Here is a 56,942-nt window from a genome sequence, read left to right as displayed (position 1 = left end):
TCATGGTGCAGAAAGATAAAAAGAAGGCATTTGTAATTGGAATCATCGGGCTTCTTATCATTATAGGTGTCATGGTATCGAATAAACTACGTCCGTCCTATGAAAAAGAAAGTTCTATTTTGGTTGAGGAAACAGCTGTTACAAATGAAAAAAATAATAAAGGACTATTCGCGTGCAACGTGAATGACCCATATACAACGTTCCAGTATTTTGACGAAAGTAAAGACAAAACCGAGGAATTTTGTTCGCAGTTTAAAGTGGGTGAAAGGTATGAGATAAAATACCGCTTTAAATCAGGGACATATACAATACTAGAGGTAAAATAACGGTCCAGACAAAAGGCATTTGGCAAACTCCCAAATGCCTTGAAAATTTTACAACCTCCACGTAAACCATCTTCCATGTCCTTCGGTTTCACCGACGACATGTTTATACTCTTTTCCATTCAAATAATAATCCAGATGAAGGTCACGGTCTTGAATATTATTATACAGATGAAAGATCTCGCGTTCAGCTCCAATACGTTGAACCTGACCTAGCAAGCTCGTTTTCACATCCGTTGGCATTTGGTTAGCTACATGCGTGTGAAAAACACATATTGCGTACTCCTTTGGAATTTCTTCTGAAAGATCCCGGAGCAATTCAACTCCATTTCCTTCAATCAACCGTAACTCATTTACCCTCACACATTCGGCTGCTTTTTCAAATAGCTCACGTCTTTCATGGTGTTCTGGCCAAATGAGAGCTTTCAGCCAAAGGGCATTGTCATCATCTCTAACATCAATAGGATGAAGATCGATGCCAATGCGAGCAGCCACTGGAGGAATGAAATCCTGTAGATGTGGTGTTTTTTCTCCCTTAATCTCTGCGGTAATATGTAGCGCAGAATTCTTATTTCCGTATACTTTATGTGTTCCATAGGAGTAGCTGTATTGATCCCATAACAATTGCACCCCAGCACTCGTCCCAATTTCAATTAAAGCTAAGGGTTTCTTTACAATATCGTAAATAAATTGAAAGGTCGGAAAGAGATAGGAACAACGTCTAACCTCATTTGTTTGAACCAATTTTTCCTGCAAAAGCCGAATGATTTCATCAGAAAATTGAACACAAAACTCTTTAAAAGGTAAAAAGGATTCCTCCACTTGCCGAGGAGTGCTCACAATGCTAGGATAAAACTCTTTAAGATGATGGTCTTTTCCTTTTAATAAAAGATATTGAACGGCACCGAATAAAAGATTGGATGAGGGCTGACCTATCCTTGCATGCGTAGCTAAATCAAGAATGTCGTCATCCTCTGCAATTTTTAAAGAAAGAAATTCATATAATCTGCTTGAGCCCTTACACTCGGTGATGGCAAAGTTTCTAAATTTAATAGACTGCGAGTTTTTCATCTGTTTTCCTCCCAAATTTTTTATGAACTTGACCCTCAAACCAAGATAAGCCCAGCCGAATTATGTAGGGAAAGGTTTGGTGGGATACATGAACGAACATGCTATTAAGTTTAGTTATGATGAAATCGACCAACTTATTGAAGCAATGGATAAAGATGTATGGAAAGATATAAATTGGAAATTTGTAACTGAAGAAGAAATGGAATCTTTATTGAGTAACCCCTAGCTTAGAAGCCTAGGGGATTTTATTTTTTAAAAAGATGCTGGTTCCCAATCCAATTCTTCACCTTCAATTAAATGTATCAGTTCATTTTCATCAAGGATAAAATACTTTCCATCCTCTATTCGGATATCTTCCTCTGAAAAGGTCAGGGTATGCTGCCTATCATTTGTGTAAATCATCATAATGAAATCAATACCTGGGGTAGCTGAATTTGATTTTTTCAATAACATTCCTGAAGGCAAGCTTGAAAATTTTTCTATAAGTTGTTGATCAATTATGGTCGCTTGTTCCCGTGAAAGTTCCTGATTTTCATCATTTACAGCCCGCAAAATTTCAATTTTAGAAACTTCCACCACATCTAGCATTTCATTTAATTCCTCACCAAAAGTAGTTTGAGTAAGTTTTTCGTCTATAAAAAAGATCCCCCAAGTAAAAACGACACCCACAATTATTAGAAGTAAGGACAACCGATACTTCTTACCCTCTACATACTTCCATTCCATGAAGGCTTGAAATCCCCAATGCAGGATGATCACTACAATTAAAAACCATTTTAAGATAGCTGTATCAGTATAATCGATTATAAAAATGCCAATCATAGCCGGGATCAAAATGATCAAACTACCTACTCGATATTTCACACTTCCATCTGACTTCATCACGTCATAACCCGGTTCTAATTTTTTTCCTATTAATCTATCAAGAACTCCAAGAAGGCTTAACAAAAGTGCCAATATGATAACCATTCAACTCTCCTCCTGATAAAAGCAGGTTCTTTAGTCCATTATATGAATGTATGGGTAAATATTCCAGAAAAAGTTAAGCGTAATTTTTGTATAAATCAACCTAGCATGTCAAAATAAAATGGAATAGAAAAGACTGTGAAGATCATGAATGAGGAGTGGACGACATGAGTTCCCTTTTTAAAAGAGATATAAAAAATCATTGGTACGTAAAATACAACAATAATGGCTATCCACATGTACAGCAAGGTTTTGTGTTGCCCCCGAATCGGTTTGAGGAATTTGATCCGTTTTTAATTATGGCAGAGGATTGGTTTAAACGTGGGACGTTTTCGGACCATCCACATCGTGGTTTCCAAACAATCACATATGTCATCGACGGTAGATTGGAACATATCGACAACCATGGCGGTCATTCGGTGTTAGAGGCTGGTGACGTCCAGTATATGAATGCGGGTAGCGGGGCAAGACATGCTGAGGAAGCTGTTGACAATGACATCGCACATACACTTCAGCTTTGGTTGAACCTGCCACGATCATTAAAAAACACGAAGACATCTTATCAAAATGTTTACCTAGAGGATGTTCCATGTGTTAAAGTCAAAGGTGGGGAATTAAAGGTTTACTCTGGTGAAATCGCAGGTGTTAAAGGACCGATGAATAGTTTTGTGCCCATTACTATGACGGAGATTTCGCTAACAAAAGGAGCAACCTATAAACATATTTTACCTGAAAATCATAATGCTTTTGTTTACATGCTTTCTGGTGAGTTAGAGCTGGGTGAAAGTAAGACAAGCTTGAAAAAAACAGGGGCAGCTACACTTACCTTCAACGAAAATGGTAAAAATGAAAGCGAATTTAACATACACGCAAACAGTCGCGCCAAAATCCTTGTTTATTCAGGTGTCCCATTAAGGGAAGAGATTGTGGCATATGGTCCATTTGTATTGAACTCAATGGAAGAAGTCCAACAAGCCTATCGCGACTTCCATGCAGGAAAATTCGGCCCACCGGCAGTATAAAGGAGATTACCAATAATGGCGAATGAAGTAATAGTGTACACGACAAATGATTGTGTCGAATGTACGTTTGTAAAAAAGGTTCTTACTGAAAATGGGATTCCATTTGACGTTCGAAACATTGCAGAAAATGAAGTTTACCAACAGGAAGTGGAACGCTACGGATTCCTAGGTGTACCGGTAACAGTCGTAGGCGAACGTGCTGTAAAAGGGTTCACTCCTGAACTAATTGAATTGTTGAAGCCATTGAAACAGGATTGAAATGGTAAAAGTAGGGGAAACTATAAAGTAAATCACATCTCAAAGCTAAAAGGAATAAAATATTGAATCAAAATCAATAGGTGAACCCATGAAAAAAATTTTAAGCTGGGCAAAGAACTTAAAAAAACAAATATATATCCTATACTTTGCATATAAGGATGCTCGAGTTCCTTGGTATGCAAAGCTTTTTACAGCCGGGGTGGTGGCCTATACATTCAGTCCCATCGACCTCATTCCAGATTTCATACCCATCCTTGGATACTTGGATGAAGTCATTCTTGTCCCAATTGGAATCATGTTTGCCATGAAGATGATCCCAAAGGCTGTTATTGTGGACTGTGAAGTAAAAGCAGAGGAATTAATGCAAAATGGCAAACCGAAAAATTGGGTTGCAGGTGCGCTAATTCTTCTACTCTGGGCACTCTTATTCATCTGGATTGCCATAAAAGCATATCAATATTTTCAGTGAACCTGCATTTTTCGAGTGAATGCAGGTTTTGTTTTTTGAAAAAGGATAGAAAAAATTTATTTCTGATAAAACAAATATAAAGACGACCAAAAAGAATAATTGACGATGGGACCTCTGCGAACCACCAAAAAAGCGCTCCCACTTATCAAATTATTATGATTAATTTTACTCTTACCTGATGTTTATGCTGTTTTTACGTGGTATAATGATAAAGTGAAGAATTAGAGTTTAATAAGTATGAGTTCTTCCTTTGAGCTTAATAAAAGAGGCAAGATGGATTGTCGGATTCCTGTGATCCTCTGGATGAACTTCTCACTTTTACTCAGCAATTAAATAGCCTATAATTATCATATAATATTGAATTATTAATCTAAAAAATTGTCATTCTGATATGGCGAAGATTAAGTTGAAAAAAGAGGTTGTCCGACAATGGCGTGTCTGATTTTGTGACCGCATTCATCTTTTTGTCTAAATTTTATGAAGAAAAGGTTGATAAACATGAGCAACATAGAAACTAAAACAGATGTCATTTTAATTGGCGCTGGGATTATGAGTGCGACATTAGGAACACTCTTGAAGGAATTAGCGCCTGAATGGAACATTACCGTTTTTGAAAAGCTCGACAAGCCAGGAGAGGAAAGCTCTCACGAAATGAATAATGCTGGGACAGGGCATGCTGCACTGTGCGAGCTCAACTACACCGTTGAAAAACCAGACGGAACATTAGATATTAAAAAGGCAATTAATGTGAATGAACAATTCCAAGTTTCCAAGCAATTTTGGGCATATCTTGTAAAGAACAATCTCATTCGCAACCCGCAAGATTTTATCATGCCACTTCCACATATAAGTATGGTGCAAGGTGAAAAGGACGTCGCTTTTTTAAAGAAACGTTTTGAAGCGCTCTCAAAAGTTCCGTTGTTTAAGGGAATGGAATATTCCGATGATCCTTCCACATTAATGGAATGGATACCACTTATTGTGAAAGATCGCACATCCACTGAGCCAATCGCAGCTACTAAAGCGGACGCAGGAACGGATGTTAACTTCGGGAATTTAACTCGCATGTTATTTGACCATTTGAAAAATAAAGATGTAAAAATTAATTACAACCACAGTGTCAAAGATGTAAAACGTTCAAGTGATGGCTTATGGGATTTAAAGGTAAAAAACCAAGCTACTGGCGCGGTTGAACATCATAAGGCAAAATTTGTCTTCATCGGAGGTGGAGGTGGAAGTCTTCACTTACTCCAAAAATCAGGCATCCCTGAAGGAAGACATATTGGTGGATTCCCAGTGAGCGGAATTTTCATGGTCTGTAATAATCCTGAAGTGATTGAAAAGCATCACGCAAAAGTATACGGAAAAGCAAAGGTCGGTGCGCCACCTATGTCTGTTCCACATCTTGATACAAGATACATCAACAATAAGAAATCATTGTTGTTTGGACCATTTGCGGGCTTCTCTCCGAAATTTTTAAAAACAGGTTCAAACCTAGATTTAATCACATCTGTAAAACCTGATAATTTGTTAACGATGCTAGCTGCTGGTGTAAAAGAAATGGCATTAACTAAATACTTAATCCAGCAAGTCATGTTAACGAAGGAACAGCGTATGGAAGAACTACGTGAATTCATCCCGAATGCGAAGAGCGAAGATTGGGATTTGGTGGTGGCTGGTCAACGTGTTCAGGTAATCAAAGACACTGAAGCTGGCGGCAAAGGAACGCTCCAATTTGGTACTGAAGTCATAACGGCAGCTGACGGCTCAATTGCAGCTTTACTAGGCGCATCACCAGGTGCATCAACTGCTGTTCATGTTATGCTCGAAGTGATTAAAAAGTGCTTCCCAGAGCATATGTTAGAATGGGAGCCAAAAATCAAAGACATGATTCCTTCATTTGGGCTATCCCTCATGGAGCATCCAGAACTTCTTGAAAAGATCAATGCATCTTCAGGAGAGGCTCTTGGTTTAATCGAAAAAAAAGCAATAGTAGAAAAGGAATTTGTCCTAAATTAATCATGAAAAAATAAGAACCTTCAATCTCGATTGGGATTGGAGGTTTTTTAATGTAAAAAAATCGGACCACTAGCAGTCCGATTTTTGAATTTAACTTAATTTAAATTGATCTTTAGCGTACCTAAATCAATTTTTTCGTTACCATTTTTATACGTAGGCTTCACCTGGATAAACTTCGGTGGATTTTTACTATCAATATCAAATATTATTTTAGAATTTGAAACGGTATTTAGGGATAATTTTTCACCTTGGTCAGAAATAATTTCAAAATATAAGTTTTCACCCTCAATACCAGCTGTTTCTAACTCTTCATAAGTTAAAATTGCGTTGGTTTTACCAATGTTAATATCATTGAAATGGACGCTATATTCCTTGTTTGAAGAGAATAGGGTTCGATTTAATTCAATCTCTCGAGATGGCAATTTATCGACGGAAAGGTTAAAAGACCACTCCCCTTGAACCCCAGCCATATGTGTGAATGTAATCGGGAGCGTTAACTCTCCCGGATTTTTCTCATTTGGATTTTCCAAAATCATCGCACCGAAGTACTCATTACCTCGTCTTGATAATGTCCCGTTGGTACCACCCCAGCCAGATGTATCTTTCCCATCAAACATCTTATACGAATACCCTGACTCAGGACCTGTTTCTCCTCCGAATGTATCAGATAAGTTTTCACCAGATGCTTTAAAGGTTAAACCAACATAGGAACCATCATAAAAAATCGATGTGATGCTGATTTTGACCCCATTGTTTTCAGCGGTTTCATTGATTTCTGTAATAAGTTGATCGGCTGCTAAATTCTGACCGATTGGCATTTGATAATTTTCGTAAATACCTCCTATAATCGGAACCTGCGCTAAAACCTGATTAACAGGTGAAAAAATAAATCCTGACACAAGGAGTACAGCAGCAGCCCCAGATGTAATAAAGGAAGTGCGTTTTAAAGGCTTTATGTATTTTCTGTTTCGGCGGAGTCTTTCCCCTCGTTCAATCCCTTTTTCAATTGCCGAATGTAATTCTTGTGTTGGAATTTCCATCTCGTTAAATAAATCTTTTTCCATAATACTCAGCCCCTAACGTTTTTCTTAATTCTACTTTTGCTCGACGTAAATACGTTTTGATCGTAGATTGTGGCTTATCAAGAACTGTAGAAATCGTTCGAATCGGTAAATCATAATAATAGAAAAGTAGGATTGCATTTCGATAGTTCGTATTTAGCGACTCAAGTGCCTCTGATAAATCGATTGACAGGTTCAACTCAGGGGCTTGACTTGATTCAATGAGATAATCTAATGCCTCATCCGGTAGCTGTACCACCTTCTTTTTACGTGCAAGTTCTTTGTAGGCTGTTCGCATTAAGATTTTCACTAGCCATGTACTGAAAAAAGCAGGAGATTTGAGCTGGTGTATGGAAATATAAGCCTTATAGGTAGCTTCCTGTATAACATCCAGTGCATCTTCTTTGTTCCGCATATGAAGATAGGCAATTTTATATAATTTTTCACTTTCAAATTTAATAAGTTGTTCAAATGCTTGTTTGTTACCAGCAATGGCCAACTCAACTAATTTCGTAGAATTCGACATTAGCTAACCTCCTTTCAACTATTAGAGGCATGGAATGTAATAAAAGGTTTCAAAAAAATATGTGTACCTAGTAATATAACATTTTGTCGAAAAAAATACTTATTAATAACTGTCATTATGTAAAGGAAGAACTCTTCATTTGTTGAATTTAATAGGATGGTAAAAACATTTTTAACTAAAAAGGGGAACTCACATGAAGATTAAGCTTGTGGATGTAACAGAGGATAATTTTTTTGATGTTATCAAGTTAAAGTCTGATGAAAATCAAGAAAAATATTTTCAAATCTATGAAAGATGGGTTGGGTCAAATGCCTATTTTCTGGCAGTATGCCAAACATTCGGTTTTACCCCAAAAGCAATCTATGATGATGAAACACTAATTGGGTTTGCTTCCCATGGATTTCAAAAAGAAACTGAGCGGTATGAATTAATAAGTATGATGATAGGACATCAGTTTCAAGGGAAAGGGTATGGCACTCCTGTCTTACAAGCAATTATTGAGGATATGGTTAATACCTATCAATGTCATGAAATCTATTTATCTGTCATCTATAATAATGAACGAGCAATACGAATTTATGAAAAAGCAGGTTTTACTCCAACCGGAGAGGTGGAACAAGGCCATCATCCAGAGCCTATCTACTGTTTAAAAGTAAAGTAATAAAAATGGGGCTGTCCAATGAGCTGATTTCTTGGACAACCCTTTTTTTATAAATCAAATGCTTTCGAATATTGCACGACACCTTGGACAGTCTCCAGTGATCCTTCAGCTAATTCTAAAGCCATAAATACCTCATTTGGTACAGCAAACGGAGCCTTTGTATTCCACAGATTCGCTTGCTTGAAGCCAAATCGTGGATAATAATCTTTATGCCCTAGGACAATAACAGATTGATAACCAAGTTCTTTGGCTTTCTCAAGTGCAGCCCAGATCAATTGGCTTCCAATTCCTCTGTGCTGATAGTCTGGCGTGATTGAAACAGGTGCAAGCGCCAAAGATTCAACTGAACAGCCTTCATCTACGATCTGAATCTTTGAAAGGAGTATATGCCCTACAATCTCATCATCTTGCTTTACGGCAACCAATGAAAGCTCTGATATAAAAGCATCTGACTTTCGAATCCGGTTCACCAGAAAATGCTCCGTCTTATCACTGTATTCTTCATTTAAAAAAGCATTTTTAACAACATCCTCAGTTTTTTGATAATCCTCAGGTGTTTCTTGTCGTATTAAAATTTCCATTTAGAGTCTCCTACTCAAGGGTATTTTTTTATTCAATGTACTTCATCAGTTCTGAAAATATGTAACAATCAAAAACCACTATCGTACTATTTTTATTTTAAAAAGCGGAGTAAAGTCGGTAAACATATTTCCTATAACTTACAAATATATAAAGGGAATATGATTATTAAAGGTGAATAGAAAGATTATTGTTATATGTGGAAAGGATGATTTTTAAGGTGGAAGTTATTTCTGGGTTAGTAGGAATCCTCATCGCTCTCGCCATAATAAATGATTTTGTAGGAATTAGAAAAGAGGTAAAGAAATTTAATGATACAAATGAAAGGATTGTGGAGTTGTTAGAAGGGATAAAGAAGGGGGCTGAAGGAAAATGAATCAACATTTAAAACAACATTTACAGGAATTAGAGAAAATGCACATAAGCATTGAAGTTCGGAAAAGTCGTGTAGAGTTAGATAAATTACTAGCAGATGATTTTTTTGAGATTGGTAGTTCGGGATATATGCTTGATAAAAAAGAATGCCTTGAATCCGGAGTGGGATTAACGGAAATGTCCCTCCATAACTATGAAATTTTTCCGCTTGCATCAGACGTTGTGTTAACTACTTATTTCATTGTGGATAAGACGAGGAATAGAAATACCCTACGAAGCTCCATATGGAAACGTATAGATGGAAGCTGGCAACTGTATTTCCATCAAGGGACAATTACGCCATTGAAGTTGAATGAATTGCTCAAAGGGTAAGTTCAAAGATATAAGCTTATTCTGTGGTAGAGTTTTAATCTTCTTTCAAACCAAGCCGTCTTCGGAGGAGTAGATGCTGCTCTTGGGGTAGTATTTTATCGTCTTTCATAAAGGCTGTTTTTGTAAACTTTATTGTTATTGGATATGATTGTGCGAAGGGACATAGTAATTATTGGCCTTCTTGTGATTTCAGCGAGTGCCAGGAGCGGAAATCACTCTAGTTTTAAAAGCAACAATCTTTTAGAAATGAGCCTTCATAAAATAACACCCGATAAATACGATTTGCTAAGTGCAGGCATCTGTATCATTGGGGTGTCGGTCATGTTATTTTGCACCGCGGGAATAACGCAAGACGTTGACCACCTATGGAAGGATCAACGCCTTTTTTCTTTTGTTTTCCTTTTGCAATTTGTTCTTTTTCGAGAGAGTCTTAAAGAAAAATAGACCTGCGATAAGAGCCAGCAAATTTAATGAATCGCCAAGATTGATTGTGAAATTAATGTTGTTATTAACTCTTATATAATTCCTGTTGTCGGACTTCGCTTGTGCATCTATTTCATGGTTATCCAAAATAATCCCTCCAATTTTAAAGACTGGTTGTCCTAATTCATTATATGGTGGTGTAGGTTCCTATATGCACCAGTATAAGTAGGAGGGGAAGAGATATTTTTGTAGGAATTTAATCAGAATCATGTAAAATGAAATTATCTAAAGTATAGGAATCAGGCGGTTATTTATGGAAGTATTTATACTAAAAAAGCAGTTTAGAGGATATGAAAAAGGAACCCAATTTTACCTAATTGCAGAATCAGAGTTCATAGGGGTCAAGGAGTTTGTCATGAGAACGAAAGATTTAACAAAAAGTATTTCCCTTACTGAAAGCGAACTTCGTCAATATTTTTCGTTGATAAAAATTCCATAAGCTCATAAAAAAACAAGAACATATTGCGTTGAATATGTCCTTGTTTTTGTGTGGTGTTTTTTAGAAGAAGTACTTTTAATTAGCATCTAGGAAAGTAGCAAGAACCTATAATGATCAATAAAATAAACAACACAACCACTAATACAAAGGTATTGTGACAAGGTTGCGGACAAGCGTACCCATAACCATAACTAGGTTCAATGTATTCATAGGTTGGTGCCACATAAGTCGGCTGAGGTGCTACGTGAATTGGATGTGGTGCTGTGTAAACACTTTGTAACGCATTTACGTTAGAAATATTTAGATGATCCATCTTCATTCTCCTTTTCTTTATTGTGTAAATTCCCTACATTATACTCACCTAGTTTCAAATTGCCACGTTCAACTAAGAAAATGGGTAATTGTCCCGAAGCACTTGGGCACATATTGGAATGTTCTTTCCTAGAGAAAGGAAAGGTCAAAAATAATGTAATATTTTGGGATTGTGGTGTGTTAAAATTAAAATAAAGAAAAATCAGTTTTTTCACTAGTTTTAAAGTGCTGGTTAGTATGGGGGATTATATTGTGAAGGAAGATAAAAAGGTTTCATACATAAGCATGTTTTTGGGTGGAATGGGCACTATTTTAGTATTATTGGGAGCTATTAATCTTTTTGACAACAGTGGGGATCTATCATCGTTTTATCTGGTGTTTTTTGGTTTCCTATTCACCATTAATTACATCAATTATTTAGAATCAAAAGCAGGTGTAAGTAAAAAAGCAACGTGGAGTAGGGCGATCCTTTCTATATTGATTTTTTTAATCGTTTCATATTTCATGTACTTTTAATCTCAATATTATTGATTAATCAACTAAGAAAAATAATAGATAGGTATATAAAATCCACTGGATATTGACTCAACTTTATGTAGTCGAGGTGCTGTTATGAAAGTGTATTGGTTAACAGTGATATTTTTCTATTGTATTTGGATTTTAGTTTCACATCTATTTCCCGAACCAAGCTGGTGGTCCATTTATTCATCGGATCGCGCAACACATACTCCACTTATAGAGCAAACGTCAATCCTCAAAGTCACTCTTAGCATCTTAAGTTTTCTAGGATTAGCGCACCTACTACACGTAACATTCAAAAGTAAAGTGGGAGAACAGGATTATGATAAAGGTTAAAAAGAGATATATCCTTGGCGCGTTACTCATTCTTTTTCTAATACTTTCCTTAGTTAAAAACCCAACTCAACAGGACTATATTGATTATGCAAACTTTAGTGAAAAACAAGCAGAATCCTACAATGAAAATGTGGACTTTGAAATAGAACGAATCAATTTCTATTTGTTTTCAACTTATGCCCCAAAAGAGAAAACACTTGACCATTATGGCAATGTTCATTTGGGATTCATGGGACACTTTTTCCAAGTTTCTGAAGGACAATACGATTACCCGTGGTGGTTAGAGTTTTTTAATTAGGACTATGGGTAACAAATATGAATATACTTAACTTGGTAAAAGACAGAATAATTCGAAACTAAATATTAGTTTCGAACGTATTATTTAGAAAAGGTCATTTCAAGGGGGGACTGCTTTGGCAGATGCCGTTATGTTTTTTATTTTTATGATCCCTATATATGCAGTGCTGATTTGGACTTATTTTTATCCTGAGGAAAGTATGCTACTAGGGCAAAGATGGATGTACAAAGAAGAACCGGAATTTACAGATGATGCGATCCGTTATACGAAATTTGGGGCGGTATTTGGTATTTTCCTTTTAACTATGGTTTTTGCACTTTATACGATTGATCATTTCATGATTCGACTTTTCATCATTTTAGGATTCATTTCCTTTGTAATCATCGGTGGCTACAGACTACTACAAAAGTACGTAGATTCCTAGAAACTTAAATTGGAATTGAATGAAAAAACACTCATTTTTTGGAAGGGGTTTTTGTATAATGGATTTATGCACTACAGGGAATCTGCAGTGCTTCCTTTTTAGTTGAAAAGTGGAGGGGACATAGTAATGGAGAATGAGATTTTTGTGGATAAAGAAAAACAAGAAAAGCCGAAAGTGAAGATTGAGCGGAAAGAGGGAGAGCCGACTGCAGCGTTTAAAGGGGCTTCGTGGGGAGCGTTGTTGGTTGGTGTTTCCTCTTATCTCATCGGCTTGTTTAACGCAGCAATGGAACTAAATGAAAAAGGGTATTATTTTGCTATTTTAATCTTTGGTCTTTATTCAGCTGTTTCTTTACAAAAAGCAGTGAGGGATAAAGAAGAGGGAATTCCAGTTACAAGTATTTATTATGGGATTAGCTGGGTTGCCTTGATTGTGTCCATTTCATTGATGGCGATTGGTTTATACAATGCAGGAAGTATTGTTTTAAGTGAAAAAGGATTTTACGGAATGGCATTTGTTCTAAGTGTATTTGCAGCCATTACCGTTCAAAAGAACATTCGTGATACTCAAAAAGCTAGAGAAAGAGATTAAGAGAAAAAAGGGCCATCCAAGTCTAATGGATGGTCCTTTTACGATTTACGTTTCTTCTGTTTCCATAACAGGAACGGAATGGAACTTAATAAAACGATTAGAATAATGGATATCAATGTAAGAAACACGGTTTCCGTCATAAGGATATCGAGATAGTCTGCAATATCCATTTCTTTGGCATAGACCTGATAGGGGTTATCAACATTATAAACAATTGGCATTTTCTCCTGGTATTTGTTATACGTATGCCAAGTGACGCCCTTTACTATAAAAATACTGTCGTGATTTTCGGGTTTATACATCATAGAGATGTAATAATCGGTTCTGTTGTACGTTGATGTTCTTCGATCAAACCCATGTTCCATAATTAGAGCAGTTGTTTCAGCGTGATTTTTTCCGAAATATTTTTCATAGCCATTTTCAATCGCTGATTTTGTGTCAGACGAAAGAAAGAAAAGGAGTGTTCCAATCAAGACACCGAATATCAAAAATGAGATAACAAAACTTGCAATTTTATCTAGGTATAAACGTCTGGAAATGGCAGCGAACCATTTCCATATTATTTTAATTTTGAAAAGCCAATATAAAATATAGCTAATAGGATACAGACTAAAAACGGTTAACAAAATATAAAACCATTTAACTTCCTCTTTCAAAAGAGTTTCTGTGTAAAATTTTCCGTTTACTTTATAGCCGGGAATCGTATCTCCAGCGTTCACCTTTTCAAATAATTCCTGACTGATTATAACCATCGCATCATTATGTTTTGTAGGAATACTGCTTTCAGGCAACGTTCCAATTTGGACGGAAAACCTTGGTCCTACCAACAAATCGTTCACGACGAATTTGCGCCAAACCCTTTCCTCAACCTGATTATGCTCCGCTTTATAAAGAAAGACCTGATGCTCCTGAACGTTATCAAAAATCGTATAAATGATAAATAAAAATGCTGCAAAGGCAAATAACTTCGGCCAATTTAGTACAGTCATTGACAACTCCCTTAAATTTCCTTTTGTTACAAGTATATGAAACTATTTTACCGAATAAAAAGGGTCTAAAGTCATAGTTCTTTTTATCTGATTTGACAACAGATTGAAATGATATCATTGAGACTGGAAGTGTTGTGTTAGAATTGGTTCAAAATGGAATGAATAACGCAAATCATAGACTAATGACGAAAAAAAGAGAGTCCATTTGAATTCGAGGTGTGTGATGAGGAAAATATTAATCTTATTCTTGGTGATCGGATTATTAATATCATTCTTTGGGATTCTACCTTTTGTTTTTGATTATCCGTTTAGTGAAGATGCTAATTCTGGTCCAAGAAACTACTGGGAACTAATACTAATGATTTCCTATGAGGGAAAAGGAAAATATTTAGTTGTCGGGGTTTTGCTAGTTGTACTCACGATACCAGCTATTTTTAAACAGAAAGGGAAGGAGAGGTTCTCATGAGATGTGGAGCTAAATGCTTCCTTGTCAAAATAGAGGTAGGCGGGGAAACACAAGTTGTGTTAGTCAATGCAAGGACACCTGCGGAGGCTCGGAAAAACATCCGGAAAAAACATGGAACAGAAACTCAAATTCTAGCAGTAAAAGAAGAGAAAAAGAAATTGTAATAATACAGAAAAAGTTACCTGGAGGTAGATCATGGGGGAATTGATAGAAGGGTTCTTATTTTACATGGTAGTCTTAAGTCCAGCGGTCGTTGGAATACCTTTACAAATTAGGGCTACCAAAAAGAGTCAAAGATTAGATAAGTTTTTTGCAATCAATTGTATTTTGGCATCCGGAGTCCAGATTGTCGTCATTATAAGTTATGTGTATTATGTAGCTAACAAAGGCGGTCAGCAAGCTGAAGCGGTTGGGTGGCTATTAGTTGCTTATGTTCTGTTCTCAATTGTCATCATAGGTCTCAATACTTTAATGGTGCTTGTTACTCACTTTATAACAAAATGGATTCTGAAAAACAGAGCCAATAAGGTTACATAGAAGATGTAGTTTACATAAACCTAAAGTTCAGCATTATGGTAAAAACGCATAGGAATTGTTAAGAACAACGATACAAAAAAGGCATTGCATTTGCAATGCCTTTAACCTTGAAGCCTCCACATAAATAAGTTAACTCTTATTCGATTCATGTTTAATTTCTTCAATTCTCCACTTTTCAGTAGGATCATTTCTGCCCATAGCTTTTATTAATACGAACTCGTAATCACCAATATCATTAACGGTGTTATAGGTTAATAGGATCTTATCCTTTTCTGTTCTCACTTTTACAAGTTCAAGTACCGCATTTGGTATCCATTCGACCGACTTACTGTTAAATGCGAAATGACATGGGCAGGTGAGAGAACTGTCTTGAGCCATTAAACCAACACCAATTTTAAAAGCAATAAACTCACTCGCCTCCTCAAAGGTTTTAGCTTCCTTATAAGATTCAACTAATTTTATCGCTTCAAGAAAATCCTGATAATGAACAGGTGTTTTTAATGCTTCAACTGCCTCTTCTAGTTTGACAATTTCTTCTGTTAATTGTTTATTCCCTGTCTCTAAATCCTTTGATGACCTAGAAAGACTCTCCACTTCCTTTTCTAGGGTAACGATCTGTTCTACTAATTTTTCATTATTATCTTGTAGTTCATGATAATCATCTTTTATCTCTTGTTCTCTCATAACAGCTAGAATTGTAACAGCTATCAACAAAACAAAACCAGCTAATACAACATTTTTTTCTCTAAAATTTTTCAATCGAACCCCCCATTTCTTATCTATACTACTTATACGATTGGAAAACGATAAGGTGACAAGGGTTTTCAGATTAAGTTAGCGCGATGTGTCAAAAAACTAGATGTAATATATGGAAAAACATGCTAATTTAGAGAGAGATACTAGATGATCTTAATTTAAACAAAAAAAGGAGAGTCACTTACTTTGAGCCAATACAAAAGAGACCAATACCCTCTAAAAGGTAGAAAAGTACTAATTACTGGAGTTAGCCGCCGCCAGGGAATTGGATATGCGATTGCCCGTCAAGTGGCAGCATGGGGAGCATCTGTGATTATTCATCATTTTCAGCCGCACGATAAAGAACAATTTTGGGGAGCGGATGATTTAGCTGAAGTAATCAAAGGCATTAAAGCTGAACTAATAGAAGGTGCATTTCTTTATGATGTAAGCGGGGACTTTTTAAACCCTGAAGAACCACAAAGAGTGATGGATGAAATCAGGAAGGGTTGTGGTCATCTGGATGCACTTGTTTGTAACCATGCAATGAGTGGAAGTGATGGCGCACTTGGTGAACTAACAGTTGAAATGTTGGATAAACATTGGGCAGTTAATGCACGATCATCTATTTTACTGGCACAATCTTTTGCGAAACAACATGATCCTACATCAGGTAGAGGCAAAATCATTTTCATGAGCTCCGGTCAAAGATTAGGGCCAATGCAAGGTGAAATTGCCTATGTTGCATCTAAGGGAGCGCTCGCTGACCTTACGTTAACAATATCAGATCAATTGGCTGATCAAAACATAACCGTCAATACCGTGAACCCGGGACCAGTAGATACGGGGTATATGACCAAGGAACTGTGGGAAAGTTTGAAACCAATGTTTCCATTTGGACGAATGGGACAACCTGAAGATCCCGCACGACTTATTGCCTGGTTATTAACAGAAGAAGCGTCGTGGATTACTGGGCAAATCATTAATACAGAAGGTGGATTTGGACGTTGGCGCCCGCATTCTTAGGGTATTTGTCATGGAACCAAGGAGGGGGGCAACTTAAATGAGAAAACCTTTTATTTTTACCGGAGTCGCTCTCTTGCTCATATATGCAACCTTGTGGGTACTTTATTATTTTGATTTTATAAGTGCCTTTTGGTTAATTGGAGTCTTAGGAGTTGAACTTGTTTTACTTTTAATTTTGTTAATCATTTTTCGAAATAAGAAATCCGGCTTAATGATAATCCAAATAACAGCAGTCCTATTAATAGGTATTTTTGTTTTTGAATTGAAATTAGTATATTATGAATCTTTTTCCTATCGTGTTAGCTTGGTGGCTGATCCCATTGAAGCGGTTGAACATTCTGGTATTCACCTATTGGTTGTTAATACCTTTGATCTCGAATACCCAAAAGATGAGGAATACATCATTAAAGGATTTGAAAATGACAATCAAGAAGTCCTTAATTTATATAAGATTAATAATGAGAATCGCTATAAAAGTAAAAATGCCGAGCTTTTGAATTGGATAATCAATAAGGAAGAAGATTTTTCAATCATGAGGGAAAACGTACAAAGTTATCTCTCAGGGGATACTACAAGTATTGACGCGTTTCTAAAACGAGATGATATTTCGGGTGATAGTGTCGGATTAGGATTAGCGATATCCGCAAAAATTGCTGATGGAAAGTTAAAGAATAATAAAACAATTGGTATTACAGGCGCACTAGACGCATCAGGGAATGTATTGCCAATCGGAATGATCGAGGAAAAGATTAGGATTGCTGAGAAAAAGTCATACCCCTATATAATTGTTCCTGATGGGAATGCTAAAGAGGCCAGGGAGGTTAAACAAACAATGAACCTCAAAATCGAAATATTTGATGTTAACCATATTGACCAAGCCGTCTCACTCATAAAGAGGTTAAATACGGATAGGGAAAAACAGGAGAACTCTCTTTAGAGCACTTTGGATAAAAGTGTTTTAGGAATATTGTAATTAACTAGCGAATAAACGTTTATTACAAACCTTCTTAATCTAATTCAAGGTGTTGATCATTTGAAGAGGAATAAGAATATTCATGCAGCCATTTTATTGTTAATTTTGCTGATTTTAAAAACGTAAGTGGTTTAAGAAGTGTTAATCAAAGCAGGATTAACACTTCTTTTTGTTGAAAAATAATGATATGAAACAAATTTCCTTTTGGGTGGAATAGAGGTATTTATGGAATTCCTGTTTTGGCCATGTATGATTGGTTCCCTTATTTTTTCCATTTTAGCGATGCGGTTAAAAAAACCTATCTTGCTTGTAATATCTTCAGTACTTATAGTTCCCCTTTCATTATATCTAGCAGCCACACCACGGTTTGAAATCTGGGGGATCATTTTTCCCCTTTTTTATGTGGGAGCTGCAGTATCCCTTGCCAAAAGAATAAAATGGTTATCCATCTTGCTGATTGCACCAAATTTCATCTTAATTGGTTGGATCGGTTTTTCTGTAATGAATCAATAGTATGTAAGGAGAGTCATATTCATGGATATAAAATTAGTCTATTTACAAACAGATAAAATCAATGAAATGAAGAGGTTCTATGTGGACCGTTTTGGATTTCCTTTACTAAAAGAGGATACAAAAAGTTTTCGCATTGCTGTCGGTTCAAGTGAGTTAGAATTTACATCGGATAACGTCAAAGGAAATCCCTATTACCACTTTGCATTTAATATTCCTTCGAACCAATTTCATGAAGCGAAGTTATGGGTCAAAGAGAGAGTCGAATTAAATGTCGAGGATGGAGAGGATGAAGCCTATTTTTCCTTCTTTTCCGCACATGCTTTATATTTCTATGACCCTGCTGGGAATATTGTCGAGTTTATTTCAAGAAATACTTCCGAAGAGAGAACAAAGCCATTCTCTATAGAAAGTGTGTTAAATATTAGTGAAGTTGGTCTAACCGTAGATGATGCTGTAAGTGTTGGAAATAGGTTGAATGAGATCGGTATACATGAGCGAAACAACGAATCATTGAGTCAAAGATCGCTTAATTTCATGGGGGAGAAAACTAAGGGAGTATTCATTATCCTTAATCAGCCAGGGAGAAGATGGATTTTCTCTGATAAGAAATCAACTGTCTATCCTATTGAAATTCGCACAAATGACGATAGTAGAATTATGGTTAATTCCGATAATTTAGTAGAAATATATAAGGGTTGAGAAAAGATGAGTAAAAAAAGAAAGCTAATTTTTCGCTTTTCTATTGCTTTAAATCTTGTCCTACTTGCTGTTGTTGCATGGAATTATATGAAAATGAATTTTGTAATGGACCAGGTAGTTCTGACAGAGGTTCAAATTAACCTTGTAGAATTAGAAGGTTTAATCAAATATCAAATGGAAGACAATTGGTCTAACCCTAATGTAGTTACAGCTGAGTTAAGGGATATCTTGGATGGAATTTGGCTTGGCATAACAACAGGGGAACAATTGGGAACCATTTCAGATAGCGATAAGGTCATTCTGACCAAATTATATCACCGACTAAACCAATACCCTACAGATGAATTATATCGTCTCGCAACTGTTACCGAGATTGATCAAAAGAACTTTGAAGAACTGCGTGAAATCCTCCGAGATGCAGGATTTGGGCTAAATCTTCAGGTTGGCGCTGAGTTCGAATACTTTATCGAACAAGCGGAAAAACTGGAGAAAAACATTGAAGTACCTATAAATAACTAGGTATTAAGTAATTATGTAGGGAGGAGGATGGTTATGATTTATATAGCTCTTTTAAGAGGGATTAATGTTGGTGGAAAAAATAAAATAGACATGAAGTTGCTTACACAATCTTTTGAACAAGTCGGAATGAATAATGTGGTGACATACATCAATACAGGTAATATCATTTTTTCACACAAAGGCAAAACAAAAACTGAACTCTCACGTGTTTTAGAGGAAGCGATACATAAAGATTTTGGATTGCAAATTAAAGTAGTCGTTCGAAGTCTGGATGATGTCACAAGAATCATTAACGCTATACCTGACTCGTGGAAAAATGACAAAGATATGAAAAGTGATGTCATGTTTTTATGGGATGAAATTGATGATGAATCTGTACTAGAGAATTTGGTCATCAAGCCAACCATTGACACGGTGAAATATATCCCAGGTGCAATTTTATGGTCCGTTGATAAGAAAAATGTAATCAAAAGTGGAATGTCAAAGATCATTGGAACTAAGATATACAAACAAATTACGGTAAGAAATGTCAACACTGCTCGTAAGATATATGAGTTGATGCAGGCTAATAATTTGTAGTTATGGATACGAAATAGGATTATTGAATGACAAAGAAGCGTATTTTTTAGAAAATAAAGGGAAATTTAATAGTATCTTTAATTATTAGTTAAATTGAGGGATAAAATGAATTATATTTGGGAAGCTTTAGCAATCTTATTTACTGGTTTTTGCTTATTTCGGATTGCAGGTAAAAAAACTGTGGCTGAAATGACAGCATTGGAAACGATAACCATTTTGGCAATGGCCTCAACCATAGGTCACGCTATTTCGGAGAATGACTTAGTAAAAACAATATTTGCCTTATGTGCCCTTGTAACTCTTCTGATGTTTAGTCAGTTTTTAGCCATTAAATTTAATATTATTGAAAAGTTATTTATAGGGAAGCCTACCACGGTTATTCAGGATGGGATCATTATAACCAACAATCTTAAAAAGCTACGCATGACTAGTGAACAGCTGGAAGCAATGGTACGGCAAAAAGGAATCTCTTCGGTCACCGATATTAAAACTGCTTCGGTTGAGATTACTGGGCAACTTGGGTATGAGTTAATTAAAAGCGCTAAGCCAGTAACAATCGGAGAATTAGAACAAATGTTAAACCAACTGCAATCGAATATACTCCAACAGCTTACTGGTACTGACCAACCAAGCCAGAATGACAAAAAAATAAATGATTAGCGTTTTTTTTGTTATTTTCGTGACATCATATCCACTGAAATAGAGTTAACACTTTAAACGTAGTAAAAAAACTGTTGACTATATGAAAAATTTTTTGGTAAAGTTACAAACAGACCGGTTGGTATGGTGGGGGTGTGCTACGGGAATGGATACAAAAACGCGAATTATCGAGATAGCGACAAAGCTTTTCCAACAAAAAGGATATATAGGTGTAGGCTTAAGTGAAATATTAAAAGCATGCAATATTTCAAAAGGCTCTCTATATCATCACTTTCCAAATGGAAAAGAAGAATTACTTATTGCTTGTCTGCAGTCCTTGAATGAAATGATTACAAAGGATATTGAAAACATTTTTAATCAGTACCCGGACACAACCGAAGCCACAAAAGCTATGATCGATCAATTAATCGTTCATTTTGAAACGGAAGGAGAAATTGCTGGATATACATTTAGCAGCATCGTCAGTGAAATGGCTTCACTCAGCGAACCAGTCCGTCATGCTTGTTCTCTTTTATATGAAAAAATGCAGAGTATCTATACAAAGAAGTTGGTAGCGGATGGATTTTCGACAGAAATAGCTGAATCACTTGCTCTTACCATGGTAGCCACTGTCGAGGGTGGAATGATGCTTTGTTTAACACAAAAATCAAGTTCTCCACTCAAAACAATTTCCCAAGTACTACAAAATTTATTACAGGCGTTTCATAAGTGAATAATATGGTTTTTGAAAAAACGGCTAATTCCCATTTTTCATGAGCAAAGCTCAGAAGAAGTGGGGATTGGCCTTTATTATGGAAAAAAATAGACTTCATACGGTCAAACCGTAGAAAAAGGAGATTTTTATGAACACACAATTACAAGTCAAAAGTCCAAAAATAATGGCCTTTATTTTAATGTTTGGTACCTTTATAGGGTTATTTGGTGAAACAGCATTAAACATGGCATTAACAAATATTATGGGGGAATTTTCAGTTAAACCTGCTATTGCCCAATGGCTGACAACAGGATATTTATTAGTATTAGCGATATTAGTCCCAATTTCTGCCCTGTTGATGAAGTGGTTCACTACAAGACAACTCGTTATCGGGGGACTAGTAATTTCATTATTAGGCGCAGTATTAGCTGCTCTCTCTCCGAATTTTGCAATACTATTAGCAGGTCGTATTGTGCAGGCAATCGGAACGGGTGTTTTAATACCAGTTATGACGAGTGTTCTTTTAATTATTTTCCCTGTTCATAAACGTGGAGTTGTAATGGGGATCATGGGTCTTGTTATTACATTAGGACCTGCCTTAGGTCCAACACTTTCAGGGGTCATTATTAGTACGTTAGGTTGGCCATATATTTTCTGGATTAGCTGTATTTTATATGGATTATTAACGCTGATTGCCGTAGTTAAAATTGAAAATGTTTCAGAAATTACGAAACCAAAAATCGATTATTCATCAGTTGTTTTATCAACATTCGGTTTTGGAGGATTGATATACGCATTAGCAACGATGGCTGAAGCTGCTGTCTCATCTCCAAAAGTTTGGGCACCTTTACTAGTTGGAATAATCGCACTTGTAGTATTTGGGGTTCGCCAAATGAAAATGGCTCAGCCGATGGTTAACTTACGCGTATTTAAGTACCCTATGTTTACGTTAGGAACAGCGACGATGTTCCTTGGTATTCTCATGATTTTATCAGCTGGTATTCTTTTGCCCATGTATCTAAAGGATGCTTTATTATATAGTGCAGCGGTGGCTGGTTTATTATTACTTCCTGGTAATGCAGTCAATGTGGTTATGTCACCCATTGTTGGTACTTTATTTGACAAATTCGGGCCACGTATTTTCGTCATTATTGGTTCTATTGTTATTCTGATTGCAAATTTCATGTTTGCATCCGTCATAACGGCAACAACACCTGGTTGACAGATCATTGTAGCATTTATGTTGTTCTTCTTTGGAATAACGATGGTCATGATGCCATCACAAACAAATGCCCTAAATCAGTTGCCACGTGAATTTTATGCTGATGGATCAGCTGCAATGAATACGTTGAATCAAGTAGCTGGAGCAGCGGGTACTGCGATTGCCATTACGTTATTTACAGCTGGTCAAAACAGTTATATGGCTGATTTTTCAAGCGCAACAGAGCCAGAAACCTTAGCAGCTGGTGTAAAATATGCATTTTATTTTGTTACTGGAATTTCAGTTGTGACATTCATTTTATCTTTATTTGTAAAAAAAGGATCCAGTGTAAAGGAAAAATCAGCTTCAACTGTAAAAGCAACAGAACCTTTACAAAACTAGTTGTATTTCCACTCAAACTACCACTTAGAATACAGGAAAGCATTTAAGTTCAGAAGGAGATAATGGCAAATGGGAAATCAGTATAAAAATATTCTAGTAGTCATTTAGGAATTTGAAAATTTGTAAAAGGTTTTATCTATTTTCTTACCAAGTCTCTCGTGTTCACTTCAAACTCCGCATGGTCTCCAAGCGCATGTGGGAGTTGAATGCTTATGACGACTGTATGATTAAGAAAGTAAGAATAGATTCCATATGGATTTTCGTTTGGCTCTGGGTGATCTGCCTTAGTAAATGCCTCAATGAAATCTTGATTATTAAACGTGTTCAAATATTCAATGATGGCATCTTGTTTTTCCTTATTTGGATCAGGTGGATTCTCCCAATCGATATATTTTGCCTTTTTTAATGTTTCAATAAACGGTTCATCAATTACAAATAGATCGGGCAATCTAATTTTCTCTCCTTTTTTGAAATCAATATTGGTGGTGAAAAGAAGATGGGTCGGATACATACCACCGTTATAATTACCAGTATATTGAACACTGAAAGTATCCGATTCTGGAAGTATGACCTCGTAATCCATTTGGAGTGGAGCATCCCCATCCTGATATGGGTTCAGAAAAAGAATGGCATCCTCTTTAATAAGGTTATTGATGCGTTGTTCCAATTCTTCATTTAGCATGTTTACAAACTGTGGATAGTGAATCGTTAACTTCCCGTTCTCAAATGTTGTTGTATCAAATTCAAAAGGCCCTGCCTTTTCTTCATCTACCGCTTGTTGTGGTGGTTTATTGTCAACGTCATCTGTATGCTGAGCTGGGGGAGTTTGTTGGCTTTGACAACCTGCTAAGATAATGGCTAAAGCCAAAGCAACGGGAATTTGCTTCATTTAACTCACTCCTTTTAAAAAATTCATAATTACTTCTATTTTATTTCAGCCAAGAATGGAAATGAAAATTAGTTGACCTATTAATACGTGGTTGATATCATTTAATTATTGTTAAGGTAAACTTTGTTTCTTATTAGAAAACTTTTTTTACATCTTACGATTACTATAGAAGGTGAAAACATGAATCTACAGACAGATGTTTGTATTGTGGGTGGAGGTCCGGCAGGTGCTTTGCTTGGCTATTTATTAGCAAAGAAAGGAATATCTACCATCGTTGTTGAGCGCACTTCAGGAAACGAACGTGAATTTAGAGGTGAGCACATCAACGCAGAAACCGAAGCTATTTTAAAAGAACATCATCTTTTCGATAAAATAGAAGCACTTGGATTATTAAAAATGAAAAAAGTTGAATATTATTATGGAAGAAATATTGTAAAATCAATCACTCCAACAGTAGAGGATCACGTTGGAATCCATATTCCGCAGCCGCATTTTTTAACTGCAGTTTCTAAAGAAGCAGCGCATTTTCCAAATTATCAATTGCTTTTAAACACGAGTGTCACTGAGTTAGTTCAGGACGAAAAAGGAAACTATACAGGTGTAAAAGCAAAGCAGAATGGACAAGAAATCAATATCTCAAGTTCAATCGTTGTAGGCACGGATGGTCGATATTCAACTGTTCGAAAACTTGCGGGCATTGTCGCTTCGGAGGAAACACATGGTTATGATGTGCTTTGGGCTAAAATCCCTGCACCTGCTGGTTGGGAGCCTTCAACAAAAATGGTTCTTGTCAATGGACATCAACTTGCATTATTCACGCAAACAGGTGGAATGATTCAAATCGGCTGGAACATTGAAGAAGGCACCTTTAATACTTTACGGAAGCAACCGCTAGAACCATTTTTGGAACCACTCTTAATAAGTTTTCCAGAATTAGAGCCAATCGTTCGTGAGCACATTCAATCCTGGAAAAACTTTGTTTGTTTAAAAGTGTTCAGTTCAACAGCAGACACGTGGGTGAAAGATGGCCTTGTCATCCTAGGAGATGCCGCTCACACGATGACCCCAACGGCTGCGATCGGAATTAACTGTGCGATTAAAGATGCACACGTTTTGGCACCCATCCTCGAGCAAGCCTTACTTGATGGAGACTTTAGCGAATCGCGATTAAAAGAATTCGAGATCGCTAGACGAGATGAAATTGAACAACAACAAGAAATGCAATTCGAAAAAGAAGAGTCATTCCAAACCAATTTTTTAGAAGTGGTTGGACATTAAAAGTATGCAGATTAGCGCTGCATGCTTTTTTTGTGATGCAAAATGGCTAAGAACAGTATTTAGAAATTAAGAGCAGTATTTTGAGATTAAAAACAGTAATTTGAGATTAAGAACAGTAATTCAGAATTAAAACCAATTTTAAAAGACTGTTTTCGCAAATTTTGTTGTTTTTGATATAAGTAAAATTAGACACATAGGTGCTCCTTCTAGTGATTGGAGCGTATGGCGCGAGAACCTTGAAAATGCACGCATTTTCTTCGTGCGCTGTAGTTTCAAGGAAGCAAACTCAACGTCCTGCGAGACCCCGCAGGAGTAATTAATGTTCGAAGCCTAAGAGCGCCACGTCCTGTGGCAACGGCTTCGTGACCTACATCGTGTAGACCTGAGGAGGCTTGCGGATCGCCCGCGGAAAGCGAGTGCCAGAAGCGGAACTCACCCTAATTCCACCAATAAACTTTAGGTTAATAACAACAATCTTTTAGAATAGAGCCAATTGAAACCGTAAAGTGCGTTTTCACAGTGAAGGTTAAAGAAAAGAAAGGAATTTTCCTGTTTCTACCGAATTAAAACTATAGCTATCATTAAAACAGGGGGAACACAAATACAATGAATCTAGTCAAAATAAAGGGAGAAAAAGTAACCTTACGTCAAGTAGAAAAAGAAGATTTACCAATGCTTTGGGAGATGCGCTATGGTGACCTTAATCCGGAATGGAAAAAGTGGGATGCGCCCTATTTTAGCCATAAGTTCATTGATAAAGAAACGTATTTAAAAAAAGTCGAACACCAACTCACCATGCAACGCCATCCACTAGATCAAATGATTATTGAAGCGAATGGTCAAATCATTGGGACGGTCATTTTTTACTGGGAAAGTGAGGCAACCAGATGGCTTGAAATGGGCATTGTCATCTATCTTCCTGAATATTGGGGCAACGGCTACGGAACGGAGACAATGAAGCTATGGATTGATTATTTATTTGAAACAATCCCGTACATCGAAAGGATTGGATACACGACATGGTCTGGAAATCATCGGATGATCAAGGTTGGTCAAAAGCTAGGAATGACACTCGAAGCACGGATGCGAAAATGCCGCTATTATAATGGCGTCTACTACGATTCAATTCGAATGGGCTTACTTCGGGAAGAATGGGAACAAATGAAATAGTATGTCAGACCTGCATTTCAGGAGAAATGCAGGTTTTTTTACGACTATATGATTACTCGCTTTCCATATCCATTCTTGTTACTTTTAGGTCAGCTTGCTTAAAATGTGGAAGCTTCTCGATGTTTCGGTATGGCATATAGGGAGGAATATCTACATTATTCATGGATAATGGAACCTCAATTTGGTCCCCAATATCAGCGCGATAGGGTGGCATCATTTCATTGGCCCTTGCCAATTGTTCAAGGGTATAGCCATTTTTAGATGCGATTTCCGGTAAAGATAACTGGTCCGTTATGGTTACTGTTTTTCGTAGTTTTTCAATCCGACAGGAGGATTGTTTAAATGTTGGTTGCCTTGACAAAGGGTCGGTATAATCAGCGGTTAATTCGTTAGCAGCTTGGTTATTCTCCCACGTTCCATAGTGAAAGGGAACGAATACTAAGCCTGGCTGGACTGTATCTACAATTCGGGTTGGAACCTGAATGGACCCACGAGGTGAGACAATTTTCACCATTTCTCCAGGGAGAAGCCCTAGCTTTTTGGCATCCACCATATTGATTTCTACATAACCCTGTGGCGCAATCATCTGTAGATAGGGGGAACGGGCTGTTTTTGTTCGGGTATGCCAGTGCCAAACAAGCCTACCAGTCGTTAACCAAAATGGATATTCAGGGCGTGGAACTTCCACGGGTGGTACATAGTAAGTTGGATTTCGAGAGGGTTTTGATTAACCGGAAAATCCTTAAGCAATTCCTGAATTAGCTGATAGCTCTTATAAAAGTGGCTATAAAGCTCTGAATGCACATCATCCTCTCCTTTCTATTCATGTCAATCTATGCAGGAAGGACTGGATTTATGTGCTGGTTATATACCTTTTATCTACCCGAGACTATGTAACTATCCTACCCACAAAAAATTTCCAATTCTAATTGACACCCTTTATATGGAATTGTAATATTATATATGAGCATATGCTCATATACTTTGCTGTGAAGTGGGGATCACTATGTATGATGTTGTGATTATCGGGGCTGGTCAAGCGGGTTTAGCGATGGGCTTTTATTTAAAAAAGACAAATCAATCTTTTCTACTTTTAGATAAGGCAAAGGAAATCGGTGAAGTGTGGCGAAACCGGTATGATTCGCTGACTCTTTTTACACCAAGATCTTATAGTGAACTTCCTGACTTTCAGATGCAAGGCCCAAGACATGGTTATCCAACAAAGGACGAGGTTGCCGATTATTTAACACAATACGCGTCCCACCATTCTTTACCCATCCAGCTAGATACAACGATTACTAAAGTAAGGAGGGCAGACACTGGTTTTGTAATCGAAACGACAAACAGCGTGATTCATACTAAAAATGTGGTAATCGCAACAGGTCCGTTTCAGGAACCTCTCCTTCCAAGTTTTGCAGCTTCCATACCGGCCACAGTGTTTCAGGTTCATTCCTCGCAATATAAAAATCCAGACCAACTCCAAAATGGACCTCTATTAGTAGTGGGTGGAGGGAATTCTGGGGCGCAAATTGCAGTTGAGCTAGCAAAGGAGCGGGATGTGTATCTATCGGTAAGTCAAAAACTTACTTTTATCCCTCAGGACCTAGCTGGCAGGAGCATTTTTTGGTGGTTTGATAAATTTGGTATACTCAAAGCAAATGTAACATCGCAATTAGGTCAAATAATAAAAAATCGCCCGGACCCGATCTTTGGATTTGAATTAAGAAAGGCTATACAATCTCAAAAGATCATCATAAAGCCAAGAACGATGGACGTAAAAGAAGATACATTCTTTTTCCAAGATAACAGCGATTTAAAGGTCGCAAATGTTGTATGGGCAACAGGATTTAGAGCAAATTATCAATGGCTCCAAATCCCAGAAGCATTCAAACAAAATGGTCAACCTCAACATAAAAGGGGTATCACGAATATTGAGGGTCTTTATTTTTTAGGTCTACCTTGGCAATCCCGAAGAGGCTCAGCCTTGTTGCAAGGAGTTGCAGAAGATGCAGAATACATCGTTCAGCATATACAGGATGCCAATCATTTTTAAGAAAGAAGGTTGAAAAAGTGGAACAAAAGGATCATTCCTTTTTATTGCAAACAACAATTGATGAAGCATCACGGATTTTTAAAGCACTCGCGGATCCCACACGAATCAAGATTCTGTACTTATTATCTCAAGAGGAGTGCTCAGTCAACCATATCGCAGAGGTCCTCGAAATGTCACAATCAGCTGTATCCCATCAGCTTAGCCTGCTACGAAATCTACGGTTGGTGACATACCGACGCGAAGGTAACACATTCCTTTATACATATGATGATGAACATGTCATTACCTTGCTACACCAGGTTATTCATCATATTGAACACGAATAGGAGGGGAGTATGATGGGACATCACCACCATCATCACGGACACGACCATCATGGTCACCATCATCACCATCATTTTGATGAAGTGAGAGAAGGAAATAAAAAAGGTTTACTCATTGCGTTGATTATTACTACGGGTATTATGCTGCTGGAATTTTTCGGAGGATTAATTACAAATAGTTTAGCCCTATTATCCGACTCAGGCCATATGCTAAGTGACGCAAGTTCTCTATTTTTAAGTTTAGTGGCGTTTTGGTTTGCAACTAGACCCGCCTCACCGAAGAAAACCTACGGATTTTACCGATTTGAAATATTGGCAGCGCTTTTTAATGCAGTTACGTTGTTTGTCATTGCAGGCTTTATCGTATATGAAGCATTTCAGCGCTTTTTTGATCCACCTACAGTTGCAAGTGGGACAATGATGATTATTGCTGGAATTGGGCTATTAGCAAATTTACTTAGTGCTTGGTCATTGATAAGTAAAGGCGATGTGAAAAATAACGTCAACCTACGAAGTGCTTACCTTCATGTTTTAGGAGATGCTCTAGGCTCGGTTGGGGCGATTATCGCCGGCGTGCTGATGCTACTCTTTGAATGGTATATTGCGGACCCCATCATTTCGGTTGTGGTAGCTCTCCTTATACTAAAAAGTGCCTGGGGTGTTTTGACCACTTCCATTCATATCCTTATGGAAGGTACACCGATTACGATTGACCAAAAAGAAGTCAAAGCAACACTCGAGGAAATTGACGGAGTGATTGATGTACATGACCTCCACATTTGGACGATTACATCAGGCATGGATTCGCTCACTTGTCATATTTTAATCAAGGATGACCATGATAGTCAGGACATTTTACAGCAAGCAATTGATAAAATACGAGATAAATTTAAAATTGAACACACCACGATTCAGATTGAAAAGTCAGCAATTGAGCATGTGGAAATGAAGGTTTAACACTTAAGGGACTAAGTTTGTCTAGTCCCTTTATACATAGGAGGAATTTATGGGTCAAAATCCGCATACCTATATGAAATCTCTGGCAGATTACTGCTATTTTAATGGGGCTGTCCTTGTGGCGAAAAGAGGCGAAATCTTGCTTTCAGAGGGCTATGGATTTGCAAGCTTTCAATATGAGGTGCCCACAACCTCAAAAACAAAATATAGAATCGGTTCGCTTTCGAAGACATTCACGGCAGCGGCTATTTTAAAGCTTGTTGAAAATGGGAAACTAGCATTAACTGATACAGTTGATGAATTTTTACCGGACATGAGGTTTGGTAGTCAAATAACGGTTCACCATTTATTATCCCATACCTCAGGAATCCCTGATTTTACTTCAGCACCAGACTATTGGAACAAATCGATGAGACTTCCTTCAACTCTTGAACAGGTGTTGGACTCCATCAAAGCTGTACCTCTTGAGTTCGAGCCAGGGGAAAGAATGGAATATTGTAATACTGGTTATCTAGTACTAACGGCACTTATTGAAAAGATTTCGGGAAAATCCTATTCGAATTTTTTAGCTGAAACCATATTTCAACCACTTGGTATGATGGATACAGGTGTTGATGATGGAAGATCGATTATTCCACATTTGGCAACAGGGCACACGATTAATCAAACGATCAATCATACCGAATACATAGACATGTCATTTCCACTTGGAGCATACGGCCTATACTCAACAGTAGAGGATTTATTCAAGTGGGGACAGGCCTTGCAGAATGGAAGCTTTTTAAACAAAGAACTCGTCGACCAAATGTTTACACCTAACCTTGATGGATACGGTTATGGGTGGTTTTTACTAGATGAACCTGAAAAGGCAGCGTGTCATTCGGGGGATATTAACGGCTTTGTAAGTGATTTTTATTTGTATGTAGAAAAAGATGTAACCATCATCGTATTATCAAATCTAAATATTACACCAGTCGAAAAAATAAGTCATGATCTTTCAAAAATAGTATATGGCAAGGATGTAGAACCAATCGAAATCCTCCCGAAACTAAAACAGAAAATCAACAACAAGCCACTAGTAGGCGAGTATGAAAATAAACATACAAAGCTAACGATTCAACAAAACAATGGAAACTCATTACTTTTAACAGTTCCTAAAAAATATGGGGTTCCATATACGTATCCTATTAATCTTGTAAAAGTAGAACATGACCGAATTAGTTTTCAGGCTGAATATTTATATGAAACGTTAACATTTGAATTGGGCGATGACGGTATAAGATTGCATTATATAGACAGTTATGGGCGTGAACAAGCGTTTGTAAAAAAATGAGCATGACTTTTTTAAATATGATTTTGTATAGTAAAATGGATGTATCAATGGTTCTATATTAGGAGTTGGAAGCATGAGAGTTCTCGTTATAGAAGATAATGAAAGTGTATGTTCCATGATTGAAATGTTTTTTTCAAAGGAAGGCATTGAAGGAGAGTTTGTCCATGATGGCCTAAAGGGCTATAACCGCTTTAAAGAGGAAAACTGGGATTTACTCATTGTAGACTGGATGCTGCCAGGCATGGATGGGGTAACCATCTGCCGAAAAATTCGTGAGGAGAAAAGTTCCATTCCGATTATCATGCTCACAGCGAAGGACAGCGAATCTGATCAAGTATTGGGACTAGAAATGGGGGCTGATGATTATGTCACAAAGCCATTTAGCCCACTTGCCTTGATGGCACGGATTAAGGCGGTCACAAGACGTTACAATAGTAAGCCAACAGAAGAAATGGAAACAGGAACACTTCGAACCGAACATTTTCAAATCAACAAGAATACAAGAGAAGTCATTCTTAATGGGACGCCAATCACGAATTTAACCCCTAAGGAATTTGATTTATTATATTATTTTGCACAGCATCCGAAGCAGGTGTTTTCAAGGGAACAGTTATTGGATCGTGTATGGGGTTATCAATTTTATGGAGATGAGCGCACGGTTGATGTACATATAAAGCGGCTCCGTAAAAAACTAGGTACCGCCAACCAACCCTTTTTCCATACCGTTTGGGGTGTAGGCTACAAATTCGATGAGTCCATTGAGGGAGAAAAATGAAATTTCGGTATATGTTTCAGCAGCTTGTAAGTCACATAAGCGTGATTGTGGTTGCATTTGTTATTTTAAGTATTGTGTTCGCGCATTACGTTGGAAATCTTGTCTTTGAAGAAAAAGTTCAAGAATTGACGACATATGGTGAGAATATCATTACCGATATTAGTCGTACTTCGAATGTCGATGGATTAATTCGTCAATACTCAAACATGTTAGCTGAGAGAAATATATTATTTACGGTGTTTGATGAAAATGGTGTAAGCCTAAGTGCTGTAGGTGGATTTGTACCACAAGTGGAGTTGAAAAAGAAGGAATGGGACAAGGTCCGAAGTGGGCATATCGTGTCCGTCAAACAGGATTATAAGCGTTTTGAGCAGGAAGTAACGTTTATTGTCATGCCATATATGGTTGGTCAAACCTTTGTCGGTGGTGTCCTTCTAGCGTCACCCATCAGTGGAACACAAGAAATGATTCATGATATTAACCAATATTTGTTTTACACGATGTTTTTGGCACTAGCAGTTGCTATTTTAATGAGCTGGCTTTTGTCGACGATTCATGTGAAGCGCATCAAACGCTTAAGAAAAGCAACCTCGATGATTTCGGATGGTGATTATTCAGTGGAATTGCCTTCATCTGATTTTGATGAAATAGGTGAGCTATCTAAGGATTTTAACAAAATGGCGCAACGTTTACAGAAATCAATGGAGGAAATCGAAAGCCTTGAGAGCAGGAGACGGAAATTCATGGCCGATGTTTCTCATGAAATGCGGACACCTCTCACAACGATTAGTGGTGTGATTGAAGGATTAAAAAACGATCTGATTCCAGAAGAAGAAAAGGAAAAGGGAGTTCAATTAGTAAGTCAGGAAACAAAGCGCCTTATCCGTCTGGTGAATGAAAACTTGGACTATGAAAAAATTCGCTCCAATCAAGTAACGCTTCAAAAAGAAACGATTGAATTAGTCGAAGTGCTAGAGGTTGTAAAAGATACACTTGAGCCACAGGCGGATGAAAAAAATGATCAAATAATCGTTGAGGTCCCTGAAGGTTTGATGATTACAGCCGATTACGACCGCTTGATACAAATTTTAATTAATATTATAAAAAACAGTATCCAATTTACAGATAACGGCACTATTTGGATTCGAGGAAGAGCAGGAGAGCATGAAACAGTCATCGAAATCGAAGATACTGGAGTGGGAATTGATTCGTCAGAAATCGAGAACATCTGGCATCGTTTTTATAAAGCTGATGTTTCACGAACCGGAACGCCATTCGGTCAATTCGGTCTAGGACTTTCGATTGTGAAACAGCTCGTCCAACTTCACAATGGGAAAATTGAAGTGTCTAGTGAAAAAGGAAAAGGAACAAAGTTTGTCATTCGAATACCTTCAGAGTAAATCCATCATTTTTTTGATGGATTTTCTTCAATTTTTTCCATGTCTTTTCAAGGTTTGTTAATATTTTGTTCATAATTTTTGTCTATGATAAATACATGGAGTTAGTTAAGGAGGAATTCATAATGGAAAACGATAAACGTTTTAATGAATTTAATCATACAGAAGAGGATCCAAACAACTTAGAGAATAGTGAAAATCGTATTGAAGAAAATCAATCTGAACAACCAGAGATGAAAGTAGATCCTGAAGTAGAGCAAGAGCTTTCTGTTCCGGTGAAAGCAGAAACGGTTCAACAATCGGCGGTTACTGAAGAAACAACACTTCGCTCATCAAAGCCAAAAGAAAAAAAGTCAAATGGAAAAATGAAAGGCTTTCTATCAATGGTATCTGCTGGTGTCCTTGGTTCGGCATTAACGCTGGGAGTCGCACCACATATTGACGGATTACAGGGATATTTTAATTCAGATACGCCTTCAAATGAGAAGCAATCAGAAGTGATTGAAGCTTCTGGTCCTGTGAAAATCCAACAAACAGCAGTCAGTGACTCAACGTCTTCTGTTGCAGATATGGTTGAAGATGCATCAAAAGGGATCGTTGGAATTACGAGTATGCAAGCACAACAAAACCCGTTTGGCAGAAATAACTCACAAAGTGTCCCAAGTGGAACAGGTTCCGGAGTTATTTTTCAAAAGGATGGCGATAAAGCCTATATTGTGACGAATAACCACGTCATCGAAAATGCAAATGAAGTGGAAATCTCCCTTTATAATGGTGAAAAAACAATGGCTAAGTTGATTGGAACAGATCCATTAACCGATTTAGCGGTTTTAGAAATAGATTCTAAGAATGTAGAGGCGGTTCTACAATTTGGTGATTCTGAATCTCTACGCCCTGGTGACCAAGTATTTGCAATTGGAAACCCACTTGGACTTGATTTGTCAAGAACGGTTACTTCAGGGATTGTAAGTGCGAAGGATCGTAGCATTTCAGTTGATACCTCAGCAGGTAGCTGGGAATTAAACGTTATTCAGACAGATGCTGCAATTAACCCTGGTAACAGTGGTGGTGCACTATTAAATACACAAGGGCAAGTTATTGGAATTAACAGCTTAAAAATTGCAAATAGTGGTGTAGAAGGATTAGGATTTGCGATCCCTAGTAATGATGTCGTACCGATTATTAACAGTTTAATTGAAAGTGGTAAAATTGAGCGTCCATTTATCGGTATTGGATTGGCGGATCTCGCGGAAATACCTAGAATGTATTATGCCGACCTTCCTGAAGATATAAAAGAAGGAGTTATCGTAACAAGTGTTGCACAGAACTCTGCTGCTGAGAAAGCTGGCTTAAAAATGACCGACGTGATTGTGAAAATCAATGATACTGAGGTTAAGAGTTCAATGGATCTTCGAAAATACTTATATTCAAAAGTAAAAATTGGTGATGAAATTGAATTAAGCTTTTACCGCGGCGGTAAACTTGAAACAGCAAAACTAACCTTAACAAGTAATAATACTGGAATTGAATAACGCTTAGCGGTGAAGGGAAAAAACAATGGGGAAAACAAAACTAGCCTGGGTCGTTGGGGCAATCTTATGTATTGTCATAGCGATCATTGGATTCACATATGTAAAGAAGGATGTAGTTGCAAGTGTAAATGGCGTAGAAATTGAGCGCGATGAACTGCACACATCATTAGAAAAATTTTATGGTTCACAGGTTTTAGAAACATTGATCACAAATAAAATCATTGAACTAGAAGCAGAGAAAGAAAACATAACGGTCTCTGATAAAGAGCTGGATGAGGAGTTACAGGCATTAATTGACTCCTATGGAGGAGAGGAAACCTTTACGAGTGCCATTGAAGCGAGTGGAGTAACCCGTAAAGAAGTCGAAGACGATATCAAACAGTTTATCCAAACGAAAAAACTACTTGAACCAAGAATTGAGATTACGGATGACGAGGTAAAAACGTATTTTGAAGAAAACAAGGATTCCTTTGTTCAGCCTGAACAAGTTCAAGCAAGTCATATCTTAGTTGATGATGAAGCCACTGCAAGTGAAGTTGCTACAAAGCTTGCAGATGGTGCAGATTTTGCTGAATTAGCGAAAGAGTATTCAAAGGATACTGCTAATGCAGAGGCTGGTGGAGAGCTTGGCTATTTCGGAAAAGGTGAAATGGTTGCTGAATTTGAAAATGCTGCATTCTCGATGGGAATCGATGAAATTAGTGCCCCTGTAAAAACAGAATACGGATACCATATCATCAAAGTGACCGATAAAAAAGAAGCGAAAGAAGCTACCTATGAAGAAAGCAAAGACTCCATTTACAAAGTCCTGTTTGATCAAAAAATCTCAGAAGAATACAGTGCTTGGTTGACTGAAAAAACAGAGGAATACAAGATCGAACGAAATCTATCATAATATGTTTTAAGACCCAAACCTAAATATGGTTTGGGTCTTTTAATGTTTAATTGGTTCTTTAAGGAAATACTTCCGACAAATTTTTCTATTGGCGACAACATTTCCCGGGAAACGACAGCATGCATTTGTTACTGACAGTATTTTAATAAAGAGCAAATTAATCAAATTTCACTAAATGGTTAATTGTGGTATTATTTCCACAAATAACAAATATTGATAATAGGGGTGAAATATGAAATTTATCATTGTTTGTCTTTTTATCCTATTTATTGTGAGTGGGATCGTAAAAAACAAAGATAAGAATTATGCCAACAAGTAGGTGTGTCACTGATGCTTCTGGGGACTTTAAAAGCATTAGCCTTATACAACGTCGACAGTTTTTTAGGTGACGATCCTGTTCCATACTTAGATATTTTTTTCATTAATCCAGAACGAATGGACCTTTATGGGAATCTATCAATTGGAGTAGCACTATTTGGGCTTATCATATATCTGTTTTCAGAGATTAAAAGATAGGAGGATTTGTCATGGGCTATATCGAAGAGCTAAGAAAAGTTGTTGGCAACCGACCGCTTAATTTAGTTGGTACGGCAGTTGGAGTAATTAATGAAAAAGGTGAAATCTTGCTTCAGCAACGAAAAGACGGTGTTTGGGGTGTTCCTGGAGGATTTTTAGAATTAGGGGAATCCACAGAAGATGCGGGTAGGAGAGAAGTACTAGAAGAAACAGGGCTGCAAATCGGAAAAATGGAACTAGTAGGCGTGTTTTCCGGAAAAGGCCACTTTGTCAAACTACCAAATGGAGATGAGTTTTATCCCATTACCATCGCTTATATCACAAGAGAGATTGTTGGAGGACAGCTTGACGTGAATCGTGAAGAAGGGCTTGATGTACAGTTCTTTAGTCTCTATTCACTTCCAGAAAACATTAATCCGCTTATTTCCAATTTACTACATACTTACCGGCAAACTAGAAAAGTATAAAAAGCACTTGACAATCTTCAAAAAAATAAATTTACCAATGTTTTTTTAGTCCAATAGTATGATATGATAGTGGTATGTCATCAAAAGGCCTTTCATTCTTAGTGCGATTAAGAATGAAAAGGGGAATTTTGATTTGAAGAAAAGAACATGGACGTATGAAGAAATAGAGTTTCTCAAGGACAATGTAGGTCGAATGAAAATCTCTACGATTGCGAGTCACCTACATAGAACGGAGACGGCCGTTGAATTAAAGATTAAGAGATTAGGGATTTCCAATACAAAGTCTTTCACCGGTCAGTTAACGATGCATGAATTGGCAACTCTATTAAAAATTGATCCAAAGTCTGTAAAGCTTTGGATTGACAACCATGGATTAAAGTACACAAAAAAGGCAACACGAAATACACGGAAATTTTACTTTATTAAACCTGAAGATTTTTGGGATTGGGCAAAGATCAATAAAGACCGAATTGACTTCTCCAAAATTGAAAAAAATGCAATCGTACCTGAACCTAGCTGGGTTGAAGGGGAACGTTCCAAGCAGAAGAGGGTCAATTACCGGTCATGGACTACTGTTGAAATTCATTCCATGATTGAGCTTGTCGCAATGGGTAAACCATTTTCAGACATTGGAAAAAAATTAAACCGTAGCCCAATTAGCATTCAACGTAAATATCAGCGTATGCGTAACGCCATTAGATAAGCAGAATACCAAACTATACAAAAGGCAAAATTGTTGAAAAACAATGACGCAAAGCCACGGGCCTAAGGAGAACTCTCTATGGCGGCCGGGTTGCTATAGAATGGAAGGGTACCTTTATTTGATGACGAAAAAGTGGGAGAGACTAGTTGGTAACTAGCCTCTCCCGTTTTCTTTTTGCTAGCTTATTGATCTAGTGACTTACTATCTAACTCTTTAACGCCATTCATAATTTGTACTGCAAAACCGACACAAGTAAGAATAATACTTAAAGTAAGAAAATATGCTACAAACATGTAACCTTCACCTCATTACAGTATTTTTTCTATTTCTACTTTTAGTATAGTGTGAACCTGTGTAGTAGGCTGTGATGTGTATCACAGAATAGCCTCTTTTTTTGATATTCCTCGTGAAAATTGGAATCAATTCACGTTGTAGTTCTTTTTTTAATGTGATATATTTTTTTAGATAGAAATTGTGATAACGGAAGGATAATTTGCATGAGCTATATAGATGAAGTTCAAAAACGAAGAACATTTGCCATCATCTCACACCCGGACGCTGGGAAAACGACGATGACTGAAAAATTGCTTTTGTTTGGTAACGTGATTCGTGAAGCGGGAACAGTTAAAGGAAAAAAATCAGGAAAATTCGCTGCATCGGACTGGATGGAAATCGAAAAGCAACGTGGAATCTCGGTTACATCAAGTGTGATGAGTTTTCCTTATGAAGACTTTTACGTCAATATTTTGGATACACCAGGACACGAGGATTTCAGTGAGGACACGTATCGGACATTAACGGCTGTTGACAGTGTTGTGATGATCATTGACTCCACAAAGGGTGTTGAGCCACAAACGATTAAGCTTTTCAAAGTTTGTCGAATGAGAGGAATTCCGATTTTTACATTCATTAATAAGCTTGACCGTGAAGGTAAGGATCCACTTGATCTTTTAGCGGAAATTGAAGAGGTGCTTGGGATTGAGTCCTATCCAATGAACTGGCCAGTTGGTATGGGCAAACGATTTTTAGGGATTGTCGACCGTTATAACAATCGGTTCGTTCATTTTACTGGGAACGAAGATGAAAAAATCATTCCTTTAGAGGAGCTAGAGGACGGCAAGCATCCAGCCATTACAGATACACCGGTTTATGACAGTACACAAGATGAGTTACTCCTATTAGATGAAGCTGGAAACAATTTTGATGTGGAGCGTGTCGCTAACGGAGAGCTTACTCCTGTATTTTTTGGTAGTGCACTCGCAAACTTTGGTGTGGAAACATTTTTTAATACATTTTTACGATTCGCATCAGCACCGAAGCCTCGTAAAACAAATCTTGGCCTAGTTCCACCAGAGGACGAAACGTTCTCGGGGTATATTTTTAAAATCCAGGCAAACATGAATACGAAGCACAGGGATCGAATTGCGTTCCTACGTGTCTGCTCTGGAAAGTTTGAACGAGGCATGAGCGTTAACATTACTCGTACCGGTAAATCCATCAAATTGAATCAGACCCAACAATTTATGGCGGCAAGCCGTGAAACAGTTGATGAGGCATATCCTGGGGATATTATTGGTATTTATGACCCGAACGTATATCAAATCGGTGATACATTAATTGCTGGTAAAGAAGATATGCATTATCAAGAGTTACCTGTGTTCCCACCGGAAATGTATCGTAAGGTTCGCGTGAAGAACGTGATGAAGGCGAAGCAATTTAGAAAAGGAATTGAGCAACTCGTACAAGAAGGTGCGATTCAATTATTCAGACAGGAAACAAATGATGATTTCATTCTAGGTGCGGTTGGTCAGCTTCAATATGATGTGTTTGAATATCGATTAGAAGCAGAGTACAATGTTTCAGTTGAATTTAGTTCCCTCGGGAACCGGATTCCAAGATGGATTGCTAACAAGAATGTAGATACACGTCTATTCGATTCAAGAAGTTTACTTGTTCGTGACCGAAATGAACGCTATGTCGTTTTATTTGAAAATGACTTTACGTATCGTTATTTCCAGGATAAAAACAAGGACATCGAACTCATTGACTTATATGAAAGTAACGACTATAAAGGTGTTTAAATTAAATCGCCCAGAAACTTTTCTGGGCGTTTAGTTTATGAAAGGATTAGCTATGAGCAGAAATTTGTTTCGAAAAATCTTCAATCAGGACCAACCGAATATAAAAGTTATTACAATGCTGCTACTTGTTGTTAGCATTGTTTCCATTCTCTTGGCGATTGGAATTGGACCTGTTTCTGTTAATCCACATTTAGTTACCAAGATTCTTCTTGCAAAACTTCCTTTTCTCACGATTGAATCTAGCTGGACACAGGTTGAGTACAATATCGTCTGGGGATTGCGTTTGCCAAGGGTTTTATTAGGAATGATTGTCGGTGCCTCACTAGCGATAACAGGAGTTGTTATGCAGGCATTGGTTCGTAACCATTTGGCAGATCCTTTTATACTTGGGGTCTCATCCGGTGCGTCTGCAACGGCAACATTAGGGATGCTATTTGGTGCCTTTTCAATTTTTGGGACATACTCACTATCAATCAGCGCGTTTATTGGTGCTGCTGTGACGATTATAGTAGTTTATTTACTCTCAAGAGTGAACGGTCGAATTAATGTCACTCATCTTTTACTATCGGGTGTAGCAATTGCCCTCATGACTGATGCTTTGACAAGATTTATTACGCTAAGTGCTCCAAATGCTTTGGGATTACATAATGCTACTTTTTGGATGTCGGGTAGTTTAGCTGGGGCGAAATGGGGCTATTTAACGCTACCACTGATTGTGGCTGTTATTTGTATGGTGGTTTTGATGAGCCAATACCGAGCTCTAAACGCCTTACTTTTTGGAGATGATACAGCTGGAACATTAGGCTTTAATGTGGCAGGATTGCATAAAATGCTAATTCTCGTCGCCTCCCTTTTAGCTGGGGTAACAATTGCAGTGAGTGGTTCAATCGGGTTTATTGGGTTAATGGTTCCACATATTGCAAGGTTGCTCGTTGGATCCGACCATAAGCGCGTCCTTCCTATAAGTGCTTTGCTGGGAGGAATTTTTGTGATTTGGACCGATGTTGCTGCCCGCATGGTGATTGCCCCGGAGGAATTACCAATTGGAATTTTAACCGCATTAGTCGGAGGACCCTTTTTTATTTGGTTATTAAAATCAAAGAAGCAATGAGGTGATGAATTGAAGCTACAGGTAGAGAATTTATATTTTTCATTGGATGAGAAACAAATTATTGAAGATATGAATCTACATGTCTCAGAAGGCGAGTTTGTTGGAATCATAGGACCCAACGGAAGCGGAAAATCAACCCTTTTAAAAAATATCTACCGTGCATTAAAACCGGATTCCGGGGTTGTATTTTTGGACGGGAAGAATATAAATAAAATGAATCCAAAGACGGCTGCGAAAAAGATGGGGGTAGTCGGGCAGGAAAATGAAGTTCCGTTTGATTTTAAAGTGGAAGAGATCGTTGCCATGGGCAGAAGCCCCTATAAAGGCTTTTTTGAAGGTGATAGTCTGCAAGATCGAGAGATTGTTGCAGAAGCGATTAAGCAAATTGGTATGTTCGAAATGAATAAGCGGAATTTTAGCGATCTGTCAGGCGGAGAAAGACAACGCGTTCTACTAGGACGGATGTTAGCACAGCAAACCGATTTGCTGCTTTTAGATGAGCCGACAAACCACCTCGATATCCAGCATCAGTTGCAAATTTTTGACTTAATTAAGGGGCTAGGGGTTACCGTTTTATCAGCCATCCATGATTTAAATCTCGCCGCTCTTTATTGTGACCGATTATATGCCGTCAAGGATGGACGAATGCTGTTGGCAGGTACAACCGAAGAGGTGTTAACTTCTGAAACAATTTACAAGATTTACGGTGTTCGGTCGGATGTAATGATTCATCCAGTTACTAATAAGGTGGCAATTACCTTTTTACCGCAAAGTTTACTAGAAGGAGAAAATAAATGAAAAAACTAGTATTTGTTTTAACAGGGATGCTCGTGTTGATGTTAGCAGGATGTGGCGGGCAAAAAGAGGACACGTCTGCAAAACAATCTGAGGACTCTCTCATTATTGATAATTATGGTAGAGAAGTAGAAATGACAGAAAAGCCTTCTAAGGTGTTAACATTGGGGCCGAATGCAACAGAATTATTCATTGCGTTGGGACTATCTGATTATGTTATTGGGAATAGCTTAGATAATCATAGCCGTGGCGCTCTGCCAGAATATGCGAAGGAATATGATAAAATCCCTGAGCTTACATATGGTTCTGCTACAAGAGAAGCTGTACTAACAAGTGGAGCGGATTTTATTTATGGAATCGACTGGGAATTCGGCAGTGAAGGTCTGGATGTCGACGAGCTTGATAGCTATGGTATCAAGGTGTATATGAACATGGCAACTACAATGGAAGAAATCTATCAAGAAATCCTTGATCTCGGTAAGATTTTTGAGATTGAAGAGCGAGCGGAAGCATTTGTTGCTGAGCAGAAGGAACGAATTGCTGAGGTGCAGGAGAAATTGGTCGGACAGGAACCAGTCGATGTACTCGTTTATGATAGTGGTGGAAATGGCGTCTTTACAGCGGGCGGGACAAACTTTGAAACATTATTGATTGAGCTTGCTGGGGGACGAAATGTTTTTGAAGATATTACGGATAAGCAATGGGCCACTGTCAGCTACGAGGAGGTACTTGCTAGAAAGCCTGATGTGATTTTGATACACGACTATGACGCACCATCGATTGAGCAAAAAATTAAAGATATCAAAAACGACCCTGCCCTTTCACAGTTAGAAAGTGTCAAAAACGAAAGCTTTGTTGTTATTTCATTAGAAAGCGTATTACCTGGAAATCGTATGGCATATGCGGTGGAAAGTTTAGCGAAAGGGTTTTATCCAGAGGTGTTTGAATAGCAAGGGTAAATTATGTGTTTTACTTTCGTTGTTTTGGTATATTAAATGTATGAAATTGTTGAAAGGACACGAATTTGATGCTATTGAAACTTTTGCTGGCGCTCATCCTTCCGGGTGTACTCGTCGTTTTCTTTACAAGGGTGACCTATAATTATTATGTGGGCTTCTTACTAGCGGTTGCTCTAATTGCTGCATCCATATATAAAGGATATGCAGATTCCATTTTTATCATCATTGCGGATATCATCTCGCTCGGAGCGGGATTTCTTTATGCAAGGAACATGGGGAAAAGGGCGAAAAAATAAAAGGGTATGTGAGGCCAGGGTTTTGTTAAGGACTCTTTGCTATATAAGATGAAGCGAAACCTCCTTCATCAAGCTTATGAAGGATTGAATGCCATTGATGTTGCTTCGGACGGTCCTTCATTAAGGAAATGAAGGACCGTTTTCCCTTAATGTTACTTCACAAAGTCCTTCACTTTTCCTCCATCTTCTCAAGCTCTGAAACGATCACCTTTTTAATTTCATCATCCCCTATTGCCCCATTATGAAAGGTGTTTGAATCCATCCAATAAAGCTGCCGAAAGCTAACCCCGTTATTTAGCTCGATTTCTAAAAAAATACGTTCCCCATCGAATTTATCGGTTACATGTAAACCATACGGATTATCCAGTTCAAGCTGATACCAAGCCTGGATAAATTGTTCCTTTGATTTGTATGAAAATGTATGTAGACGACTACCATCCTCGGTACTTTCAATGTAAATATTTTTTACCAACCCATCAAGTGGATAAAGCTCACCTGCTGTTTTTGCTTCCTTATTTTCATCAACAACATATACTTTATCCTCTGCTGCTACGATGAAAGAGGACGGGTACCCGTTTACCTCATAAATCGAAGTTCCTTTAGGCAGGTATGTGGCATCACCATTTTCCATCCTGTGATCACTGCATGCATGCTCATCCATCATGAAAGTCACCTTTCCTAGTTCTTCTCCCTTCTCAATTGAAATCGAGCCTTGTTCGTCATAAGAATCAGGAAAATCATGTTGATACTTTACATCGTTAATCATCAAAGCATCCAGCCATTCAACAATTTCTCCATTTGGACAACCTGATATTCTGACATTGTTATTGCATGAAACTAAAAAGCCCAATACGAAAACCAGAAGAAGGATTCTACACCCTTTTTTCATAAAACACCTCACCATGACATGTCTTTTTCCAAATTATAACATGTTTTATAACAGATATTTTAAATAAAAAATCGAATATCAGTTCGTATTTTTGTTTGTTTTAGGTTGGTTTGTGGTACAATGTTTCTATCTAGAAAAAGTCAGTGAAAAAACACATAAAACAGTTCAGAAAAAAGGATTGGAGGATTGCATGTGAAAGATCAATTTGAATTAGTATCTAAATATTCCCCACAAGGTGACCAACCAAAAGCAATTAAAGAGCTAGTGGAAGGGATCAAAGCGGGGAAAAAGTATCAGACTTTATTAGGTGCAACCGGAACAGGGAAAACATTTACGATCTCAAATGTAATCAAAGAAGTAAATCGACCAACCCTGATTATTGCCCATAATAAAACATTAGCTGGACAGCTTTATAGTGAGTTTAAAGAATTCTTTCCTAATAATGCTGTTGAATATTTTGTCAGCTATTATGATTACTTCCAGCCCGAGGCGTATGTTCCTTCATCTGATACATATATCGAAAAAGATTCAAGCGTGAATGATGAAATTGATAAACTGCGCCACTCTGCGACATCTTCGCTTTTTGAACGACGTGATGTCATCATCATTGCCAGTGTATCATGCATCTATGGTTTGGGTTCTCCAGAGGAGTATCGGGAACTTGTTGTGTCCCTACGTACTGGAATGGAAATCGAGCGTAATGAACTTTTGCATAAACTGGTGGATGTACAGTATGAACGAAATGATATTGACTTCCGTCGCGGGACCTTCCGTGTAAGAGGAGATGTAGTCGAAATATTCCCAGCCTCTCGTGATGAGCACTGTATTCGCGTGGAGTTTTTTGGTGATGAAATTGATCGGATTCGCGAGGTTGATGCTTTAACTGGTGAAATTCTAGGCGAACGTGAACATGTCGCCATTTTCCCAGCATCCCACTTCGTAACCCGTGAAGAAAAAATGCAAATCGCGATTAAAAATATTGAAGCGGAGCTTGAGGAACGGTTAGCAGACCTTCGTGAAGATGGTCAACTTCTTCAAGCACAACGACTTGAACAACGAACCAATTATGACTTAGAAATGATGCGTGAAATGGGCTTTTGCTCCGGAATCGAAAACTATTCACGTCATTTAACATTACGGCCACCTGGTTCAACACCATATACATTATTGGATTATTTTCCAGAAGATTTGCTAATTGTCGTAGATGAGTCGCATGTTACATTGCCTCAGATTCGAGGAATGTTCAATGGTGACCAAGCGAGAAAACAAGTATTGGTGGATCACGGATTCCGACTTCCATCGGCAATGGATAACCGTCCATTACGTTTTGAAGAATTCGAAAAGCATATCAACCAAATTATTAATGTCTCAGCAACACCTGGACCGTACGAAATTGAACACACCGATGAAATGGTGGAACAAATCATCCGTCCAACTGGATTGCTTGACCCTATTATTGATGTACGGCCAATTCAAGGTCAAATTGATGACCTATTAGGTGAAATCCAAGATCGCGTGAACAAAAATGAGCGTGTTCTTGTGACAACTTTAACGAAAAAAATGTCTGAGGATTTAACGGATTACTTAAAGGATATTGGAATCAAGGTAAACTATTTGCACTCAGAAATTAAAACGCTTGAGCGGATTGAAATTATCCGCGATCTGCGTATGGGGAAATATGATGTTCTTGTAGGAATTAACCTCCTTCGTGAAGGATTAGATATTCCAGAGGTTTCACTTGTTGCCATTCTTGATGCCGATAAGGAAGGGTTCCTCCGTTCAGAACGTTCGCTTATTCAGACCATTGGCCGTGCAGCTAGAAATGCAAACGGAAGAGTCATTATGTATGCAGATAAAATCACGAATTCAATGGAAATCGCGATTAATGAAACAAAGCGACGTCGTGAGATTCAAGAGGAATACAACAAGAAGCATGGTATTACACCACAGACCATTCAAAAAGAAATACGAGATGTCATACGTGCAACGGTGGCAGCAGAGGAAACGGAAAATTACGAAGCAGCACCTAAACTAACAGGACTATCGAAAAAAGAACGCGATAAAGTGATAGCTGACATGGAAAAAGAAATGAAGGAAGCCGCAAAAGCACTTAATTTCGAACGAGCAGCTGAATTACGTGATTTAATTTTGGAGTTAAAAGCGGAAGGATGACAGACACATGGCATTAGATAAAATCGTTGTGAAAGGCGCAAGGGCGAATAATCTAAAAAATATAGACATTACGATTCCAAGAGATAAATTGGTTGTCGTTACTGGTTTATCTGGTTCAGGTAAGTCTTCCCTTGCGTTTGACACTATTTATGCAGAAGGGCAACGACGATATGTCGAGTCCCTTTCAGCATACGCACGTCAATTTTTAGGACAAATGGATAAACCAGATGTCGATTCAATCGAAGGCCTTTCCCCTGCGATTTCAATTGACCAAAAAACAACAAGCCGTAACCCAAGGTCAACCGTTGGTACAGTTACGGAGATTTATGATTATTTACGTTTATTATATGCGCGTGTTGGTAAACCGATTTGTCCCAATCATGGTATCGAAATTACCTCTCAAACGATTGAGCAAATGGTTGATCGGATTTTAGAGTACCCTGAACGAACAAGGCTCCAAGTCCTTGCTCCTGTTGTATCAGGTCGTAAGGGTGCTCACGTCAAGGTCTTAGAAGATATTAAAAAACAAGGCTATGTGAGAGTGCGCGTCGATGGAGAAATGCTTGAGCTTTCTGATGATATCGAGCTTGAAAAAAACAAAAAGCATTCAATCGAAGTCGTTATTGACCGTATTGTGATCAAAGAGGGTGTAATTTCAAGACTAGCTGACTCAGTTGAAGCAGCACTTCGTCTTGGTGAAGGAAGGGTCATCATTGATATAATGGGGGAAGAAGAGCTCTTGTTTAGTGAGCTCCATTCCTGTCCTATTTGTGGTTTTTCAATTGGTGAGCTTGAGCCAAGAATGTTCTCTTTCAATAGTCCATTCGGGGCCTGCCCTGATTGTGATGGTTTAGGAAGTAAGCTTGAGGTCGATCCCGATCTCGTTATTCCAAACTGGGATTTATCACTTCGAAAGCATGCAATAGCTCCGTGGGAGCCAACAAGTTCACAATATTATCCGCAATTGCTTGAAGCAGTTTGTAACCATTATGGTATCGATATGGATATGCCCGTTAAGGATATACCGAAGCATTTAATGGATAAGGTTTTATATGGAAGTGATGGCGAGGAAATCTTTTTCCATTATGAAAATGATTGGGGCCAGGTTCGTGAAAATTATATTCAGTTTGAAGGCGTTCTTCGAAATGTAGAAAGGCGATACAAAGAAACAAGCTCTGATTATATTCGTGAGCAAATGGAAAAATACATGGGTGAAAAGGCTTGCCCTTCCTGTAAAGGTCATCGTTTGAAAAAGGAAAGCCTAGCTGTTCAAATATCTGGAAAGCATATTTCACATGTTACTGATTTTTCTATTAATGAGTCTTTAGAGTTTTTCTCTAATGTTGAGCTTTCTGAAAAGGATAAGCAGATTGCCAACCTTATTTTTCGAGAGATCAAGGAACGACTTGGGTTCCTAGTCAATGTGGGACTTGATTATTTAACGCTAAGTCGCGCAGCAGGGACGTTGTCAGGTGGCGAAGCACAGCGAATTCGTCTAGCTACCCAAATTGGTTCACGGTTAACAGGTGTTCTCTATATTCTAGATGAGCCCTCAATTGGTCTACACCAACGAGACAATGATCGACTCATTGATACATTAAAAGCAATGAGGGATATTGGAAACACGCTAATTGTGGTAGAGCATGATGAGGATACCATGCTTGCGGCAGATTACCTAATTGATATTGGACCAGGGGCTGGTACCCATGGTGGAGAAATTATATCAGCAGGAACTCCGAAAGAAGTGATGGAGGATCCGAAATCCTTAACAGGTCAATACTTATCAGGTAAAAAGTTCATACCACTTCCGGTTGAAAGAAGAAAACCGGATGGTCGCTTTATCGAAGTTGTTGGAGCGAAGGAGAACAATTTAAAGAACGTAACAGTGAAGTTTCCTCTTGGTATGTTCGTGGCTGTTACAGGAGTATCTGGTTCGGGTAAAAGTACTTTAGTAAACGAGATTCTTCATAAATCTCTTGCCCAAAAGCTAAATCGTGCTAAAAGTAAGCCTGGTGAACACAAAACAATTAAGGGAATAGAACAATTAGAAAAGGTAATTGATATCGACCAATCTCCGATTGGACGAACACCACGTTCAAATCCGGCTACCTACACTGGGGTATTTGACGATATTCGTGACTTGTTTGCAAATACAAATGAAGCAAAAGTCAGGGGCTACAAAAAAGGTCGCTTTAGCTTCAATGTGAAAGGTGGACGCTGTGAAGCTTGCCGTGGAGATGGAATTATTAAAATCGAGATGCACTTCCTTCCAGACGTCTATGTCCCTTGTGAGGTTTGTCATGGGAAACGCTATAACCGCGAAACATTGGAAGTTAAATATAAGGACAAAAACATCTCAGATATATTAGATATGACGGTTGAAGAGGCAGTTTCATTCTTCGAAAACCTCCCTAAAATCAAGCGTAAAATACAAACCCTGTTTGATGTTGGGTTAGGCTATGTCAAATTGGGACAACCAGCTACAACCTTATCTGGTGGAGAAGCACAACGTGTGAAGCTCGCTTCTGAATTACATCGTCGCTCAAACGGAAAAACGTTCTATATTTTAGATGAACCTACAACTGGACTACATGTCGATGACATCTCAAGACTCTTAAAAGTATTGCAGAGACTTGTGGAAAGTGGCGATACAGTCCTTGTGATCGAACATAATATTGATGTGATCAAAACAGCAGATTATATCATTGACCTTGGTCCTGAAGGAGGAGACAAAGGTGGTACCATCGTTGGAACAGGTACACCAGAAGAAATCGCAAAAATCAAAGCCTCCCACACCGGCCACTACCTAAAACCGGTCCTAGAACGTGACCGAGAGCGAATGAGAGAGCTCATTAAAGAAAAAGAAACCGTATAGAAACCAGGGTGCCGTTTCTCCTGAACCAGAGGGACGGTTCTTGTGGCTCCCTTATCAGAAAAATCCCGAATTGCTTCATAGCAAGTTGGGATTTTTTTTATTGTATATTTCTCTCCGAACTGTAAAACTATGGTATCCTGTTAAGAGAATGAACGGATAGGTGATACCCATGCGAGAAATAGCTCAGAAAAAACTTTATAGACTTTGGACAGGAGAATTGGCAGCGGCCATCTTATTTCCAATTCTATGGTTGTTCTATATTCCAACATTTGAATGGTCTAACGAGTATTTAACTACTTTTCCACATATATTTGCTTTCTTCATTTTAGAGTTTATTTTGTTCCAAGGAAGTTATTATTGGTATGTAAAGTGGAAGCGTCTTAAGAAGGGGAAACAGTCTTCCTTGACAAACAAACAACTGGCATTTTTTCGTATTTTCAAAATCAGTAATCTTGTATTACTAATGATTGGAATACCTGTACTTGTCTATCAAACTACGTTTCCAAAAGGGCTATATTGGTACCTTTTCTTATATGGTTTTGCCATGATTGAATATATCAATTATTATCATATACGCCTTTCCTATATGAGTGTGGAAGAAATAAAAGAATTCATCCGACAGAAAAGATTTCGCCATTCAATCTTAGCGAGGGAAATGAGGAAACTACGAAATTAATTATTACTCGAACAAGGATTTTACTGTTAAAACGATTTCCTTTGGTCTTACGTCGAGTGAAGCAGTCTATCAAGTTCAATCCAGACCGAGGTATAAGAGCCTCGGTTTTTATTTTGATTAGAGAACTCTTCTCCCATCTAGAATAACAGAAAAGGACTTTATTTTGAATTTGCTACATACAGATAAAAATATAGTGTTAACCCATTTTAAAACGTTTCATATGCAAGAATCTCAAGAAAATCACCTCGAAATCAACGACAAACAAAAACTCACAGCAATAAAGCGACTGAAATCATCAGGAATATCTGCAATATAGACCACTGCTTAGACCTTCAAAAAATAACAAATCCAGCCACACGAGAAATACATATTAAAAACCTAAAATCAGAGGGACTATCAACTAGACAAATAGGCAAGACTTACCGGCATAAGCCACAAAGTAGTATCAAAAGCAAGGTGAAGAAAGGAGTACCATGAGCGCCAAGGGGACGGTTCTCTCGGCTCTAAAGTACAGAATATTCACGAAATTAACGTAAGGGACCATAGGAACCGTCCCTCTGGTCCCAAAAGGAGCTCAAAAATGAAAATGACGATTCGAGTTATTGAGGTTTTTTTAGGACTCATCTTTTTAGGAGCTGGATTAAATGGTTATGTTGTCTTATTTGGATTTGAACCGTTTGCTCCAACAAGTCCAGCCGCTATGGAATTTTTGGGTGATGGCTATTTATTGGCCATGGAAAAGGGTGTCGAAATTATTGCCGGTATCTTACTAATTATTCGTAGGTTTGTACCATTGGCTTTAGTTGTTTTAGCAGGATTAATCGTCAATATATTAGCGTTTCATATTTTTGTAGATTCAGAGTTGCTATTATTAGCTATCGTGATAACCATTTTTGAAGCCATCTTAACGTGGCACTACCGAGAAAACTTTAAAGGGTTGTTAGAAAGCAAGCCAAAGCAATGAATCCAGCGGGGTGACCTCTAGATTTTTTTGGGAAAGTAGGGATGTTTTCCCTAACCTGATCACTCTATTAAGAAGTATAACCAAGGGACCACGAGAAGCGTCCCTGTGGTCCCTAAGCCTCGAGGCGTATTTTTGTAAAATGTTGAAACCATTATTGTGTAGGTTTCGTATATAGAGGTGTAAAGGGGAGATGTTGAGTGAATACGGATAAATTAATAGCAGCGTTGTGTTACTTCAGTATTTTCTTTGCAGGGTTTATTTTACCAATCATAGTTTATATTCTAGTTCAAAATCCAGCAGTTAAAAAGCATGCCCTCCATGCATTGATTTCACATATTATTCCAGCAGCTACAGTCGTTTTTGTCATTATACCATTTTTCTTTATGTGGTCAGTGGAGGCATTTGCAGCAGCCATGGTGCTGATTTTCATTCTGTTAGCTATCATTAACATTGGGATTGTGATTTGGAACATCGTAAAGGGAATTCAAGTATTAGCTCACGAAGAATTTTAACTTTATTCAGCGGAAGTCCACTACTTTATTAATTTGGATTAATGCAAAAAACGTATCTAATTTCAGTTGGGGTTCAAACCTCGACTGAATAAAGTTAAAGCCTCCGGCGGATGCCTCGATTTTTAAAATGAAATTTTTCGAGCTCGCTCGAAAAAAATCGGGCGCAAATACGCCAAGGCGCATTTGATAGGAGGAGTTTACTGATGAAAGAGGAACAAAAACGTATTTTAAAGCTTGTCGAAGAAGGAAAACTTACAGCAGAGGAAGCAATCATTCTGATTGAAAAACTTCATACGGGTGAAGAAACTGGGGACCCAGCTCAAGAAATCAAGACGGAGCTTTCAACTCAGGTTCAGTACGAGCAATCCCAAAAGCAACACCAGAACACGTATGAAAATAAAGGTTCAGCAAAACACAAATTTATGGACTTTATCGACACTGCACTAAAAAAAATCAAGGACCTTGACCTCGATTTTAATTTTGGTACCGCAGTAGACGTGAAACATATTTTTCAGCATAAGGACGTATACATCACGAAGCTTGACCTAGATGTTTCAAACGGAAGTATCACCATTATTCCATGGGAAGAGCGGGATGTTCGCGTTGAATGTGAAGCAAAAGTATACAACATTGAAAACCAGGAAAGAGCGCGAAAAGCATTTTTAGAGGATGTCCTTTTCTCAATTGAAAATGGTGCGCTTCGTTTATCGATTCAGAAAAAGCAAATGAAGGTTCATGCGAAAATCTATGTTCCACAGGAAAACTATGAAAGTATAAAGGCTCGCATGTTTAACGGACCGATTACAGGGGAAAATTTACGAGTAAAGGAATTCCGTGCAAAGACAGCAAATGGTGCCATTACCATCACAAATTTCGATACTGATTCAGTAGAAGTAGAAACTGCAAATGGTCACATTAAAGCGAATCAAATTACAAGCAAGGACTTTGAAGCTGAAACAATTAATGGTACAGTAACAGCAACAGGTCTTTTTGAAAAAGTAGACCTCCAAAGCTTTAACGGAAATATTACGTGTGATCTTCAAGGAGATGTCTGCCACACTGCATTTGTAAAAACGACAACGGGCGGCATTGATATGTTTATTGCAAATGAATACCACGTTGATGGAGAATTAAAATCGAATCTTGGGAACTTTAAGTCAGAGCTTCCTATGATGTCAATCATTGAGGAAAAAAATGAGGTTGTTCAGAAGTCGCTTCGCTTTAAGGCGAATGAAGAAAAAGCGCAAAAGCTTCATCTATTTGCCGAAACGAAAACAGGCTCGATAACTATAAAACCACTTTGAGGTGTTAATTATGAAAAAGAAATTATACCGCTCTACCCGAAATAGAATGCTAGGAGGGGTGCTCGGAGGTCTAGCTGATTACACGGGAATCGATGCGTCCCTATTACGTATTCTTGCGGTAGTTGGGTTTATATTAGGTGTGGGATCTCTTGGTCTCATTTATCTCGTTTGGATTTTTATTGTACCGAATGAAGGAGATGTCTTATAGATAATGAAATGGCTTGCTAGCATAATTGTCAACAGCGTCGTACTCATGGTTGTCGCAGGCTACGTCGATACCTTTCACCTTGAGGGTGTCGGCGCAGCAATCACGGCAAGCATCATCCTGTCGATTTTAAATGTAATCGTCAAACCAATACTCATACTCTTAACCTTACCTGTCACGGTTCTATCATTAGGTTTATTTTTATTCGTCATCAATGCTATTACCTTAATGTTGACACAGTCCATAATGGGAGACTCCTTCGTCATCGAAGGCTTTGGAACAGCGGTACTAGCAGCAGTCATCATTTCTATTCTAAACCTACTGATTCAAAAAGTAATCGTAGAACCGCTTCAGGAGAAAAAGAAATAATTTCTCACAACAGCGTTGTCCAGAAGGAATAACGCTGTTTTTTATTGAATAATAGTAAAAAACGTTAAGGAGCCTAGCCATGTTTCCAAAACTAGAAACCGAAAGACTTAGATTAAGAGAAATTGTACATAGTGATGCTCAAGGAATTTTTGACTGCTTCTCAAACCATGATGTAACACGCTATTACGGACAGGAGCCTATAACTGAATTAAAACAAGCGGAGCAGTTTGTTGAATTCTTTGCAAACAGTTATAAAGAAAAGCGTGGAATTAGATGGGGAATTGAATTAAAGGAAAGAGAGGGGCTCATCGGTACAATTGGCTTTAATGCCTGGTCACCTAAGCATAAGCGCGCAGAGATAGGCTATGAGCTTCATCCTCAATACTGGCGACAAGGATATGTGTCTGAGTCGGCTTCAAAAGTGATAGAATATGGTTTTAACGAACTTCGATTAACACGCATTGGGGCAGTTGTGTTTCTCGAGAATAAAGCATCAAATGATTTATTAGCAAAACTCGGTTTTGAAAAAGAGGGAGTCTTAAGAAACTATATGTACCAAAACGGCGTCCCGCATGATACGAATGTTTACTCGTTGTTAAAATGAAGTTACTCAAAGACATTTCTACAAAGGTCTTATAAATAAACAGTCTCCGAGACCACCTCTCGGGGACAAATCGAACGAATTTTTCAATCAATTTGTCTCTGAGACCACCTCTCGAGGACAAATCCAACAAGTTTTTCAATTAATTTGTCTCTGATGCCACCTCTCGAGGACAAATCTAATAAGTTTTTCAATCAATTTGTCTCTGAGACCACCTCTCGAGGACAAATCGAACGAGTTTTTTAATCAATTTGTCATGAGACACCTCTCGAGGACAAATCGAACGAGTTTTCAATCGATTTGTCTCTGAGACCACCTCTCGAGGACAAATCGAACGAGTTTTTCAGTCAATTTGTCATGAGACCACCTCTCGAGGACAAATCTAACGAATTTTTCAATCAATTTGTCTCTGAGACCACCTCTCGAGGACAAAACTAACAAGTTTTTTAATCAATTTGTCTCTGAGACCACCTCTCGAGGACAAATCGAACGAGTTTTTCAGTCAATCTGTCTCCGAGGCCTCCGCTCTATGACAAATCACCCAGTGTATTAAACCAAAATGTCTTTGACAATCTTAATCGAGGACAAATTAGACTAGCAAATGACCGAATTTGTCTACAATTCCACTCAATCCCCACATCAAAAACCAACTCCCTAACATTCTTCACCAATTTTAATCAGAAAAGTTTTGGCGTTACACGGAAAAATGCTAAAATGGAGAATGAGTTTAACTTTGGTATTAAACAAGCCCTAATCACCAGAATTACCAGGGCCCTTTAAAAGATGCAGAAATCAAATCAAACATAAATCTACACGAATCACAATCGAGGAGGTACGGATGTGCCAAAAGTTAGCACGAAGGATTTAATTGAGAAGTTTAAGTTAGAATTGGTAAGTGGGGAAGAGGGTATCAATCGTCCAATCACCACAAGTGATATTTCAAGACCAGGGATCGAGCTTGCTGGATTTTTTGATTATTATCCAGCAGAGAGGATTCAGCTATTAGGAAAAACGGAGCTCACTTTTTTTGATAAATTATCACATGACGAAAAAATGTATCGAATGGAGAAGCTTTGTACAGATATAACTCCTGCGATCATTATCTCGCGTGATATGGAGGTGCCTCCAGAGTTAATTGAGGCTTCCGAGCGTGAATCTGTTCCGGTCATTAAGTCGTCTAAAAAAACGACAAGACTATCAAGTAGGATTACGAACTTCTTAGAAAGCAAGCTTGCACCAACAACTGCGGTACATGGTGTTCTTGTCGACATATACGGAGTTGGTGTTCTAATCATCGGTAAAAGCGGTGTTGGTAAAAGTGAAACGGCGTTGGAACTCGTGAAACGTGGGCACCGTCTTGTTGCGGATGACTGTGTAGAAATTCGTCAGGAAGATGATGATACACTTATTGGGAGTGCACCGGAATTAATCGAGCATCTTCTTGAAATCCGTGGTCTAGGGATTATCAACGTGATGACCCTATTTGGTGCAGGAGCCATCCGTAATTTCAAACGAATTACGTTAGTCGTCAACCTTGAGCTCTGGGATCAAACGAAACAATATGATCGACTTGGGCTTGAAGAAGAAAAAATGAAAATCATTGATACGGAATTAACAAAATACACCATCCCGGTTCGACCAGGGCGAAACCTAGCTGTTATTATCGAGGTGGCAGCAATGAATTATCGTCTAAAACGAATGGGCTTAAACGCAGCAGAGGATTTTACAAATCGTCTCTCAAGCGCGATTGAATATGGGGAACATGACGACATGTAACAAAAGTTGAAATAAGGAGTGGAGAAAGTGGATCGAAATATACAACCGTTAGACCCAACATTTTTAGAACTGGGCGCACTACGGATTCAATGGTATGGACTTATTATCGGGTTAGGAACCATGCTTGCCCTCTATCTGGCCATCAAGGAATCAGAACGCAGAGGCATGCATAAGGACACATTTATGGACCTTATGTTGTTTGCAGTTCCAATTGCCATCATCTGTGCAAGAATTTATTATGTTATTTTTAAATGGGATTATTATTCACAAAATCCTTCCAAAATCATTGCAATTTGGGAAGGTGGTATTGCGATTCACGGTGCCTTGATCGGTTCTGTTGTGACAGCGATTGTGTTCGCGAGAGTAAAGGGGTTGTCGTTCTGGAAAATCGCTGACATTGCGGCTCCAAGTATTATTTTGGGTCAAGCGATTGGTCGTTGGGGAAACTTTATGAACCAAGAAGCACATGGTGGACCGATTGCAGAAGAAAACATCCAAACCTTTTATAATGTACTGCCTGACTTTATTATGGACCAAATGTATATTGAAGGCGTGTATTATCACCCTACCTTTTTATATGAGTCCATTTGGAGTTTAGTTGGTTTTGTTATATTGCTTATGCTTCGAAAAGTCAATTTAAGACGCGGGGAAATGTTCCTCACGTATGTCATCTGGTATTCTATTGGTCGTCTTTTCGTTGAAGGGCTGCGTACAGACAGCTTAATGCTCGGAGATATTCGAGTAGCTCAGTTGGTTTCCGTTGTATCCATTATCGGAGCTTTAGTGATACTTGTTTATCGCAGAAAAAAAGAGTATTCAAACGAACGTTATTTAGAGAACTAATTCATTAAAAGGGAGAGGGAAAACTTGCTAGACATGATGAAGAGAGGCTTCATAGTAGGATTAAAAACTACTTGGACATTGGGGAAAGTAATTTTTCCTGTTACCCTTCTCGTTACCTTGCTTCAGCATACACCAGTGCTAGATTGGGTGATTACGTGGATTGCACCTATTATGGGCTGGTTTGGTTTATCAGGTGATACGGCAATTCCGCTTGTATTAGGAAATTTTTTGAACCTTTATGCAGGAATCGGTGCGATTTTAACACTTGATTTGACCGTAAAAGAAGTGTTTATACTAGCGGTCATGCTATCATTCTCACATAATATGATTATCGAATCAACTGTTGCTGCAAAAGTAGGAATGAAGATTTGGATCATTGTACTCGTGAGACTTGGTCTTGCGTTTATCTCTGCCTTTGTTATTAATCTAGTTTGGAATGGCGGTAGTGAACTAGCAAAATATGGACTTGTGTCAGGTACAGAAGAACAAATCTCAGGCTGGGGCAGTATCCTTTTAAATGGGATTGAAAAAGCATCATTTGGGATTCTACAATTAGCCATCATTGTCATTCCACTTATGGTTGTGATTCAAATATTAAAAGAATTAAAATGGTTAGATGTGTTCTCCAGATGGATGAAACCAGTCACAAAAGCACTGGGTATGAAGGAAAATACATCAACAACCTTGGCATCAGGTATTTTGTTCGGCTTAGCTTTCGGAGCGGGTGTAATGATTCAGGCGGTAAAAGAGGATAATGTAGATAAGAAGGATTTAACATTGGCGTTTATTTTCTTGGTGTCATGCCACGCAGTTGTTGAGGATACGCTTATCTTTGTCCCACTCGGAATTCCGGTTTTACCGTTATTGTTAATCCGTCTCATTACAGCAACGATTTTAACAATGGTCGTCGCTTTTATCTGGAAACGTGTCGTGCAGAATAATAGAAAGGAAATTATTTATGGCAATTAATACACTTTTATTTGATTTAGATGGAACGTTAATTGATACAAACGAACTGATTTTACAATCTTTTTTACACACTTTTGAAACATACTTTCCGGATCGTCAATTTACCCGTGAGGAGATCCTGCCGTTCAATGGTCCAACCTTGCATGAGTCATTTTCTTCA

Annotated in this window: 67 protein-coding genes, 1 pseudogene and 1 riboswitch (2 of these 69 cut by a window edge); of the genes and pseudogenes, 56 read left to right on the top strand and 12 right to left on the bottom strand. The window is 38.0% G+C overall.

Annotated elements, in window-relative coordinates:
- A protein-coding gene (locus tag RGU12_RS19555; RefSeq protein ID WP_309537523.1) for a hypothetical protein crosses the window boundary here: on the top strand, positions 1-326 show its 3' portion. 67 nt of this gene lie to the left of the window's left edge; the window shows 326 of its 393 coding nt (coding positions 68-393); its start codon lies beyond the left edge, outside the window; its stop codon occupies positions 324-326.
- 48 nt (positions 327-374) lie between these two features.
- Here RGU12_RS19555 and RGU12_RS19550 read toward each other — a convergent pair whose 3' ends face one another.
- A complete protein-coding gene (locus RGU12_RS19550) occupies positions 375-1,394 on the bottom strand; it encodes a DUF2332 domain-containing protein (RefSeq protein ID WP_309537522.1) in 1,020 nt (339 codons plus the stop codon).
- Positions 1,395-1,482: 88 nt separating this feature from the next.
- Here RGU12_RS19550 and RGU12_RS19545 point away from each other — a divergent pair, with 88 nt between their 5' ends.
- Positions 1,483-1,620: a hypothetical protein gene (locus RGU12_RS19545; protein WP_309537521.1), complete on the top strand. Its 138-nt coding sequence runs from the start codon at positions 1,483-1,485 to the stop codon at positions 1,618-1,620.
- Between the two features lie 26 nt (positions 1,621-1,646).
- On the opposite strand, the gene RGU12_RS19540 is transcribed toward RGU12_RS19545, so the two are convergent.
- Entirely contained in the window at positions 1,647-2,363 is a 717-nt protein-coding gene (locus tag RGU12_RS19540; RefSeq protein ID WP_309537520.1) for a DUF4181 domain-containing protein, read from the bottom strand.
- A gap of 164 nt (positions 2,364-2,527) precedes the next feature.
- Here RGU12_RS19540 and RGU12_RS19535 point away from each other — a divergent pair, with 164 nt between their 5' ends.
- The 4 genes from RGU12_RS19535 to mqo all read left to right on the top strand — a co-directional run bounded on the left by RGU12_RS19535 (position 2,528) and on the right by mqo (position 6,128).
- Positions 2,528-3,382 (top strand): pirin family protein, encoded by an 855-nt coding sequence (locus RGU12_RS19535; protein ID WP_309537519.1) that lies wholly within the window; start codon positions 2,528-2,530, stop codon positions 3,380-3,382.
- A gap of 15 nt (positions 3,383-3,397) precedes the next feature.
- Positions 3,398-3,640 carry a glutaredoxin family protein gene (locus tag RGU12_RS19530; protein WP_309537518.1) on the top strand — a complete coding sequence of 81 codons (243 nt, stop codon included), beginning with the start codon at positions 3,398-3,400 and terminating at the stop codon, positions 3,638-3,640.
- Positions 3,641-3,728: 88 nt separating this feature from the next.
- Positions 3,729-4,109 carry a YkvA family protein gene (locus RGU12_RS19525; protein WP_309537517.1) on the top strand — a complete coding sequence of 127 codons (381 nt, stop codon included), beginning with the start codon at positions 3,729-3,731 and terminating at the stop codon, positions 4,107-4,109.
- Between the two features lie 477 nt (positions 4,110-4,586).
- Positions 4,587-6,128: a malate dehydrogenase (quinone) gene (gene mqo / locus RGU12_RS19520; RefSeq protein ID WP_309537516.1), complete on the top strand. Its 1,542-nt coding sequence runs from the start codon at positions 4,587-4,589 to the stop codon at positions 6,126-6,128.
- A 95-nt stretch (positions 6,129-6,223) separates the two neighbouring features.
- On the opposite strand, the gene RGU12_RS19515 is transcribed toward mqo, so the two are convergent.
- Both RGU12_RS19515 and RGU12_RS19510 read right to left on the bottom strand, forming a co-directional pair.
- Complete coding sequence (locus RGU12_RS19515) at positions 6,224-7,192, bottom strand: DUF4179 domain-containing protein (RefSeq protein WP_309537515.1); 969 nt, start codon at positions 7,190-7,192, stop codon at positions 6,224-6,226.
- The gene (locus RGU12_RS19510) at positions 7,173-7,715 is read right to left on the bottom strand and encodes a sigma-70 family RNA polymerase sigma factor (protein ID WP_309537514.1); all 543 of its coding nucleotides are present in this window, start codon (positions 7,713-7,715) and stop codon (positions 7,173-7,175) included. Before RGU12_RS19510 ends, RGU12_RS19515 begins: the two co-directional genes overlap by 20 nt.
- Before the next feature lie 193 nt (positions 7,716-7,908).
- On the opposite strand from RGU12_RS19510, the gene RGU12_RS19505 reads away from it, so the two are divergent.
- Positions 7,909-8,376, top strand: a complete 468-nt coding sequence (locus RGU12_RS19505) for a GNAT family N-acetyltransferase (protein ID WP_309537513.1) — start codon at positions 7,909-7,911, stop codon at positions 8,374-8,376.
- Between the two features lie 47 nt (positions 8,377-8,423).
- Here RGU12_RS19505 and RGU12_RS19500 read toward each other — a convergent pair whose 3' ends face one another.
- Positions 8,424-8,957 (bottom strand): GNAT family N-acetyltransferase, encoded by a 534-nt coding sequence (locus RGU12_RS19500; protein WP_309537512.1) that lies wholly within the window; start codon positions 8,955-8,957, stop codon positions 8,424-8,426.
- Positions 8,958-9,175: 218 nt separating this feature from the next.
- Between RGU12_RS19500 and RGU12_RS19495 the strand changes: the two genes are divergently transcribed.
- Both RGU12_RS19495 and RGU12_RS19490 read left to right on the top strand, forming a co-directional pair.
- Positions 9,176-9,331 (top strand): hypothetical protein, encoded by a 156-nt coding sequence (locus tag RGU12_RS19495; RefSeq protein WP_309537511.1) that lies wholly within the window; start codon positions 9,176-9,178, stop codon positions 9,329-9,331.
- Positions 9,328-9,702 carry a nuclear transport factor 2 family protein gene (locus RGU12_RS19490; RefSeq protein WP_309537510.1) on the top strand — a complete coding sequence of 125 codons (375 nt, stop codon included), beginning with the start codon at positions 9,328-9,330 and terminating at the stop codon, positions 9,700-9,702. The genes RGU12_RS19495 and RGU12_RS19490 overlap by 4 nt, the downstream gene beginning before the upstream one ends.
- 363 nt (positions 9,703-10,065) lie before the next feature.
- On the opposite strand, the gene RGU12_RS19485 is transcribed toward RGU12_RS19490, so the two are convergent.
- On the bottom strand, positions 10,066-10,272 hold the full coding sequence (locus tag RGU12_RS19485) for a hypothetical protein (protein ID WP_309537509.1): 207 nt from the start codon (positions 10,270-10,272) through the stop codon (positions 10,066-10,068).
- A gap of 166 nt (positions 10,273-10,438) precedes the next feature.
- Between RGU12_RS19485 and RGU12_RS19480 the strand changes: the two genes are divergently transcribed.
- Complete coding sequence (locus tag RGU12_RS19480) at positions 10,439-10,624, top strand: hypothetical protein (protein ID WP_309537508.1); 186 nt, start codon at positions 10,439-10,441, stop codon at positions 10,622-10,624.
- 79 nt (positions 10,625-10,703) lie between these two features.
- On the opposite strand, the gene RGU12_RS19475 is transcribed toward RGU12_RS19480, so the two are convergent.
- Positions 10,704-10,937, bottom strand: a complete 234-nt coding sequence (locus RGU12_RS19475) for a YjcZ family sporulation protein (protein WP_309537507.1) — start codon at positions 10,935-10,937, stop codon at positions 10,704-10,706.
- Positions 10,938-11,188: 251 nt separating this feature from the next.
- Between RGU12_RS19475 and RGU12_RS19470 the strand changes: the two genes are divergently transcribed.
- The 4 genes from RGU12_RS19470 (at position 11,189) to yiaA (ending at position 13,104) form a co-directional block, all read left to right on the top strand.
- Positions 11,189-11,452 carry a hypothetical protein gene (locus RGU12_RS19470; protein WP_309537506.1) on the top strand — a complete coding sequence of 88 codons (264 nt, stop codon included), beginning with the start codon at positions 11,189-11,191 and terminating at the stop codon, positions 11,450-11,452.
- 325 nt (positions 11,453-11,777) lie between these two features.
- Positions 11,778-12,089, top strand: coding sequence for a hypothetical protein (locus tag RGU12_RS19465; RefSeq protein WP_309537505.1), 312 nt, complete (start codon positions 11,778-11,780; stop codon positions 12,087-12,089).
- A 115-nt stretch (positions 12,090-12,204) separates the two neighbouring features.
- Positions 12,205-12,513, top strand: a complete 309-nt coding sequence (locus RGU12_RS19460; RefSeq protein ID WP_309537504.1) for a DUF6199 family natural product biosynthesis protein — start codon at positions 12,205-12,207, stop codon at positions 12,511-12,513.
- A 126-nt stretch (positions 12,514-12,639) separates the two neighbouring features.
- Positions 12,640-13,104: an inner membrane protein YiaA gene (gene yiaA, locus RGU12_RS19455; RefSeq protein WP_396232394.1), complete on the top strand. Its 465-nt coding sequence runs from the start codon at positions 12,640-12,642 to the stop codon at positions 13,102-13,104.
- A 38-nt stretch (positions 13,105-13,142) separates the two neighbouring features.
- On the opposite strand, the gene RGU12_RS19450 is transcribed toward yiaA, so the two are convergent.
- On the bottom strand, positions 13,143-14,093 hold the full coding sequence (locus RGU12_RS19450; RefSeq protein WP_309537503.1) for a hypothetical protein: 951 nt from the start codon (positions 14,091-14,093) through the stop codon (positions 13,143-13,145).
- 223 nt (positions 14,094-14,316) lie between these two features.
- Between RGU12_RS19450 and RGU12_RS19445 the strand changes: the two genes are divergently transcribed.
- Genes RGU12_RS19445 through RGU12_RS19435 form a run of 3 tightly spaced genes read left to right on the top strand, consistent with a single transcriptional unit; the run spans position 14,317 to position 15,096 of the window.
- Positions 14,317-14,559, top strand: coding sequence for a hypothetical protein (locus RGU12_RS19445; RefSeq protein WP_309537502.1), 243 nt, complete (start codon positions 14,317-14,319; stop codon positions 14,557-14,559).
- Complete coding sequence (locus RGU12_RS19440; protein ID WP_309537501.1) at positions 14,556-14,723, top strand: hypothetical protein; 168 nt, start codon at positions 14,556-14,558, stop codon at positions 14,721-14,723. The genes RGU12_RS19445 and RGU12_RS19440 overlap by 4 nt, the downstream gene beginning before the upstream one ends.
- Positions 14,724-14,754: 31 nt before the next feature.
- Positions 14,755-15,096 (top strand): hypothetical protein, encoded by a 342-nt coding sequence (locus tag RGU12_RS19435; RefSeq protein ID WP_309537500.1) that lies wholly within the window; start codon positions 14,755-14,757, stop codon positions 15,094-15,096.
- Between the two features lie 129 nt (positions 15,097-15,225).
- Here RGU12_RS19435 and RGU12_RS19430 read toward each other — a convergent pair whose 3' ends face one another.
- The gene (locus tag RGU12_RS19430) at positions 15,226-15,855 is read right to left on the bottom strand and encodes a coiled-coil domain-containing protein (protein ID WP_309537499.1); all 630 of its coding nucleotides are present in this window, start codon (positions 15,853-15,855) and stop codon (positions 15,226-15,228) included.
- A 183-nt stretch (positions 15,856-16,038) separates the two neighbouring features.
- Here RGU12_RS19430 and RGU12_RS19425 point away from each other — a divergent pair, with 183 nt between their 5' ends.
- The 8 genes and pseudogenes from RGU12_RS19425 to RGU12_RS19390 all read left to right on the top strand — a co-directional run bounded on the left by RGU12_RS19425 (position 16,039) and on the right by RGU12_RS19390 (position 23,097).
- Positions 16,039-16,857: an SDR family oxidoreductase gene (locus tag RGU12_RS19425; protein WP_309537498.1), complete on the top strand. Its 819-nt coding sequence runs from the start codon at positions 16,039-16,041 to the stop codon at positions 16,855-16,857.
- A 37-nt stretch (positions 16,858-16,894) separates the two neighbouring features.
- Positions 16,895-17,794 (top strand): S16 family serine protease, encoded by a 900-nt coding sequence (locus RGU12_RS19420; protein WP_309537497.1) that lies wholly within the window; start codon positions 16,895-16,897, stop codon positions 17,792-17,794.
- Positions 17,795-18,364: 570 nt separating this feature from the next.
- Complete coding sequence (locus tag RGU12_RS19415) at positions 18,365-19,042, top strand: toxoflavin lyase-like VOC family protein (protein ID WP_309537496.1); 678 nt, start codon at positions 18,365-18,367, stop codon at positions 19,040-19,042.
- Positions 19,043-19,048: 6 nt separating this feature from the next.
- A complete protein-coding gene (locus RGU12_RS19410) occupies positions 19,049-19,561 on the top strand; it encodes a hypothetical protein (RefSeq protein ID WP_309537495.1) in 513 nt (170 codons plus the stop codon).
- A gap of 33 nt (positions 19,562-19,594) precedes the next feature.
- On the top strand, positions 19,595-20,140 hold the full coding sequence (locus RGU12_RS19405) for a DUF1697 domain-containing protein (RefSeq protein WP_309537494.1): 546 nt from the start codon (positions 19,595-19,597) through the stop codon (positions 20,138-20,140).
- 105 nt (positions 20,141-20,245) lie between these two features.
- The gene (locus RGU12_RS19400; RefSeq protein WP_309537493.1) at positions 20,246-20,800 is read left to right on the top strand and encodes a DUF421 domain-containing protein; all 555 of its coding nucleotides are present in this window, start codon (positions 20,246-20,248) and stop codon (positions 20,798-20,800) included.
- Positions 20,801-20,945: 145 nt separating this feature from the next.
- Positions 20,946-21,512 (top strand): TetR/AcrR family transcriptional regulator, encoded by a 567-nt coding sequence (locus tag RGU12_RS19395; protein WP_309537492.1) that lies wholly within the window; start codon positions 20,946-20,948, stop codon positions 21,510-21,512.
- A gap of 130 nt (positions 21,513-21,642) precedes the next feature.
- A pseudogene (locus tag RGU12_RS19390) lies at positions 21,643-23,097 on the top strand (DHA2 family efflux MFS transporter permease subunit).
- Positions 23,098-23,233: 136 nt separating this feature from the next.
- Here RGU12_RS19390 and RGU12_RS19385 read toward each other — a convergent pair.
- Positions 23,234-23,986: a hypothetical protein gene (locus RGU12_RS19385; RefSeq protein ID WP_309537491.1), complete on the bottom strand. Its 753-nt coding sequence runs from the start codon at positions 23,984-23,986 to the stop codon at positions 23,234-23,236.
- A gap of 180 nt (positions 23,987-24,166) precedes the next feature.
- Here RGU12_RS19385 and RGU12_RS19380 point away from each other — a divergent pair, with 180 nt between their 5' ends.
- Both RGU12_RS19380 and RGU12_RS19375 read left to right on the top strand, forming a co-directional pair.
- The gene (locus tag RGU12_RS19380; RefSeq protein WP_309537490.1) at positions 24,167-25,264 is read left to right on the top strand and encodes an FAD-dependent monooxygenase; all 1,098 of its coding nucleotides are present in this window, start codon (positions 24,167-24,169) and stop codon (positions 25,262-25,264) included.
- Between the two features lie 606 nt (positions 25,265-25,870).
- Positions 25,871-26,434 (top strand): GNAT family N-acetyltransferase, encoded by a 564-nt coding sequence (locus RGU12_RS19375; protein WP_309537489.1) that lies wholly within the window; start codon positions 25,871-25,873, stop codon positions 26,432-26,434.
- Positions 26,435-26,486: 52 nt separating this feature from the next.
- Here the strand turns inward: RGU12_RS19375 and RGU12_RS19370 are convergent, their stop codons facing one another.
- Complete coding sequence (locus RGU12_RS19370) at positions 26,487-27,122, bottom strand: molybdopterin dinucleotide binding domain-containing protein (RefSeq protein WP_309537488.1); 636 nt, start codon at positions 27,120-27,122, stop codon at positions 26,487-26,489.
- A gap of 318 nt (positions 27,123-27,440) precedes the next feature.
- Here RGU12_RS19370 and RGU12_RS19365 point away from each other — a divergent pair, with 318 nt between their 5' ends.
- The 16 genes from RGU12_RS19365 (at position 27,441) to RGU12_RS19290 (ending at position 42,627) form a co-directional block, all read left to right on the top strand.
- Positions 27,441-28,487 carry a flavin-containing monooxygenase gene (locus tag RGU12_RS19365; RefSeq protein ID WP_309537487.1) on the top strand — a complete coding sequence of 349 codons (1,047 nt, stop codon included), beginning with the start codon at positions 27,441-27,443 and terminating at the stop codon, positions 28,485-28,487.
- Between the two features lie 17 nt (positions 28,488-28,504).
- Positions 28,505-28,813, top strand: coding sequence for an ArsR/SmtB family transcription factor (locus tag RGU12_RS19360; protein ID WP_309537486.1), 309 nt, complete (start codon positions 28,505-28,507; stop codon positions 28,811-28,813).
- A 12-nt stretch (positions 28,814-28,825) separates the two neighbouring features.
- Positions 28,826-29,767 carry a cation diffusion facilitator family transporter gene (locus RGU12_RS19355; protein ID WP_309538298.1) on the top strand — a complete coding sequence of 314 codons (942 nt, stop codon included), beginning with the start codon at positions 28,826-28,828 and terminating at the stop codon, positions 29,765-29,767.
- A 49-nt stretch (positions 29,768-29,816) separates the two neighbouring features.
- Entirely contained in the window at positions 29,817-31,100 is a 1,284-nt protein-coding gene (locus RGU12_RS19350; RefSeq protein ID WP_309537485.1) for a serine hydrolase domain-containing protein, read from the top strand.
- Positions 31,101-31,173: 73 nt separating this feature from the next.
- On the top strand, positions 31,174-31,875 hold the full coding sequence (locus tag RGU12_RS19345) for a winged helix-turn-helix domain-containing protein (RefSeq protein WP_309537484.1): 702 nt from the start codon (positions 31,174-31,176) through the stop codon (positions 31,873-31,875).
- Positions 31,872-33,275 carry an ATP-binding protein gene (locus RGU12_RS19340; protein ID WP_309537483.1) on the top strand — a complete coding sequence of 468 codons (1,404 nt, stop codon included), beginning with the start codon at positions 31,872-31,874 and terminating at the stop codon, positions 33,273-33,275. The genes RGU12_RS19345 and RGU12_RS19340 overlap by 4 nt, the downstream gene beginning before the upstream one ends.
- Positions 33,276-33,397: 122 nt before the next feature.
- Positions 33,398-34,804 (top strand): S1C family serine protease, encoded by a 1,407-nt coding sequence (locus tag RGU12_RS19335; protein WP_309537482.1) that lies wholly within the window; start codon positions 33,398-33,400, stop codon positions 34,802-34,804.
- 25 nt (positions 34,805-34,829) lie between these two features.
- On the top strand, positions 34,830-35,699 hold the full coding sequence (locus RGU12_RS19330) for a foldase protein PrsA (protein WP_309537481.1): 870 nt from the start codon (positions 34,830-34,832) through the stop codon (positions 35,697-35,699).
- 330 nt (positions 35,700-36,029) lie between these two features.
- Positions 36,030-36,215, top strand: coding sequence for a hypothetical protein (locus RGU12_RS19325; protein ID WP_309537480.1), 186 nt, complete (start codon positions 36,030-36,032; stop codon positions 36,213-36,215).
- Between the two features lie 11 nt (positions 36,216-36,226).
- A complete protein-coding gene (locus RGU12_RS19320; protein ID WP_309537479.1) occupies positions 36,227-36,682 on the top strand; it encodes an NUDIX hydrolase in 456 nt (151 codons plus the stop codon).
- Positions 36,683-36,815: 133 nt separating this feature from the next.
- Positions 36,816-37,385 carry a DNA-binding protein gene (locus tag RGU12_RS19315; protein ID WP_309537478.1) on the top strand — a complete coding sequence of 190 codons (570 nt, stop codon included), beginning with the start codon at positions 36,816-36,818 and terminating at the stop codon, positions 37,383-37,385.
- A 13-nt stretch (positions 37,386-37,398) separates the two neighbouring features.
- Positions 37,399-37,483, top strand: a riboswitch (cyclic di-GMP riboswitch).
- 399 nt (positions 37,484-37,882) lie between these two features.
- Positions 37,883-39,466: a peptide chain release factor 3 gene (locus RGU12_RS19310; RefSeq protein WP_309537477.1), complete on the top strand. Its 1,584-nt coding sequence runs from the start codon at positions 37,883-37,885 to the stop codon at positions 39,464-39,466.
- Between the two features lie 52 nt (positions 39,467-39,518).
- A complete protein-coding gene (locus RGU12_RS19305; RefSeq protein ID WP_483867255.1) occupies positions 39,519-40,577 on the top strand; it encodes a FecCD family ABC transporter permease in 1,059 nt (352 codons plus the stop codon).
- A 9-nt stretch (positions 40,578-40,586) separates the two neighbouring features.
- Positions 40,587-41,375 (top strand): ABC transporter ATP-binding protein, encoded by a 789-nt coding sequence (locus RGU12_RS19300; protein WP_309537475.1) that lies wholly within the window; start codon positions 40,587-40,589, stop codon positions 41,373-41,375.
- Positions 41,372-42,322, top strand: coding sequence for an ABC transporter substrate-binding protein (locus RGU12_RS19295; protein ID WP_309537474.1), 951 nt, complete (start codon positions 41,372-41,374; stop codon positions 42,320-42,322). Before RGU12_RS19300 ends, RGU12_RS19295 begins: the two co-directional genes overlap by 4 nt.
- A 77-nt stretch (positions 42,323-42,399) precedes the next feature.
- Positions 42,400-42,627, top strand: coding sequence for a DUF2198 family protein (locus tag RGU12_RS19290; RefSeq protein ID WP_309537473.1), 228 nt, complete (start codon positions 42,400-42,402; stop codon positions 42,625-42,627).
- A gap of 169 nt (positions 42,628-42,796) precedes the next feature.
- Here the strand turns inward: RGU12_RS19290 and RGU12_RS19285 are convergent, their stop codons facing one another.
- Positions 42,797-43,516 carry a hypothetical protein gene (locus RGU12_RS19285; RefSeq protein WP_309537472.1) on the bottom strand — a complete coding sequence of 240 codons (720 nt, stop codon included), beginning with the start codon at positions 43,514-43,516 and terminating at the stop codon, positions 42,797-42,799.
- A gap of 192 nt (positions 43,517-43,708) precedes the next feature.
- Between RGU12_RS19285 and uvrB the strand changes: the two genes are divergently transcribed.
- The 13 genes from uvrB to ppaX form a co-directional block, all read left to right on the top strand.
- Positions 43,709-45,688: an excinuclease ABC subunit UvrB gene (gene uvrB / locus RGU12_RS19280; protein WP_309537471.1), complete on the top strand. Its 1,980-nt coding sequence runs from the start codon at positions 43,709-43,711 to the stop codon at positions 45,686-45,688.
- A gap of 7 nt (positions 45,689-45,695) precedes the next feature.
- Entirely contained in the window at positions 45,696-48,563 is a 2,868-nt protein-coding gene (gene uvrA, locus RGU12_RS19275) for an excinuclease ABC subunit UvrA (RefSeq protein ID WP_309537470.1), read from the top strand.
- A 169-nt stretch (positions 48,564-48,732) separates the two neighbouring features.
- Complete coding sequence (locus tag RGU12_RS19270) at positions 48,733-49,239, top strand: hypothetical protein (RefSeq protein WP_309537469.1); 507 nt, start codon at positions 48,733-48,735, stop codon at positions 49,237-49,239.
- Positions 49,240-49,819: 580 nt separating this feature from the next.
- Positions 49,820-50,203 carry a hypothetical protein gene (locus RGU12_RS19265; protein WP_309537468.1) on the top strand — a complete coding sequence of 128 codons (384 nt, stop codon included), beginning with the start codon at positions 49,820-49,822 and terminating at the stop codon, positions 50,201-50,203.
- 197 nt (positions 50,204-50,400) lie between these two features.
- Positions 50,401-50,715, top strand: coding sequence for a magnetosome magnetite crystal formation protein family (locus RGU12_RS19260; protein ID WP_309537467.1), 315 nt, complete (start codon positions 50,401-50,403; stop codon positions 50,713-50,715).
- A gap of 203 nt (positions 50,716-50,918) precedes the next feature.
- Complete coding sequence (locus tag RGU12_RS19255; RefSeq protein ID WP_309537466.1) at positions 50,919-52,019, top strand: DUF4097 family beta strand repeat-containing protein; 1,101 nt, start codon at positions 50,919-50,921, stop codon at positions 52,017-52,019.
- A 10-nt stretch (positions 52,020-52,029) separates the two neighbouring features.
- A complete protein-coding gene (locus RGU12_RS19250; RefSeq protein WP_116353367.1) occupies positions 52,030-52,227 on the top strand; it encodes a PspC domain-containing protein in 198 nt (65 codons plus the stop codon).
- Positions 52,228-52,593, top strand: coding sequence for a phage holin family protein (locus RGU12_RS19245; protein WP_309538297.1), 366 nt, complete (start codon positions 52,228-52,230; stop codon positions 52,591-52,593).
- A gap of 79 nt (positions 52,594-52,672) precedes the next feature.
- A complete protein-coding gene (locus RGU12_RS19240; RefSeq protein WP_309537465.1) occupies positions 52,673-53,197 on the top strand; it encodes a GNAT family N-acetyltransferase in 525 nt (174 codons plus the stop codon).
- 837 nt (positions 53,198-54,034) lie between these two features.
- A complete protein-coding gene (hprK, locus tag RGU12_RS19235) occupies positions 54,035-54,970 on the top strand; it encodes an HPr(Ser) kinase/phosphatase (RefSeq protein WP_309537464.1) in 936 nt (311 codons plus the stop codon).
- Positions 54,971-54,997: 27 nt separating this feature from the next.
- A complete protein-coding gene (lgt, locus tag RGU12_RS19230) occupies positions 54,998-55,813 on the top strand; it encodes a prolipoprotein diacylglyceryl transferase (protein WP_309537463.1) in 816 nt (271 codons plus the stop codon).
- 33 nt (positions 55,814-55,846) lie between these two features.
- Positions 55,847-56,782, top strand: a complete 936-nt coding sequence (locus RGU12_RS19225; RefSeq protein WP_309538296.1) for a nucleoside recognition domain-containing protein — start codon at positions 55,847-55,849, stop codon at positions 56,780-56,782.
- Positions 56,772-56,942 carry the beginning of a pyrophosphatase PpaX gene (gene ppaX, locus RGU12_RS19220; RefSeq protein WP_309537462.1) on the top strand. Its footprint extends 477 nt past the window's final position, so 171 of the gene's 648 nt are visible here — the first part of the coding sequence; its start codon is at positions 56,772-56,774; its stop codon lies beyond the right edge, outside the window. The genes RGU12_RS19225 and ppaX overlap by 11 nt, the downstream gene beginning before the upstream one ends.

Source organism: Ferdinandcohnia sp. QZ13 (assembly GCF_031324165.1).
Taxonomy (GTDB): domain Bacteria; phylum Bacillota; class Bacilli; order Bacillales; family Bacillaceae_L; genus Ferdinandcohnia.
This window is presented reverse-complemented; position numbering and strand designations above follow the sequence as displayed.

Excerpts from the sequence above, each read along its gene's own strand:
- RGU12_RS19505 (WP_309537513.1), top strand. The coding sequence starts at position 7,909 with ATGAAGATTAAGCTTGTGGATGTAACAGAGGATAATTTTTTTGATGTT.
- RGU12_RS19265 (WP_309537468.1), top strand. The coding sequence starts at position 49,820 with ATGAAAATGACGATTCGAGTTATTGAGGTTTTTTTAGGACTCATCTTT.
- RGU12_RS19510 (WP_309537514.1), bottom strand. The coding sequence starts at position 7,715 with ATGTCGAATTCTACGAAATTAGTTGAGTTGGCCATTGCTGGTAACAAA.
- RGU12_RS19445 (WP_309537502.1), top strand. The coding sequence starts at position 14,317 with ATGAGGAAAATATTAATCTTATTCTTGGTGATCGGATTATTAATATCA.
- RGU12_RS19285 (WP_309537472.1), bottom strand. The coding sequence starts at position 43,516 with ATGAAAAAAGGGTGTAGAATCCTTCTTCTGGTTTTCGTATTGGGCTTT.
- RGU12_RS19420 (WP_309537497.1), top strand. The coding sequence starts at position 16,895 with ATGAGAAAACCTTTTATTTTTACCGGAGTCGCTCTCTTGCTCATATAT.
- RGU12_RS19325 (WP_309537480.1), top strand. The coding sequence starts at position 36,030 with ATGCTTCTGGGGACTTTAAAAGCATTAGCCTTATACAACGTCGACAGT.
- RGU12_RS19550 (WP_309537522.1), bottom strand. The coding sequence starts at position 1,394 with ATGAAAAACTCGCAGTCTATTAAATTTAGAAACTTTGCCATCACCGAG.
- RGU12_RS19435 (WP_309537500.1), top strand. The coding sequence starts at position 14,755 with ATGGGGGAATTGATAGAAGGGTTCTTATTTTACATGGTAGTCTTAAGT.
- RGU12_RS19405 (WP_309537494.1), top strand. The coding sequence starts at position 19,595 with ATGATTTATATAGCTCTTTTAAGAGGGATTAATGTTGGTGGAAAAAAT.
- RGU12_RS19515 (WP_309537515.1), bottom strand. The coding sequence starts at position 7,192 with ATGGAAAAAGATTTATTTAACGAGATGGAAATTCCAACACAAGAATTA.
- RGU12_RS19475 (WP_309537507.1), bottom strand. The coding sequence starts at position 10,937 with ATGGATCATCTAAATATTTCTAACGTAAATGCGTTACAAAGTGTTTAC.
- RGU12_RS19310 (WP_309537477.1), top strand. The coding sequence starts at position 37,883 with ATGAGCTATATAGATGAAGTTCAAAAACGAAGAACATTTGCCATCATC.
- RGU12_RS19530 (WP_309537518.1), top strand. The coding sequence starts at position 3,398 with ATGGCGAATGAAGTAATAGTGTACACGACAAATGATTGTGTCGAATGT.
- RGU12_RS19380 (WP_309537490.1), top strand. The coding sequence starts at position 24,167 with ATGAATCTACAGACAGATGTTTGTATTGTGGGTGGAGGTCCGGCAGGT.
- RGU12_RS19450 (WP_309537503.1), bottom strand. The coding sequence starts at position 14,093 with ATGACTGTACTAAATTGGCCGAAGTTATTTGCCTTTGCAGCATTTTTA.
- yiaA (WP_396232394.1), top strand. The coding sequence starts at position 12,640 with ATGGAGAATGAGATTTTTGTGGATAAAGAAAAACAAGAAAAGCCGAAA.
- RGU12_RS19365 (WP_309537487.1), top strand. The coding sequence starts at position 27,441 with ATGTATGATGTTGTGATTATCGGGGCTGGTCAAGCGGGTTTAGCGATG.
- RGU12_RS19330 (WP_309537481.1), top strand. The coding sequence starts at position 34,830 with ATGGGGAAAACAAAACTAGCCTGGGTCGTTGGGGCAATCTTATGTATT.
- mqo (WP_309537516.1), top strand. The coding sequence starts at position 4,587 with ATGAAGAAAAGGTTGATAAACATGAGCAACATAGAAACTAAAACAGAT.
- RGU12_RS19465 (WP_309537505.1), top strand. The coding sequence starts at position 11,778 with ATGATAAAGGTTAAAAAGAGATATATCCTTGGCGCGTTACTCATTCTT.
- RGU12_RS19500 (WP_309537512.1), bottom strand. The coding sequence starts at position 8,957 with ATGGAAATTTTAATACGACAAGAAACACCTGAGGATTATCAAAAAACT.
- RGU12_RS19490 (WP_309537510.1), top strand. The coding sequence starts at position 9,328 with ATGAATCAACATTTAAAACAACATTTACAGGAATTAGAGAAAATGCAC.
- RGU12_RS19295 (WP_309537474.1), top strand. The coding sequence starts at position 41,372 with ATGAAAAAACTAGTATTTGTTTTAACAGGGATGCTCGTGTTGATGTTA.
- RGU12_RS19345 (WP_309537484.1), top strand. The coding sequence starts at position 31,174 with ATGAGAGTTCTCGTTATAGAAGATAATGAAAGTGTATGTTCCATGATT.
- RGU12_RS19545 (WP_309537521.1), top strand. The coding sequence starts at position 1,483 with ATGAACGAACATGCTATTAAGTTTAGTTATGATGAAATCGACCAACTT.
- RGU12_RS19415 (WP_309537496.1), top strand. The coding sequence starts at position 18,365 with ATGGATATAAAATTAGTCTATTTACAAACAGATAAAATCAATGAAATG.
- RGU12_RS19355 (WP_309538298.1), top strand. The coding sequence starts at position 28,826 with ATGGGACATCACCACCATCATCACGGACACGACCATCATGGTCACCAT.
- RGU12_RS19335 (WP_309537482.1), top strand. The coding sequence starts at position 33,398 with ATGGAAAACGATAAACGTTTTAATGAATTTAATCATACAGAAGAGGAT.
- RGU12_RS19250 (WP_116353367.1), top strand. The coding sequence starts at position 52,030 with ATGAAAAAGAAATTATACCGCTCTACCCGAAATAGAATGCTAGGAGGG.
- RGU12_RS19385 (WP_309537491.1), bottom strand. The coding sequence starts at position 23,986 with ATGAAGCAAATTCCCGTTGCTTTGGCTTTAGCCATTATCTTAGCAGGT.
- RGU12_RS19480 (WP_309537508.1), top strand. The coding sequence starts at position 10,439 with ATGGAAGTATTTATACTAAAAAAGCAGTTTAGAGGATATGAAAAAGGA.
- RGU12_RS19540 (WP_309537520.1), bottom strand. The coding sequence starts at position 2,363 with ATGGTTATCATATTGGCACTTTTGTTAAGCCTTCTTGGAGTTCTTGAT.
- RGU12_RS19225 (WP_309538296.1), top strand. The coding sequence starts at position 55,847 with ATGATGAAGAGAGGCTTCATAGTAGGATTAAAAACTACTTGGACATTG.
- RGU12_RS19255 (WP_309537466.1), top strand. The coding sequence starts at position 50,919 with ATGAAAGAGGAACAAAAACGTATTTTAAAGCTTGTCGAAGAAGGAAAA.
- RGU12_RS19340 (WP_309537483.1), top strand. The coding sequence starts at position 31,872 with ATGAAATTTCGGTATATGTTTCAGCAGCTTGTAAGTCACATAAGCGTG.
- uvrA (WP_309537470.1), top strand. The coding sequence starts at position 45,696 with ATGGCATTAGATAAAATCGTTGTGAAAGGCGCAAGGGCGAATAATCTA.
- RGU12_RS19240 (WP_309537465.1), top strand. The coding sequence starts at position 52,673 with ATGTTTCCAAAACTAGAAACCGAAAGACTTAGATTAAGAGAAATTGTA.
- RGU12_RS19400 (WP_309537493.1), top strand. The coding sequence starts at position 20,246 with ATGAATTATATTTGGGAAGCTTTAGCAATCTTATTTACTGGTTTTTGC.
- RGU12_RS19350 (WP_309537485.1), top strand. The coding sequence starts at position 29,817 with ATGGGTCAAAATCCGCATACCTATATGAAATCTCTGGCAGATTACTGC.
- RGU12_RS19320 (WP_309537479.1), top strand. The coding sequence starts at position 36,227 with ATGGGCTATATCGAAGAGCTAAGAAAAGTTGTTGGCAACCGACCGCTT.
- RGU12_RS19290 (WP_309537473.1), top strand. The coding sequence starts at position 42,400 with ATGCTATTGAAACTTTTGCTGGCGCTCATCCTTCCGGGTGTACTCGTC.
- RGU12_RS19395 (WP_309537492.1), top strand. The coding sequence starts at position 20,946 with ATGGATACAAAAACGCGAATTATCGAGATAGCGACAAAGCTTTTCCAA.
- RGU12_RS19270 (WP_309537469.1), top strand. The coding sequence starts at position 48,733 with ATGCGAGAAATAGCTCAGAAAAAACTTTATAGACTTTGGACAGGAGAA.
- RGU12_RS19410 (WP_309537495.1), top strand. The coding sequence starts at position 19,049 with ATGAGTAAAAAAAGAAAGCTAATTTTTCGCTTTTCTATTGCTTTAAAT.
- RGU12_RS19305 (WP_483867255.1), top strand. The coding sequence starts at position 39,519 with ATGAGCAGAAATTTGTTTCGAAAAATCTTCAATCAGGACCAACCGAAT.
- RGU12_RS19535 (WP_309537519.1), top strand. The coding sequence starts at position 2,528 with ATGAGTTCCCTTTTTAAAAGAGATATAAAAAATCATTGGTACGTAAAA.
- RGU12_RS19375 (WP_309537489.1), top strand. The coding sequence starts at position 25,871 with ATGAATCTAGTCAAAATAAAGGGAGAAAAAGTAACCTTACGTCAAGTA.
- RGU12_RS19525 (WP_309537517.1), top strand. The coding sequence starts at position 3,729 with ATGAAAAAAATTTTAAGCTGGGCAAAGAACTTAAAAAAACAAATATAT.
- RGU12_RS19440 (WP_309537501.1), top strand. The coding sequence starts at position 14,556 with ATGAGATGTGGAGCTAAATGCTTCCTTGTCAAAATAGAGGTAGGCGGG.